59 protein-coding genes and 4 pseudogenes (1 of these 63 only partly in view) are annotated in these 56,016 nt (G+C 59.1%); 32 read left to right on the top strand and 31 right to left on the bottom strand.

What is annotated here, in order from left to right:
- Positions 1–563 carry the 3' portion of a helix-turn-helix transcriptional regulator gene (locus DUT91_RS19375; protein WP_114442269.1) on the top strand. Its footprint begins 103 nt before the window's first position, so 563 of the gene's 666 nt are visible here — the last part of the coding sequence; its start codon lies off the left edge, out of view; the stop codon is at positions 561–563.
- Positions 564–579: 16 nt separating this feature from the next.
- On the opposite strand, the pseudogene DUT91_RS19380 reads toward DUT91_RS19375, so the two are convergent.
- The 3 genes and pseudogenes from DUT91_RS19380 to DUT91_RS27290 form a co-directional block, all read right to left on the bottom strand.
- Positions 580–1,562 (bottom strand): annotated as a pseudogene (locus tag DUT91_RS19380) (glycerophosphodiester phosphodiesterase family protein).
- A gap of 118 nt (positions 1,563–1,680) precedes the next feature.
- On the bottom strand, positions 1,681–2,625 hold the full coding sequence (locus tag DUT91_RS19385; protein WP_160113676.1) for a site-specific integrase: 945 nt from the start codon (positions 2,623–2,625) through the stop codon (positions 1,681–1,683).
- A 638-nt stretch (positions 2,626–3,263) separates the two neighbouring features.
- A pseudogene (locus DUT91_RS27290) lies at positions 3,264–3,507 on the bottom strand (type II toxin-antitoxin system HipA family toxin); the annotation flags it as partial.
- A gap of 146 nt (positions 3,508–3,653) precedes the next feature.
- Between DUT91_RS27290 and DUT91_RS19395 the strand changes: the two are divergent.
- Positions 3,654–3,875 (top strand): hypothetical protein, encoded by a 222-nt coding sequence (locus tag DUT91_RS19395; RefSeq protein ID WP_147272216.1) that lies wholly within the window; start codon positions 3,654–3,656, stop codon positions 3,873–3,875.
- A gap of 11 nt (positions 3,876–3,886) precedes the next feature.
- Here the strand turns inward: DUT91_RS19395 and DUT91_RS19400 are convergent, their stop codons facing one another.
- Positions 3,887–4,831 (bottom strand): Vgb family protein, encoded by a 945-nt coding sequence (locus tag DUT91_RS19400; RefSeq protein WP_114442162.1) that lies wholly within the window; start codon positions 4,829–4,831, stop codon positions 3,887–3,889.
- Positions 4,828–5,637, bottom strand: coding sequence for an SDR family NAD(P)-dependent oxidoreductase (locus tag DUT91_RS19405; protein WP_114442163.1), 810 nt, complete (start codon positions 5,635–5,637; stop codon positions 4,828–4,830). Before DUT91_RS19405 ends, DUT91_RS19400 begins: the two co-directional genes overlap by 4 nt.
- On the opposite strand from DUT91_RS19405, the gene DUT91_RS19410 reads away from it, so the two are divergent.
- The 7 genes from DUT91_RS19410 to DUT91_RS26725 all read left to right on the top strand — a co-directional run bounded on the left by DUT91_RS19410 (position 5,603) and on the right by DUT91_RS26725 (position 9,648).
- Positions 5,603–6,646 (top strand): LysR family transcriptional regulator, encoded by a 1,044-nt coding sequence (locus DUT91_RS19410; RefSeq protein ID WP_147272217.1) that lies wholly within the window; start codon positions 5,603–5,605, stop codon positions 6,644–6,646. The two genes, DUT91_RS19405 and DUT91_RS19410, sit on opposite strands and share 35 nt — an antisense overlap.
- 205 nt (positions 6,647–6,851) lie before the next feature.
- Positions 6,852–7,412, top strand: a complete 561-nt coding sequence (locus tag DUT91_RS19415; RefSeq protein ID WP_114442165.1) for a GNAT family N-acetyltransferase — start codon at positions 6,852–6,854, stop codon at positions 7,410–7,412.
- Positions 7,413–7,761: 349 nt separating this feature from the next.
- On the top strand, positions 7,762–8,028 hold the full coding sequence (locus DUT91_RS19425; RefSeq protein WP_147272218.1) for a hypothetical protein: 267 nt from the start codon (positions 7,762–7,764) through the stop codon (positions 8,026–8,028).
- Positions 8,029–8,055: 27 nt separating this feature from the next.
- Positions 8,056–8,328 (top strand): type II toxin-antitoxin system VapB family antitoxin, encoded by a 273-nt coding sequence (locus DUT91_RS19430; RefSeq protein WP_114442167.1) that lies wholly within the window; start codon positions 8,056–8,058, stop codon positions 8,326–8,328.
- Complete coding sequence (locus DUT91_RS19435; protein WP_114442168.1) at positions 8,325–8,762, top strand: type II toxin-antitoxin system VapC family toxin; 438 nt, start codon at positions 8,325–8,327, stop codon at positions 8,760–8,762. Before DUT91_RS19430 ends, DUT91_RS19435 begins: the two co-directional genes overlap by 4 nt.
- Positions 8,763–8,812: 50 nt before the next feature.
- A complete protein-coding gene (locus tag DUT91_RS26720) occupies positions 8,813–9,388 on the top strand; it encodes a recombinase family protein (protein WP_245419809.1) in 576 nt (191 codons plus the stop codon).
- An 11-nt stretch (positions 9,389–9,399) separates the two neighbouring features.
- Positions 9,400–9,648 carry a recombinase family protein gene (locus DUT91_RS26725; RefSeq protein ID WP_245419824.1) on the top strand — a complete coding sequence of 83 codons (249 nt, stop codon included), beginning with the start codon at positions 9,400–9,402 and terminating at the stop codon, positions 9,646–9,648.
- A gap of 301 nt (positions 9,649–9,949) precedes the next feature.
- Here DUT91_RS26725 and DUT91_RS26730 read toward each other — a convergent pair whose 3' ends face one another.
- Positions 9,950–10,111, bottom strand: coding sequence for a hypothetical protein (locus DUT91_RS26730; protein WP_160113678.1), 162 nt, complete (start codon positions 10,109–10,111; stop codon positions 9,950–9,952).
- Between the two features lie 208 nt (positions 10,112–10,319).
- On the opposite strand from DUT91_RS26730, the gene DUT91_RS19450 reads away from it, so the two are divergent.
- Positions 10,320–11,231 carry a LysR family transcriptional regulator gene (locus DUT91_RS19450; RefSeq protein WP_114442170.1) on the top strand — a complete coding sequence of 304 codons (912 nt, stop codon included), beginning with the start codon at positions 10,320–10,322 and terminating at the stop codon, positions 11,229–11,231.
- A gap of 24 nt (positions 11,232–11,255) precedes the next feature.
- Here DUT91_RS19450 and DUT91_RS19455 read toward each other — a convergent pair whose 3' ends face one another.
- The 3 genes from DUT91_RS19455 to DUT91_RS19465 all read right to left on the bottom strand — a co-directional run bounded on the left by DUT91_RS19455 (position 11,256) and on the right by DUT91_RS19465 (position 15,379).
- Entirely contained in the window at positions 11,256–13,415 is a 2,160-nt protein-coding gene (locus tag DUT91_RS19455; RefSeq protein ID WP_114442171.1) for a xanthine dehydrogenase family protein molybdopterin-binding subunit, read from the bottom strand.
- Between the two features lie 14 nt (positions 13,416–13,429).
- Entirely contained in the window at positions 13,430–13,882 is a 453-nt protein-coding gene (locus DUT91_RS19460) for a (2Fe-2S)-binding protein (protein WP_114442172.1), read from the bottom strand.
- Positions 13,883–14,467: 585 nt separating this feature from the next.
- Positions 14,468–15,379, bottom strand: coding sequence for a LysR family transcriptional regulator (locus tag DUT91_RS19465; protein ID WP_114442173.1), 912 nt, complete (start codon positions 15,377–15,379; stop codon positions 14,468–14,470).
- A gap of 110 nt (positions 15,380–15,489) precedes the next feature.
- Here DUT91_RS19465 and DUT91_RS19470 point away from each other — a divergent pair, with 110 nt between their 5' ends.
- From DUT91_RS19470 to DUT91_RS19500, 7 genes and pseudogenes are all read left to right on the top strand, one after another.
- Entirely contained in the window at positions 15,490–16,122 is a 633-nt protein-coding gene (locus tag DUT91_RS19470) for a DsbA family protein (protein WP_114442174.1), read from the top strand.
- A gap of 34 nt (positions 16,123–16,156) precedes the next feature.
- Positions 16,157–16,480: a MoaF-related domain-containing protein gene (locus DUT91_RS19475; protein WP_114442175.1), complete on the top strand. Its 324-nt coding sequence runs from the start codon at positions 16,157–16,159 to the stop codon at positions 16,478–16,480.
- A gap of 27 nt (positions 16,481–16,507) precedes the next feature.
- Positions 16,508–17,407, top strand: a complete 900-nt coding sequence (locus DUT91_RS19480; protein ID WP_114442176.1) for an MBL fold metallo-hydrolase — start codon at positions 16,508–16,510, stop codon at positions 17,405–17,407.
- A 224-nt stretch (positions 17,408–17,631) separates the two neighbouring features.
- A pseudogene (locus DUT91_RS26735) lies at positions 17,632–17,694 on the top strand (nuclear transport factor 2 family protein); the annotation flags it as partial.
- A 478-nt stretch (positions 17,695–18,172) separates the two neighbouring features.
- Positions 18,173–18,493 (top strand): recombinase family protein, encoded by a 321-nt coding sequence (locus DUT91_RS26740; RefSeq protein ID WP_245419826.1) that lies wholly within the window; start codon positions 18,173–18,175, stop codon positions 18,491–18,493.
- Positions 18,494–18,653: 160 nt separating this feature from the next.
- Positions 18,654–19,757, top strand: coding sequence for a pentapeptide repeat-containing protein (locus DUT91_RS19495; RefSeq protein WP_114442177.1), 1,104 nt, complete (start codon positions 18,654–18,656; stop codon positions 19,755–19,757).
- Positions 19,758–19,835: 78 nt separating this feature from the next.
- Positions 19,836–19,958 (top strand): ATP-binding protein, encoded by a 123-nt coding sequence (locus DUT91_RS19500; protein ID WP_245419810.1) that lies wholly within the window; start codon positions 19,836–19,838, stop codon positions 19,956–19,958.
- Here the strand turns inward: DUT91_RS19500 and DUT91_RS26745 are convergent.
- Positions 19,955–20,125 (bottom strand): hypothetical protein, encoded by a 171-nt coding sequence (locus DUT91_RS26745; RefSeq protein WP_245419811.1) that lies wholly within the window; start codon positions 20,123–20,125, stop codon positions 19,955–19,957. The genes DUT91_RS19500 and DUT91_RS26745 overlap by 4 nt on opposite strands.
- A gap of 203 nt (positions 20,126–20,328) precedes the next feature.
- Between DUT91_RS26745 and DUT91_RS19510 the strand changes: the two genes are divergently transcribed.
- The 5 genes from DUT91_RS19510 to DUT91_RS19525 all read left to right on the top strand — a co-directional run bounded on the left by DUT91_RS19510 (position 20,329) and on the right by DUT91_RS19525 (position 24,535).
- Complete coding sequence (locus DUT91_RS19510) at positions 20,329–20,583, top strand: helix-turn-helix domain-containing protein (protein WP_114442178.1); 255 nt, start codon at positions 20,329–20,331, stop codon at positions 20,581–20,583.
- Positions 20,555–21,760, top strand: a complete 1,206-nt coding sequence (locus tag DUT91_RS19515) for a type II toxin-antitoxin system HipA family toxin (protein WP_245419812.1) — start codon at positions 20,555–20,557, stop codon at positions 21,758–21,760. The genes DUT91_RS19510 and DUT91_RS19515 overlap by 29 nt, the downstream gene beginning before the upstream one ends.
- Positions 21,761–21,794: 34 nt before the next feature.
- Positions 21,795–21,920, top strand: a complete 126-nt coding sequence (locus tag DUT91_RS27200) for a hypothetical protein (RefSeq protein WP_281032624.1) — start codon at positions 21,795–21,797, stop codon at positions 21,918–21,920.
- Between the two features lie 369 nt (positions 21,921–22,289).
- Positions 22,290–23,270 carry an AraC family transcriptional regulator gene (locus DUT91_RS19520; RefSeq protein ID WP_114442179.1) on the top strand — a complete coding sequence of 327 codons (981 nt, stop codon included), beginning with the start codon at positions 22,290–22,292 and terminating at the stop codon, positions 23,268–23,270.
- Positions 23,271–23,329: 59 nt separating this feature from the next.
- Positions 23,330–24,535, top strand: coding sequence for an MFS transporter (locus tag DUT91_RS19525; RefSeq protein ID WP_114442180.1), 1,206 nt, complete (start codon positions 23,330–23,332; stop codon positions 24,533–24,535).
- A gap of 19 nt (positions 24,536–24,554) precedes the next feature.
- Here the strand turns inward: DUT91_RS19525 and DUT91_RS26750 are convergent.
- From DUT91_RS26750 to DUT91_RS19590, 13 genes and pseudogenes are all read right to left on the bottom strand, one after another.
- Positions 24,555–24,752: pseudogene (locus tag DUT91_RS26750) on the bottom strand (IS110 family RNA-guided transposase); the annotation flags it as partial.
- Between the two features lie 90 nt (positions 24,753–24,842).
- Positions 24,843–26,153 (bottom strand): extracellular solute-binding protein, encoded by a 1,311-nt coding sequence (locus DUT91_RS19535; protein WP_114442181.1) that lies wholly within the window; start codon positions 26,151–26,153, stop codon positions 24,843–24,845.
- Positions 26,154–26,236: 83 nt separating this feature from the next.
- A complete protein-coding gene (locus tag DUT91_RS19540) occupies positions 26,237–27,085 on the bottom strand; it encodes a carbohydrate ABC transporter permease (protein WP_114442182.1) in 849 nt (282 codons plus the stop codon).
- On the bottom strand, positions 27,082–27,963 hold the full coding sequence (locus DUT91_RS19545) for a carbohydrate ABC transporter permease (RefSeq protein WP_114442183.1): 882 nt from the start codon (positions 27,961–27,963) through the stop codon (positions 27,082–27,084). Before DUT91_RS19545 ends, DUT91_RS19540 begins: the two co-directional genes overlap by 4 nt.
- Position 27,964: 1 nt before the next feature.
- Positions 27,965–29,062 (bottom strand): ABC transporter ATP-binding protein, encoded by a 1,098-nt coding sequence (locus DUT91_RS19550; protein WP_114442184.1) that lies wholly within the window; start codon positions 29,060–29,062, stop codon positions 27,965–27,967.
- A gap of 29 nt (positions 29,063–29,091) precedes the next feature.
- Positions 29,092–30,600: an arabinosylfuranosidase ArfA gene (arfA, locus tag DUT91_RS19555; RefSeq protein ID WP_114442185.1), complete on the bottom strand. Its 1,509-nt coding sequence runs from the start codon at positions 30,598–30,600 to the stop codon at positions 29,092–29,094.
- 98 nt (positions 30,601–30,698) lie between these two features.
- Positions 30,699–31,619 carry an ArsR/SmtB family transcription factor gene (locus tag DUT91_RS19560; protein WP_114442186.1) on the bottom strand — a complete coding sequence of 307 codons (921 nt, stop codon included), beginning with the start codon at positions 31,617–31,619 and terminating at the stop codon, positions 30,699–30,701.
- Positions 31,620–31,808: 189 nt separating this feature from the next.
- Positions 31,809–33,620, bottom strand: coding sequence for an ABC transporter ATP-binding protein (locus DUT91_RS19565; RefSeq protein WP_114442187.1), 1,812 nt, complete (start codon positions 33,618–33,620; stop codon positions 31,809–31,811).
- Between the two features lie 5 nt (positions 33,621–33,625).
- The gene (locus DUT91_RS19570; protein ID WP_114442188.1) at positions 33,626–35,410 is read right to left on the bottom strand and encodes a gamma-glutamyltransferase family protein; all 1,785 of its coding nucleotides are present in this window, start codon (positions 35,408–35,410) and stop codon (positions 33,626–33,628) included.
- 21 nt (positions 35,411–35,431) lie between these two features.
- The gene (locus DUT91_RS19575; protein WP_114442189.1) at positions 35,432–36,301 is read right to left on the bottom strand and encodes an ABC transporter permease; all 870 of its coding nucleotides are present in this window, start codon (positions 36,299–36,301) and stop codon (positions 35,432–35,434) included.
- Positions 36,298–37,245: an ABC transporter permease gene (locus DUT91_RS19580; RefSeq protein WP_114442190.1), complete on the bottom strand. Its 948-nt coding sequence runs from the start codon at positions 37,243–37,245 to the stop codon at positions 36,298–36,300. Before DUT91_RS19580 ends, DUT91_RS19575 begins: the two co-directional genes overlap by 4 nt.
- A 154-nt stretch (positions 37,246–37,399) precedes the next feature.
- Positions 37,400–38,920 carry an ABC transporter substrate-binding protein gene (locus tag DUT91_RS19585; RefSeq protein ID WP_200835020.1) on the bottom strand — a complete coding sequence of 507 codons (1,521 nt, stop codon included), beginning with the start codon at positions 38,918–38,920 and terminating at the stop codon, positions 37,400–37,402.
- Positions 38,921–38,997: 77 nt separating this feature from the next.
- A complete protein-coding gene (locus DUT91_RS19590) occupies positions 38,998–39,738 on the bottom strand; it encodes a FadR/GntR family transcriptional regulator (protein ID WP_200835021.1) in 741 nt (246 codons plus the stop codon).
- Between the two features lie 304 nt (positions 39,739–40,042).
- Between DUT91_RS19590 and DUT91_RS19595 the strand changes: the two genes are divergently transcribed.
- Positions 40,043–40,462, top strand: coding sequence for a lysozyme inhibitor LprI family protein (locus DUT91_RS19595; protein WP_114442191.1), 420 nt, complete (start codon positions 40,043–40,045; stop codon positions 40,460–40,462).
- 3 nt (positions 40,463–40,465) lie between these two features.
- Entirely contained in the window at positions 40,466–41,080 is a 615-nt protein-coding gene (locus tag DUT91_RS19600; protein ID WP_114442192.1) for a glycosyltransferase family 29 protein, read from the top strand.
- A gap of 30 nt (positions 41,081–41,110) precedes the next feature.
- Here the strand turns inward: DUT91_RS19600 and DUT91_RS19605 are convergent, their stop codons facing one another.
- Positions 41,111–41,728, bottom strand: a complete 618-nt coding sequence (locus DUT91_RS19605) for a LysE family translocator (RefSeq protein ID WP_114442193.1) — start codon at positions 41,726–41,728, stop codon at positions 41,111–41,113.
- Between the two features lie 143 nt (positions 41,729–41,871).
- Between DUT91_RS19605 and DUT91_RS19610 the strand changes: the two genes are divergently transcribed.
- Entirely contained in the window at positions 41,872–42,330 is a 459-nt protein-coding gene (locus DUT91_RS19610; protein ID WP_114442273.1) for an Lrp/AsnC family transcriptional regulator, read from the top strand.
- Between the two features lie 24 nt (positions 42,331–42,354).
- Here the strand turns inward: DUT91_RS19610 and DUT91_RS19615 are convergent, their stop codons facing one another.
- Complete coding sequence (locus DUT91_RS19615) at positions 42,355–43,260, bottom strand: LysR family transcriptional regulator (RefSeq protein ID WP_114442194.1); 906 nt, start codon at positions 43,258–43,260, stop codon at positions 42,355–42,357.
- 101 nt (positions 43,261–43,361) lie between these two features.
- Between DUT91_RS19615 and DUT91_RS19620 the strand changes: the two genes are divergently transcribed.
- A complete protein-coding gene (locus DUT91_RS19620; protein ID WP_114442195.1) occupies positions 43,362–44,231 on the top strand; it encodes an SDR family NAD(P)-dependent oxidoreductase in 870 nt (289 codons plus the stop codon).
- A gap of 6 nt (positions 44,232–44,237) precedes the next feature.
- Here the strand turns inward: DUT91_RS19620 and DUT91_RS19625 are convergent, their stop codons facing one another.
- The 4 genes from DUT91_RS19625 to DUT91_RS27205 form a co-directional block, all read right to left on the bottom strand.
- On the bottom strand, positions 44,238–44,681 hold the full coding sequence (locus tag DUT91_RS19625) for a PPC domain-containing DNA-binding protein (RefSeq protein WP_114442196.1): 444 nt from the start codon (positions 44,679–44,681) through the stop codon (positions 44,238–44,240).
- A 46-nt stretch (positions 44,682–44,727) separates the two neighbouring features.
- The gene (locus tag DUT91_RS19630; protein WP_114442197.1) at positions 44,728–45,246 is read right to left on the bottom strand and encodes a superoxide dismutase family protein; all 519 of its coding nucleotides are present in this window, start codon (positions 45,244–45,246) and stop codon (positions 44,728–44,730) included.
- A 75-nt stretch (positions 45,247–45,321) separates the two neighbouring features.
- Positions 45,322–46,254 carry an AI-2E family transporter gene (locus DUT91_RS19635; RefSeq protein WP_281032625.1) on the bottom strand — a complete coding sequence of 311 codons (933 nt, stop codon included), beginning with the start codon at positions 46,252–46,254 and terminating at the stop codon, positions 45,322–45,324.
- Between the two features lie 18 nt (positions 46,255–46,272).
- Positions 46,273–46,398 (bottom strand): hypothetical protein, encoded by a 126-nt coding sequence (locus DUT91_RS27205; protein WP_281032626.1) that lies wholly within the window; start codon positions 46,396–46,398, stop codon positions 46,273–46,275.
- 424 nt (positions 46,399–46,822) lie between these two features.
- Here DUT91_RS27205 and DUT91_RS19640 point away from each other — a divergent pair, with 424 nt between their 5' ends.
- Positions 46,823–47,836 carry an alpha/beta fold hydrolase gene (locus tag DUT91_RS19640; protein ID WP_114442198.1) on the top strand — a complete coding sequence of 338 codons (1,014 nt, stop codon included), beginning with the start codon at positions 46,823–46,825 and terminating at the stop codon, positions 47,834–47,836.
- Positions 47,837–47,921: 85 nt separating this feature from the next.
- Here DUT91_RS19640 and DUT91_RS19645 read toward each other — a convergent pair whose 3' ends face one another.
- Positions 47,922–48,344 (bottom strand): winged helix-turn-helix transcriptional regulator, encoded by a 423-nt coding sequence (locus DUT91_RS19645; protein ID WP_114442199.1) that lies wholly within the window; start codon positions 48,342–48,344, stop codon positions 47,922–47,924.
- Positions 48,345–48,502: 158 nt separating this feature from the next.
- On the opposite strand from DUT91_RS19645, the gene DUT91_RS19650 reads away from it, so the two are divergent.
- The 5 genes from DUT91_RS19650 to DUT91_RS19670 all read left to right on the top strand — a co-directional run bounded on the left by DUT91_RS19650 (position 48,503) and on the right by DUT91_RS19670 (position 54,621).
- Entirely contained in the window at positions 48,503–48,895 is a 393-nt protein-coding gene (locus DUT91_RS19650) for an MAPEG family protein (RefSeq protein WP_114442200.1), read from the top strand.
- Positions 48,896–49,443: 548 nt separating this feature from the next.
- Positions 49,444–50,823, top strand: coding sequence for a UDP-glucose dehydrogenase family protein (locus DUT91_RS19655; RefSeq protein WP_114442201.1), 1,380 nt, complete (start codon positions 49,444–49,446; stop codon positions 50,821–50,823).
- Positions 50,824–50,851: 28 nt separating this feature from the next.
- Positions 50,852–51,931, top strand: coding sequence for a glycosyltransferase (locus DUT91_RS19660; RefSeq protein ID WP_114442202.1), 1,080 nt, complete (start codon positions 50,852–50,854; stop codon positions 51,929–51,931).
- A gap of 51 nt (positions 51,932–51,982) precedes the next feature.
- Positions 51,983–53,164, top strand: coding sequence for a glycosyltransferase (locus DUT91_RS19665; RefSeq protein WP_114442203.1), 1,182 nt, complete (start codon positions 51,983–51,985; stop codon positions 53,162–53,164).
- Complete coding sequence (locus tag DUT91_RS19670; RefSeq protein WP_114442204.1) at positions 53,161–54,621, top strand: lipopolysaccharide biosynthesis protein; 1,461 nt, start codon at positions 53,161–53,163, stop codon at positions 54,619–54,621. Before DUT91_RS19665 ends, DUT91_RS19670 begins: the two co-directional genes overlap by 4 nt.
- Here DUT91_RS19670 and DUT91_RS19675 read toward each other — a convergent pair.
- Entirely contained in the window at positions 54,523–55,899 is a 1,377-nt protein-coding gene (locus DUT91_RS19675; protein ID WP_114442205.1) for a polysaccharide pyruvyl transferase family protein, read from the bottom strand. The genes DUT91_RS19670 and DUT91_RS19675 overlap by 99 nt on opposite strands.
- Positions 55,900–56,016: the final 117 nt, after the last annotated feature.

The raw sequence follows: 56,016 nt of genomic DNA on the forward strand, positions 1-56,016 counted from the left end.
TACGGCAGATGCTGGGCCGGTTGCACGAGGCCGGTCTCGTCGACTTCGAGGATTCGCGGGAGAGTGTCGGACGTCCGAAGCGCTTCTGGCATTTGACCGAAGCCGGCAACAGCCAGTTTCCTGACAGTCATGCGGCTTTGACAACCGACATATTGGCATCGGTGTCGGCACTATTCGGCAATGAGGGACTGGAACGCCTGATTTCGCATCGCGCGCAGGCCACGCTCGATCATTACCGGGCGGCGCTTGAATCCCTTGAAACGGTGGAAGCCAGGGTGGCGGAGCTTGCCAGAATACGATCTGTCGAAGGATATATGGCGACGAGCGAGCGTGATGCCGATGGCAACTTCATCCTGATCGAGAATCACTGCCCTATCTGCGTTGCCGCCAGTTCTTGCCAGACACTGTGCCGTTCAGAACTTGAAGTCTTTCAAGCCGCACTTGGACCAGACGTCGAGGTGGACCGATTGGAACACCTTCTCAAGGGCGCAAGACGCTGTGCCTATAGGATCAGGCCAATGAAGCATCAGGGCTCCTGGCATGCAATGGAATCCATAATCTGATCTCCCGGCAAAGACGCTACTGATTTTTCCGCCTCAAGGCACCTGCAGCCGTTTCGATTTCGTTGGTCCATATCCCTCCCGAATAGCCCGCAGGAATTCGCCTGAAGTCTTCCGGCGTGTCGATGCCCGTGGAGAATTCACCTCCGCCATATGGGCCAAGAACAAAAACCTCACTGCCAGCGGTTTCCATGCGGTTGAGGAAACGGTTAGGCCAGCCCCAGAGCCAGGGGGCGATGTTTATCGGGACGAGAACAACCATGTTGCGGCAGGCCCGGGGCACAATGCCGGTCCAACCATAGACGATGTAGGGAATGAGACATGCCTTGAGAGATCCGCGTGACATGGTCTTGACCTGCGGCAACTGGCTTTTGAGCCTGGCTATCGGCTCGTCGCCACCATAGACCATCAGCCGCGCGCGGTGTTCTGCCGGAAGAGTGTCGAGTGTAGCGGCGAGCAATGCGCCTTCATCGGCATCACGGCTTTTCATATTAATGAGGAAGCGCCGGTGGGGAAACGTGCTCAGCACTTCATCAAGCGAGGGCATCATTGCGACGCCCTTGCCACGGAAAGGAAAGGTTTTGCCGCCATCAGCCGTATATCCATAGCCGATATCCAGCTTTCTGAGATCGGCCATCGTGTGCTCACGCGTGATACCCTCGCCATTGGTGCGGCAATCGACCGTCCAGTCATGAAAGACTGCAAATTCACCATCGATTGTCGGGTGGACGTCGATCTCGACGATATCGGCGCCTGCTGCAATGCTCGCACGCATTGGGGGGATGGTATTTTCCAGGAATTCATGTGTCGGCGGCAAAATGCTTCCGCCGAGCAGGTATTATTTTGGAGATTGGTCGTGTCGAAGCGCTGGGCAATGCCGCGATGCGCCAGCAGTGTGGGCGCATTGCCCGATCTGGAAACCAGAAGACTCGTGTTGTTGAGATAGATGAAGGCGACGAGCAGGAATATGAAGATGAGGAAAGGGCGCCAGATTCTTCGCATGGTTTGATTGCTTTGCGTGCTGATGAGAGGGGTTCCCGGATCTGCGCTGAGTATGGCGACACCACGGACGAACGACAATGCGCTCAGGCAGGGGTGATTTCCCGGCGAAAAGTGGGAGCTACGGGGCGGTTTTTAAAAGGCCGGTTGTCCTGGCAGGCTTGATACGGCCGCGCCCGCGCAGCGATTGGCCGGCGAATTTGGCCGCACGCGCATCTTCCGCAAGATCTCCGCGAATGCCGGCGGCAAGCGCAGTCTGCTTGACCAGTCGGGCGATATGACGGTCGTTGAGCCGTTCGGATCCGACTGTCTTGCCATCACGCAGGATGCGGCGAAACAGTGGTCCACGCGAAATCCTTGAAAAGCGTATCCAACTCTCCAGCGCTGCGACCGGGCAGAAGCGTTGGGAAGAGCCGCGCGAAATTTCAACCGTGCGCCCGCGCGTCTGACCGCCAAGCGTCACCCGCATGGCCTTATCCTCAATGCTGACCCAGCCTGTTCCGTCCTTGCTATCACCTTGGCGAATGTCGAGGCCGGTGATCTCGGAGCGGCGCAGACCGCCGGCAAAGGCGATCAGCAGAATGGCTCGGTCGCGCAGGCCCCGCAAATCGTGGCCAAGGGTACCGAGCATGGCGAGAAGATCTTCGGTTCCCACCGTTTCCTTGGCAGCCGGCGGGCGGGCATGGCGGCGGATGCCGGCGATAATATCGGCGATATGGCTGTCGTTACGATCAAGGCCGAAGCCGCGCTGCGCGAAATTCCAGGCCAATCCCGCCAGCCGGCGCTCAATGGTGGAAACCGATAGCGCCGGAGCACCTTCGTCAGGCGTGGCCTGAGCCATGAGATAAAGGCCTATTTGCTCGATGTCCGGCGGCAGCGACTCCAGCCCGCGACGCCGGCACCAAGCCGCATAATGGCGCCAGTCGCTGATATAGGCAGCGTGGGTCTTGGCAGCGTGGCCGGCGTCGCCGCTACGTTCCGGTTTGGGGATCTGACCCATCGCCATCACGGTGGCGACGATGTCCGGCAGATCGCCATCCCGCTGCTGGGATATGGATCCGACCAATGACGGGCGTGGAGGAGAATCCGGCGTCCGGGGCGAAATATCTTTCCGGCGGGAAGGATCATCTGAGAGCATAACACGAGACTTAGCAATTGATGTCCGATAAGGCAAGGTCACCGGACGTAAAAGCATGGCGACAGGCGAGGCGGTTTTCAGCAGAAATAGCCGGGACAAGCGCCGTTGCTGGTTGCCGACCTGAAGCGATCCACAGCGCGCGTCGCCACGGGCCAAATGCGGGCGTCCGGCAGGATAGGACACCGCCGGCATCGCCGATGTTGTTTGGGCACGCGTCGTGCTTCCATAGCGGATATGGGCCGGTGCCTGTCGGGTAATTTGGGCGGATGGGATCCGGGAGGGGGCTTTCGGTCGAACCCGACCAGCCGCCGCCCAACCCCATTCCTATGAGAACTTGCTCGCGTCAGCAAAGGCAATCAGGCTGCTCAGGCCTCTATTCCCAAACGACGATGGCTTCCACCTTGATGAGCTTGTCAGCACGCCACGTCATCTGTCGTAACACCCCGGTGGTTTCTTTACTCGCGATCTGCGATCACGACGCGGCCCGTAAGATTTTTCGCACCTTCCGCGAGATCTCGTCGAGCGTTGCCATAACCCGGTTCACCTGTAACAGGGTGGTGGTCAGCTCCGCTCGCGATCAGTGTGTCGCGTGCGGCGCGGAAAAGAGTCTCGTAGAACCTTGTGATTGTCCAACCCGTCAATGCTGTACGCATTCAGGAACTGCCTTGCGGCAAACAGTTTGCGGTCGACGGGCTTAGCTCTGCTTCATCGCAGACCGCTTGCAAGTTATTGGCGATGGTTGTGATCTGGCCTTCGATCAAGCGTGGTGGCTTCCGCTTCTTTCAAATGATAGTCCGGTGCGGCCGCCAGGCATGGGAAGCGCAGGGCTGTCAAGCACGTGTTCATTTGTTTGTACGCGCGAGCGGTTTGCGTACAGAATTTTCAACATAATTGGGGTGATGTGGGGCTTATACGCGAGTGCGTATAGGTGAAATAAGTCGGGGAAACGAACTGAGTTGGCGATGGAAACCTATGAGGAAGAGCGGATCGCGGCGCTGGACGGGCGGCGAAGGGACGAAGCGAACGGCGGGCCGGATAGGCCGTCTCTGGAAGAGCGGTTCGGGCCGGAATCGTTCGGCTGTCACGAAGCCATGCATGTGACGCAGCTGGTGGTGGATTTGAGCCAACTGGTGCAACACAGCGCGGTGCTTTTGAATCCGGTCTGGCATCGCCGCTAAGAGGCAAAGTGTCAGTTCAGCGGAACGATCACAATATGGAAGGAGCCGGGGCTCTGATCTTCCAACCCATCGACCATACGGTGGCGAATATGGGACTCAGTGACATAGGCGATCCCATCGCCGGCAACCGTAAGGTTGACCGGGCTGTTCAGACCTTCCGCAATCACCTCGATCTTGCGTTGACCAGCGACAACCGGATCGGCGATCCGCAACACCCGGCCGTTACCTGACTGCACAGCGCTCTCGAGCAGGATTAAGGACCCGTCCGGCGCAAATCGCATGCCGTCTGGATTCTCGATTGGTCGTGGCAGGTCCAGTTGACGTAGGTTGCTGTTCTCGTAGAGGTAAATCTGACCTGAGCTGAAATTGCCGATTGCGACAGTGCCGTTCTCGGCTCGTGCTATGCCGCCTGCGCCGATGCCGCTTTCATGGGTGAGCCGGTCATCCTGCAGCACGGTCTCGAATTCCGTGCCGCCAGGAGCCAGACGCAGCAGCCGCCCGCCGTTGCTTTCGGTAATCAATATGCTGCCTTCGGGCTCGACTGCTATGTCATTGGTAAAGCCTACCGTCAGCGGCGTGGTCTGAAGTACCTCCCCTGTATTCGCGTCCAATGCGAAGATGCGCGGTGTGCGAGGCTTCCCCGCCGGAAGGAAATCGGGGGAAGCACCCCAAAGGACGTTCCGTTCCCTGTCCAACCTGAGCGACGTCCCGGCAAAAATGTCCGGTGCTCCCTCATGCAGCTTCGACCATTCGCCATCTGGTGAGCGTCGCAGAACGCCGCCCTGGGTGATCTGGCCGATATACAGCGTGCCGTCATTGGCATGGGTTATGCCGTTCGGATAGACACCACCCTCGGGCAAGGCGATCCGCTCGAGGCGATCAGACGCAGTATTGGCATTTGCTGCCCCCACGGTCAGCAGCATAGCGCAGGTGAGCGACGTCAACATCTTGATCATGCGTGGTTCTCCTTCTGTGTTTCATTGGTCGTCCACGCCCTGTGGCCTGGAATGGTGTAGCCCCCGTCGACCAAAATGTTCTGACCCATCACAAAACGGGCGGCGTCCGACGACAGCCAGACGACCACCTCCGCGACATCCTCGGGCGTCCCGAGGCGGCCAGCAGGCGTGTGATGGATGAACGGTCGCACGGCATCGTTGTCGGCTGCGGCGAGCCGGAACATCGGCGTGTCAATTATGCCCGGATTGACATTGTTGATGCGGATGCCATCAGGCGCTCCCTCTTGCGCGAGCGCGCGGATCATCCCATCCAGCGCCGACTTCGACGCCGAATAGGCCGACGATCCAGGGAATGCGCCGTGCGCAAGCCATGAGGACGTATTGACGATCGATCCGCCCTTTCCCAGGCGGCGCATAACGATGATCTCATGCTTGCAGCACAACCATACGCCCTTCAGATTGACGGCGATGGTCGTGTCGAAGTCGGCCTCTTCCATATTCGAGGCCGGCAGGAAGCTGCCGAGACTGCCGGCATTGTTAAAGCTGGCATCGATGCCGCCGAACTTCTCGAGTGTCTTTGCCAACATGTTCTCAACGTCAGCATTGGCTGAGACGTCGGTCGGGATAATCAGCGGAACAGCGCCATGGGACGTGACAAGCTCGGCCGTCTCTTCCAGCGCGAGAGTTTGGCGACCGGCCAGAACGACGCCGCGAGCGCCGGCTTTGGCATATGCGACCGCGGCCGCCCGTCCAATTCCGGAACCGGCTCCGGTGACGAGCGCGACGCGATGTGCGAAATCAGGCATCAATTTCTCCTTTCATGCGATGAAAGGAAGATGGCGTCTTTTTGCTGACAATGAATGGGCTAAATTAGCATCAATTGATGCTATGACAGCAATAAAGGTGATCTGTACAATGGAAAGGCCACTGGCGAGCGAGAACCTGGTCGAATTCGTCATGGTCCTCCGCAAGGCAAGTTACGTTGCCGCGGCCCGTGCTCTTGCCCTTCACCCCTCGGTCCTCAGCCGCCGGATCAAGGCGCTCGAAGCGGAAATGGGCGTACGCCTGCTGAATCGCGATACGCGCAATGTCACGCTGACCGAAGCGGGCACCGTTTTTTTTGAGCACGCGATAGATGTTCTTTCCCGGCTCAACGACGCCCGAGCGGCCGTATCCCGCTATGCGGAGCAGCCCGCCGGCATGTTGCGTCTCGCACTGCCGAATATTTTCGGCCAGACCCAGATCGCCCCGCGCCTCCCGGCCTTCATGCGCACGTATCCGGACTTACGGTTCGATCTGCATTTTAGCGATCATGTCGTCGATCTCGTGAGCGACCGCTTTGACGCCGCCGTGCGGATCGGTGCGAGCGAAAGCAGCGGCGATTATCGGATGAAGAAGATCGCCGAGAACACCCGCTTCCTGGTGGCCTCGCAATCCTATGTCGAGGCCCATGGGAGCCCTACGCACCCGGGAGAGTTGCACTCACACCGGACCCTGCACTTCTCTACCCTCATTCATGGTGCGCGTTGGCGGCTGAACGGGCCAAACGGCTCCGTGGAGGTTTCGGTCGATCCCGTTATGAATTCGGACAATATCACGGCATTGCATCACGCGGCTCTCGCCGGCCAGGGCATCGCCATTCTCGCGGGCTTCATCGCAGACGCAGACATCAAGGCCGGTCGGCTGGTGTTGGTGATGGAAGGATACAGACCCGCGCCAAGCACTGTGTCAATCATCTACCCCCGCGCATCGATCCTTCCAAGAAAGGTGCGCGCATTCATCGACTTCATGTCCACAGAGTTCTCCGGCACATAATTTAGAAACTAAAGCAATGTTTCCCTTATGCCAGTGCCGCGAAAGAAAGCTGCCGGGCAGAGGCTCCTGCTCGCGGCACCTAAAGCAGGCATTGGTATCGCTCCCAGGCCATCCGGGTTAAGATGCGTAGCTGAGAACGGGCGCGGGCGCTTCGTCGGACCACCTACGTCAGGAGGATACTGTGATATCGCCAGTAGTGAAATTGATGGCCGCGGCCGAGGAAAATGTTGCGATCGAAACAGTCTTGCTGGCGTTTGCAGCCGATCCGATGGCACGATGGACCTGGCCGCATGCCCATCAGTATCTTGCGGCCATGCCACGGATGATCCGGGCGTTCGGGAGCAGCGCTTTCTCTAACCGAAGCGCCTTTTGCACCGACGGCTATGCCGGGACGGCGCTGTGGCTGCCGCCCGGAATACATGCCGACGAGGAGGAGCTTGGTGCGGTGCTCGAGAGCACGGTTGCGAGCGCTCTTGCCCCCGAAACCACGGCGATATTCGAGCAGATGGCCGCATACCACCCGACCGAACCACATTGGTACCTGCCCCTGATCGGCGTCGACCCGGCGCATCAAGGCGAAGGTCACGGCGACGCCTTGATGGCGTACGCACTTGCACGGTGCGATAGCGATCACGCGCCAGCCTATCTGGAATCCTCGAACCCGCGCAACATTCCGTTCTATCGACGCCACGGCTTCGAACCGCTCGGCGCAATCCAGGTCGGTTCATCGCCAACGCTCGTCCCTATGCTGCGGCGGCCCCGTTGAGCTTCAGTTCGATCAGATAGCTTGCGGCGCGGAGTGCGCGGCAACCCAGGCAACCGCCCCCGCAAAGGGTGGAGAACGTTATGATCGCTTCCTTGAGGCTCTCGGTCGACGACTCTCGAATGGTCAAAGGTTGAGGGTGAGGTGCCAGAGGATCGTTGATACGGGCCCAAGCATGAGCGACGCTTCCCATCGTACTTGGCTGTGGCTGGTCTGCCAACCTCGTCCCGCCAAGAGGTGTCAATTCGTCATTAATCTGGCGCTAAGTCCATCCAACATAGGATCGTCAATGGCGGCCAGAGGAAGAGGGCGGTGATGGACGGTGACGAAAGGCGTTTCGGTAGAGAGAGACTTGCGAACGACAATCGCGCGCCGGATTGGGCGGATTGCCGGGGCCGAGGCGTCCGAGCGGCTGGACGCGGTAGTGTTGTTCATTGCCCGACTGATCGGCAGGCGGATGGCGCGTGAGGATTACGAGAAGGCCATGCTCGCCGCCAATGACAACAACGATCCCGAAGGAGAGACAGACGCGCAGGAGATCATCAGGGTGCTGATGATAATTGAGGCAGGCCGGAAACGGACTTTGCGTTTGAACTCAGGTTACCTACATGATATCTAGAAGTATGATCTAGAAAGGAATGCCGCCATGGGCCTCAGTATCAAGACAGAGGAAGCTGACAGGTTGGCGCGGGAGTTGTCCCGCCTTACCGGCGAGACCATGACCGACGCCATCACCAAGGCCATGCGCGAGCGGCTGGAGCGTTTGCGCGCCGAGCAGGAGGCGCAGGGTGATTATACCGCCCGCGTACGGGCTTTCGTGCGTGAGCGTGCTCATCTGTTCGACCGCCGTCCCGTCACGAAGGAAGAATGGGATGAAGCCGTCGGAGACACCCCCGAGCAGTTGGGCTTTCCGAAATGATGGTAGTGGACAGTTCCGCCATCATCGCCATTCTGTTCGATGAGCCGGAAGGCTCCGCTTGTACCAAAGCCCTTGAGGGTGCGTCTGCCCGGCTGTTTTCCGCTATCAATTATGTGGAGACGGGAACGGTTCTGGCCGGTCGCCTCACCGGAGCGAGGCGGTCGAAGGCCATTGAAATCCTGGACGAGTTTCTCACCACGCTCGGCATCGACATCGCCCCGGTCGATGATCGCCTGGCCCGCGCGGCGATGAAGGCGAGGATCGAATATGGTCAGGGGTTCGGCACGCGCGGCGGGCTGAACTTTGGTGATTGCTTCGCCTACGTGCTGGCAAAACAGCATTCAGCCCCGTTGCTCTATATCGGCAATGATTTTGGCCTGACCGATATTCGCTCGGCACTGGAAGTCCCAAGCCCGAAAAAGCCGAAGAGGTAGAGGTCCGGGACGGGAGAGGAAATCCCGGCAGAATCGAGAGAGGATTGCCAATGACCCGCGCAGCCCTTTACGCCCGCTATTCATCCGACAACCAGAGCGAGGCGTCCATCGAGGACCAGTTTAGGCTGTGCCGCGAATGCGTTGGCCAAGAGCGGTGGCAGATCGTCGGTTCCTATGAGGATGCCGCGATATCGGGGGCGAGTACGATCCAGCGGCTCAAGCATGGTGAGTTCAACGTCCTCCTGGCCGAGGCCCTGGACCGGATCAGTCGCGATCAGGCTGATGTGGCGACCCTGTACGAGCAGTTGAAGTTCGCGGGCGTCACCATCGTGACACTGGCCGAGGGCGAAATTTCCGAACTGCATGTCGGCCGGAAAGGCACAATGAACGCCCTGTTCCTCAAAGACCTTGCCATGAAGACCCATCGCGGCCTGCGCGGGCGCGTGGAGAAGGGCAAGGCGGGCGGCGGGCTTTGCTACGGTTATACGGTGGTGGAGAAGCTCGATGCCAACGGCGAGCCGATCCGGGGCGACCGCGAGATTGTCCCCGAGGAAGCCGAGATCGTACGGCGCATCTGTCGCGAGTTCGCATCCGGCAAAAGTCCGAAGGCCATGCCGTCGATCTGAACAAGGAGGGCATTCCCGGGCCGCTTGGGCGGGCATGGGGCGATACCAGCATTCGGGGCCACCGCACACGCGGCACCGGCATCCTCAACAACGAGCTTTACGCGAGGGTTCTGGTCTGGAACCGGCTGCGCTTCGTGAAAGACCCCACTACCGGCAAGCGCGTCTCGCGCCCGAACCCGGAATCCGAGTGGATCAGGGCGGAAGTTCCGCATCTGCGCATCGTAGACGATGAACTCTGGAACGCGGTGCGCGAGCGCTAGAAGCGGATCGCCGATATCTTCGGCCCCAATCCGGCCAACACGCGGGAGGGCAGGGCAAAGCGCCTGCATCTTGGCAAACCGGCCCGTCTCTCTCCTTTCAAGCCTTCTGACCTGCGGCTGCTGCGACGGGAAGGTCGGGGTCATCCTGTCCGACCGCCTCGGCTGTTTGAATCATCACCGGCGGGGCACCTGCACAACAATCGCACCATCCTGCGCGAGAAGCTAGAGGCGCGGGTGCTTGCCGGGTTACAGGACAAGCTGGTCTCGGTTGACGGCCAATGCCTGCCCCGCAACCAAACATCTAAGCAATACACAAAAGCCCCAAAAGGGGGCTTTCTGCGTTTGTATGGAAATCGTAAGGGTTCCAGCAAGGTCGCCCCTGAACGTCGATCTCGATACTGCCGTTCACCAGGGTCAGGATGATGTCCTCGATCACTGAGCGGATCACGTTGGCCGCTTCCACTCGCTTCTCCTCGGAATCGTCCTGAAGTGTCTTGCAAAGCTGCTGCACGCGGTTCCTGACCCCGCGCTGCTTACAACCGCGTCGATCCGGCTTTCGCCGCTTAATGCCCCGGCGCATGTATTCTTTGGATTTGCATCGTGCCATGTCGTATTAGATAGAGCGGTTGGCGTTACATGTGCCAAGAGAGATTGCTTTAAAAAGGAATGAAATGGGCCGCCAAAATACGTTCGATGGTTTGTCCGAGTTCCTGGCTATCGCAAAGCGGCAGAGCGTTCGAAAAGCCGCGCTTGACCTTGAGGTGACGCCGGGCGCGGTCAGCCAGGCGCTCCAGAAGCTTGAGCGACGCTTAGGAGCTCCGCTCTTCCACCGCACGACACGGCGTATATCTCTGACGGAAGCGGGGGAGACCCTGCTTGCGAAAATTGCCCCTGCGGCACACCTTATCGAGGCGAGCCTGGGAGAGACGCTCCAATCTTCAAACGAGCCATCGGGCACCTTGAAGCTCATAGTCGAGCGCCTTGCTCTACCGCACGTGATAGAGCCGATACTGCCAGCCTTTCACAAAGCCTGGCCGAACGTGAAGGTCGATATAACTGTCAGCAACAAGCATGGTGACTTCATCGCGGGGGGGTATGACGCAGGGATACTCATCGGATCCTATATCGCCAAGGAGATGATCGCGGTGAGGCTGTCGCCGCCTTTCCAGTGGGCGGTCTTCGGATCACCTGATTACTTCAGGGAAAATGGGCGCCCTCAGGTGCCGGGCGACCTCACCAACCATCAATGTATCCGGTATCGCCGGCCAGGAAAAGGCGACATCTACCGGTGGGAATTCGTCGAAGACGGACAAAATGTCAGCATCGAGCCCAACGGACCCTTGACGGTTAATGACGGCGAACTCATGCAGAATATTGCCGCGCAGGGCCTGGGCCTGATCTATTCATCGACATTTCACGCGTCGAGAAAGCTTGCAGACGGCCAGCTTGAACCCGTCCTGCTCAACTACTCACCAGGGAGCGATGGGCTGTTTTTATATTTTCCGAAGACAACACAGAACCAGCCAAAGCTGCGTGCGTTCATTGACATGTGTTCCCAATTAAGGCGCTCATTGGCTGCTTAAGCCACGCAGGATCTGCACCATGCTCTAAGCCTTCAGATCTTCGGGATTGACCGGCAACGTTCGCACACGCTTCCCTGTCGCAGAGAAGATGGCATTGGTGACGGCTGGGAACACTGCCGAGGTCGCCGTTTCGCCGATTCCTCCTGGCGGCTCGGCGCTCGGGATTATATGCGTTTCAACATGTGGCGCCTCTTCGATGCGAAGCGGGAGATAGTCGTGGAAATTGCTTTGTTCGACACGGCCGTCCTTCAGGGTAATCGCGCCATATAGAGCCGCTGTCAGGCCATACAGGGCGCCGCCTTCCATCTGGGCTGCAATCGTATCCGGGTTCACTGTCAGCCCGCAGTCCACGGCGGTCACGATGCGTGTGACCCTGACGGTGCCGTCAGCCTCGACAGTGGCGTCGGCTATCATTGCGAGATAGGAGCCGAATGCGAACTGCACGGCCACACCGCGGCCCTGCCGGGCCGATAGTGGCCTGCCCCATTCGGCCTTCTCCGCTGCCAGTTCCAGGACCCTCAACGCACGAGGATTTTCCGCCAGCAATCGTTTGCGGTATTCGACCGGATCGGCATTAGCCGCAGCGGCGAGTTCATCGATGAAGCTTTCGACTACGAAGACGTTGTGGGACGGCCCGACACCACGCCACCAACTCGTAAGGACGCCTTGTGGCTCAACCTGGTTGAACTCGACGTGGATTGCTGGAAGACTGTAGGGCGGATGAGCCGCCCCCTCCACGCCATCGGGATCCACGCCGTTCCGCATTGCGGCTGGCGCGATACGGGCAAAAATCGATGATCCGGAAACACGGTGCATCCAGGCGACCGGGTTTCCCTGCTCGTCAATCCCCCCAGATATTCGGTCGTAGTAGTACGGGCGGTAATATCCGTGCTGAATATCTTCCTCGCGGCTCCAGATCACCTTGACCGGGCCATCGACCTGCATCGCAACCTTGACAGCGTGGGCGATGCCGTCGGCTTCGAGACGGCGGCCAAAGCCGCCGCCGATGATGTGATTGTTGATAATGATCTTTTCCGGCGCCAGGGCGGTGAGCGTCGCGGCAGCCATCTTGGCTGCAGAGAGGTTCTGGGTTCCGACCCAAAGCTGGCAGGTATCCTTGCGCACGTGCACCGTGCAGTTCATCGGCTCCATTGCCGTGTGGGAAAGAAAAGGCAATTGATAGACGGCGTCGATCCGCTGCGCCGCGCTTGCCAGCGCCGTTGTCACATCGCCTTCGCTGTGTGCGATGGCGCCGGGCTTTAATGATTCCTGCTCCAGATGTCGTACGATATCGGCGCTGGACACTTGCGCGTTCGGACCGTCATCCCATTCAATCGAAGCTGCCTCAAGCCCCTTCTTGGCCGCGCTGGTATGATCCGCCACGACCGCCACGGCCTCATCCGTCAGCACCACCTGGCGCACCCCGTTGACCCCAAGCGCAGCCTGCTCATTGACCGACTTCGGCTTGCCGCCAAGGACCGGAGATATGGCTATTGCGGCAATCTTGGTCCCTTGGGGAAATGCGTCGATGCCGTAGTTGAGCGACCCGTCGACCTTTCCCGGCGTGTCCAGACGCTTTGCCGAGGTTCCCAGGAGCTTGAAATCCTCCGGAGACTTGAGCGTTACCGTTTCCGGGGCAGGAACGGGAAGCGACGCAGCCATGTCGACCAACTCGCCATAGGCCAGCTTCCTCGTCCCGCTCACGTCGAGAACAAAGCCATCTTCGGCGCGACAGGTCACGGGATCGACATTCCACTCCTTTGCCGCAGCCTGGATGAGCAGGGTGCGGGCCGTTGCACCAGCGATCCGCAAGGGCGTCCAGAAGGCACGTATCGACGTGGATCCGCCCGTCATCTGGCGCCCGAGCATCGGATGGGCGTACAGGGTCTCGTCCACGGGGGCATGTTCGAGCTTTACATCATCAAGTGCGACTTCCAGCTCTTCGGCGAGCAGCATCGCCTGGGCGGTGTAGATTCCTTGGCCCATTTCCACTTGCGGCATAACGAGCGTGACAAGGCCTTTCCGGTCGATGCGGATGAACGCATTGGGAGCGAAGTCAGCATCGGCTGCGGCAGAGAAGCTCGGATCAAGGGAGAGATTGATGATGAGGCCACCTCCAACGGCAACGCTGGCTTTGAGGAAATGGCGGCGGTTCAACTGCGGGCCGCGAGCACTGTTCGACATGATCTTGTCTCCCCTTACGCGCTTGCGCGCTTGATGGCGGCGCGAATGCGTTGATACGTCCCGCAGCGACAGACGTTGCCTGACATTGCATTGTCTATGTCGTCGTCGGTCGGTCTCGGCGTTTCGTTTAGTAATGCCGCGGCGGACATCAGCTGTCCTGACTGACAGTAGCCGCATTGAGGGACTTCAAGCTCGATCCACGCTTCCTGCAGCGCTTTCCCATGCTCAACGGTATGGAGAGCTTCGATCGTCGTGACCTGCCTTTCCACAATACTTTCAATTGGGGTGACGCAGGAACGCGTGGGGACACCGTCAACGTGGACGGTACAGGCGCCGCAAAGTGCCTGTCCACACCCGAACTTGGTGCCGGTCATGCCAAGCACGTCGCGAAGTACCCAGAGCAGCGGGGTGTCGCCGTTTACATCCACGATATGTGTTTGCCCATTGATTTGGACGGAAAATGTCATTCGCCTACTCCGGTACCGGCTTCTGGTGGTCCGGCGAAGATGAATATTTTAATGACCGAGATAAACATGCCCTCGGTGCACTGTGTGTATAACTGCGCTAAACAATGCCTTGGGAAATCTTGAGCACGCTGTGTCGAACTTCGGGAGAGCAAGACAATTATCGCTGTCGGATGTCGGAGTTCCGCTCTAAGTGGTGCAAGTCCTGCCTGGTCGCCTCGGTGCTTTCGGGCAAGGCTATATCGCGTTAAAACCTGATCCATGATGGACAGGTCATCCCAGCTTCAATCAGCGATGTGATCTCGCTCATCTGCTCACCGTCGGCGTGCATGAACAGGAACGAATAGCTGGTCCTCCGGCCCTTGGTCTTGATCCGGCGGCTTATCATTTTGTTCACTCTCAATTCGCCAACACTACCCCTTTTGTCAAATTGCTGCCCTGGTGCCGTTCCTCAGAGATTATAAGGGATGAGCTATCTGACGATCGGCAACGCTTCGGGTTTTATGAGCCATTTAATGCTTCGCGCTGCTCCCGGTTGGCGTGGTGCCCCGACGAACCGGCAGATCCCGTGCTGATCCAGAATGCTCGTCACTTTGACCTTGGCTGCTCGGTTTTTCGAACATGGGCGACGAGCATGGTGACAAAGGCGGTGACCTTGGGCGGGCGGAAGCGGGCCGTGGGATAAACGACATGAATGCCGCCAGCCGGCAGCGACCACTCCGGCAGGGCGCAGACAAGCGATCCCGCTTCGATATGCCCGGCGATCAGGTAATCCGGCAGCACAGACAGCCCGGCGCTGGCGAGCGTCGCTGCCAGCACGGCGGGTGTACTATCGATCGCCAGTGCCGAACGCATGCGGATCGTGCGGCGGTTGAAATCCTCCCTGGAAAAGTGCCAGACAAGAGGCTCCCGAAGCGCGCCATTCGCAATGAACGGTGCGCTGGAAAGGTCGTCCGGATCGCTGATACGCAGCGTCGCCGCAACATCCGGCGCTGCGACCAAAAACTGGCGGAACGAGCCGATCCGCCTCGCCTGAAGGCTGGAATCATCGAGCCAGCCGACGCGGATCGATAGATCGATCTGGTTAGCGATCAGGTCTATACGCGCATCCGACAGCCTCAGGTCGACCTGACAAGCGGGATAGCGCCGCAAGAATGCGGCAGCGAGCGGAGCGATGGCCGAGGCACCATAATCATTGGGCGCAGCTATCCGCAACGCGCCGGAGGGTTCGGCATTGGACCGGTCGATTTCGCTAAACGCGTCTTCCGCCTCGCGCAGAATCATGACGCTACGGGCGTGAAGCAGTCGACCAGCTTCGGTGGGCTCGACGCGGCGGGTGGTCCGCATCAGAAGCGTCGTCTTCAACTCATCCTCGAGTCGGGCCACTTGCTGGCTGACGACCGTCTTGGTGATACCTAGCCGTTCGGCAGCGCGGGTGAACGAACCAGCGTCCACCACAGCGGCGAAATAGGCAAGCCGGTTGAGATTCACCGCCTCCATTCGTTATCCCTATTGTTAGTCAATTGCATACAGATTGTCATATTTAGCGGTATTTATCTACCAATATCACACATCTATGTTGCCTTCAGATGCCTTGGAGGCCTTAGAACATGAGAGTCACCTATCTATTCGACCCCCTGTGCGGCTGGTGCTACGGTGCCTCACCCACTGTGCAGAAGCTCATGCAGCGGGACGATATAACGGTCACCGCCAATCCCACCGGGCTGTTCGCCGGCACCGGCGCATTTCCGATGACCCCCGGCTTCGCGGCCCATGCATGGGCGTCAGATATGCGGATCACACAGCTCACCGGCCAGGTTTTCAGCGAAGATTATCGCAAGAACGTCTTGGACAGCGGCACCGGCCGCATGGATTCCGGCTCGGCCAACTTGGCGTTGACCGCTGTACGTCTGACAGCTCCCCAGCGAGAGTTCGAGGCCCTGAAGGCTATCCAGCACGCCCGCTATGTCGAGGGGCGCGACAATAGCGATCCGGCCGTGATCGCCGATGTTCTCACCGAACTGGACTTCGGCGAGGCCGCTGAGCGCTTTACAACACCCGACGAGGCCTTGCACGCCGCCAACCGGATCCGGATAGAGGCGGCACAGTCTGAGATGCGCCGTTTCGGTGCGCGTGGTGTACCGACGCTTATCGCCGGACAGGGACAGGACGCCCGCATCGTCAGTTCGAGCGCTCTCTATGGCGACGCCGATGCGCTGATCGCAAGTCTTCGCGCCGCGTGAATGACAATAGCTTACCTTTCCGAGGAGTGACCAAGTGACAGATACTGCATTTCCAGCAACTGGCCATGTCTACAAGGCGGACTACGGCGACCCTGTCTTTCGCGTCGCCTTCAATGCCGATGGCAAGACGCTGCGTTGGGCACCGTTCGCTGCTGCCGATTTCGACGCCGAGGCAGCAACCGAAAACTATCAGGCCACTTTCATCCGACCCGATGTCTTCATGGTGACCTGGAAAGAGGCGGATGGCACCACCGTGAGCCACGTCGAGGACTTCGAGAACGCGACAGTGCACGCCGCAATCACCATGCCCGATCACCAGTTCCTTACCCTCACGGGCAGCTGGACCCGCGTGTCCTAAATGGCCCTTTCCAGAAGGAAAATGCGTATGTTTACGAGAAGAAAGCTGCTGACCATGACCATCGCGACGACCGCCATTGGCGCCATAGCCCCCGCCAGCCTGCTCCGCGCCGCCGGCTCGACGCTCGCCTGGAAACATTTTCCCGCCGGCCCGAACGGTTTCTTCCGCGCCCCGGTGCTGGTCTCCGGCCCTGCCGAAGCCCTGCTCATCGATGGCGGTTTCACCTATCCGGATGGAAACGCGCTGGCTGAGGCGATCAAGGCCACGGGCAAGACGCTGACTACCATCTATATCAGCCAGTCCGACCCGGACTATTACTTCAGCCTCAAGCCCGTTCGCGAGGCGTTCCCCGATGCCAGGGTGATTGCCGCGTCTGAAACGCTTGCGGCCATCAAGGCCAATGTCGAAAAGAAGCTCGACACCTGGGGGCCGCAGCTCAAGGAGAACGGCCCGCAGACGCTTTCCGATGTGGTCTTTCCGGAAGCTTTCGACGGCAAGACTCTTTCTGTCGACAACGAAACAGTCGAGATCGTTGCGGCCGAGGGACTGGCGAACCGCCGCTATCTCTGGGTTCCCTCCTTGCAGGCCGTCTTCGGCGGCCTGATGATCTTCTCAGGCGTGCATGTCTGGACTGCCGATACGCCGACGAAGGAGGAGCGCGCGGCCTGGATAGCCAACCTCGACGCGATCGCCGCCCGCAAGCCGGCCGTCGTCGTTCCGGGCCATATGGTGCCGGAAGCCACGACCGACATCTCGGCAATCGAGCACACGAAGAGCTACCTGCTCGCGTTCGAGGAAGAACTGGCCAAGGCCAAGGATGCCGCCTCGCTCAAGGCCGCGATGGAAGCCCGTTTCCCCAACCTCGGAATGGGCGTCGCCCTCGACATTGGCTCGAAGGTCGCGACAGGCGAGATGAAATGGGGCTGACATGAGCACGAATCTCGGACTGGTGCGGGGGGACCTATGAAGGTCCTCCGAAGAAAACGGCCGGAACCTTCTTGCGGTTCTCTCCCCGGATGTGGAGTGGACGGAAGCCGAGGGTTTCCCCTATGCGGGCACCTATATAGGCGTGGACGCCCTGATGAAGGGGCGTCTTCCATCGGCTCGCGACCGAATGGGATGGCTACAGGGCTGACGCCCATACCTACCTCGCCGATGGCGACCGCATCGCCGCCTTCGGCGTCTACTCCGGCACCTACAAGGCAACCGGCAAATCCGTGAGCGCCGCCTTCGCCCATCTCTATCAATTGAAGGACGGCAAGATCATTCGCATGCAGCAGTATGTCGACACCGCGATGGTGCGAAAGGCGCTGAGCTGAGCGAAGTACAACGGAAACTCCCATGGACTGCCCTACAGCGGCGACGCAGGATTCATGCTGCTGCGAGGTTATACGCCTTAGCACTTGAGGTGGGTCCGCCAGTGCCCCGCCGAGCGGCCCACGTGCCAAAGCGAATGACGGCCGAAGTCAGGGCGAACCTGATTGCATGGCTTGAACGGAGGCCTTCGGGGTAGGGTAGAGAAGGGCAAGGCGGGGCGGGGGCTTTGTTATGGCTATCGTGTCGTGAGAAGTTCGACGCCAATGGCGAGCCGATCGGGGGCGACCGGGAGATCATTCCGGAGGAAGCGGACGTCATCTGCCGCATCTTCCGCGAATTTGCGTCCGGCAAAAGCCCGAAGGCATTGCCAAGGATCTGAACAGGGAAGGGGTTCCGGGCCCCCTTGGCCGCACCTGGGGCGACACTAGCATTCGCGGCCATGTCTCGCGCGGCACCGGCATCATCAACAATGAGCTATATGCGGGCGTACTCGTCTGGAACCGGCTGCGCTTCGTCAAGGACCCATCCACCGGCAAGCGTGTCTCGCGCCTCAACCCGGAAAGCGCATGGATCAGGACCGAGGTTCCGCACTTGCGCATCGTGGACGATGAATGTGGAACGCGGTGCGGGCCCGCCAGAAGCAGATATCGGCCATCTTCGGGCCGAACCCGGCCAGCAGCCGCGAAGAACGCATGAAGCGCATGCATCTGGCGAACCGGCCTGCTTCCCTTCTTTCCGGACTTCTCACCTGGTTGCCCGTATCCGAAGTATTTTCTTCATGCTTTGCTCACATATGCCTTCATAAAATATACAGATATATTTGGCGTTATTCGGGCCAGGTAAAAGGAGCAGATCGATGCGGCGCATTTTCCTTCAACTAGGCGTGCTCTTTTTTATTCTTGCCGGAGGCACGATGTCGGCAGGTGCTGCGAGTTTCGATTGTGGCCGGGCGAGGGCACCCGACGAGAAGGCGATCTGCGCCAACCCGGACCTTTCGAGCGCCGATGACGGCCTGGCATACACATACCAGACCCTGCTCCGTCTGGTGAAAGGGGACGAGCGGCAGAAGGCAGTGGACGAACAACGCGCATGGCTGAAGGCAAGAGCGGCGTGCGGCGGCGATACCTCTTGCCTGAAAGCGCTCTACGACAAGGAAAACGAGCGGCTCAACGCCGCGCTGGCCGCTACTCAGAAGCGCGTCGGGCTGGCACTTTTCCGGCAGACGGGCCAGTGCTTCGGCTGCAACTATCCCAATGAGAACTTTTCCGGCATCAAACCCGCCGAGACCGCCGACCATGGCCTCATCAACTGCACGGTCAACGCGGTCGTCAACGGCACCTTCGACGGCTCCAAATTCGACCACACCAATTTCGTCACCTGCCCCACGAAATATGATTCCGCGCTCGCCAGCATGAGTTGGAACAATGCAAGTCTGCGCAATGCCGATTTCACCGGCGCCAATCTCGGTGGCAACAGCATGGATTATGCCGATCTCAGCGGTGCCAATCTGACCGATGCCAATCTCTATGAAATCAGCATGCATGGTACGGTATTGAAAGGCGCCAGGCTGGTGCGCGTGCAAAGCGCCCCCGCGTCGATGAGCGGCGCATGCTCAGATTTCACCGGAGCTGACTTCGCCGACGCCAATCTGGAGAAAGCAGAGATATGCGGCGTGTTCCTCGGCGCCAATTTCACCGGCGCCAATCTGCGTGATGCTAAGATCACCGGCTACGCCACCGGCATCCCGCCGGCCGAAATCAATGTGGATGTGTATGATCCCAGCAACAGCCGGGTCCCTGGGGACACGCCCTTTGGCGGAAAAATCAACCTCTCGGGAGCCAATCTGACCGGTGCCAGCATCTTCACCGAAACGTCTCTCAAATCAGGCGGATACGGCTTTGCCATCCTATGCCGGACGGTCATGCCCGACGGCGAGATCTCCAACCGTGACTGCAAATAACGGATCGAAGGGGCGGGCATTCTTCCGCACTTCATCGCGGCTTAGCCTTCAACGCCTGCCTCAAGCCGACACTGAAGGGTGATCGTCAAGACGATCGCGGCCTGCGCCAATAGTCAGGGAGGCACGCTGCTCATCGGCGTCAGCGACAGCCGCGAAATCCTCGGACTTGAGTCCTCCCGGGTTTCTCCAATGGTATCCTAGGCGTAATTGAAACGGCCGAGACGCCAATAGCCATCGGATGAAAGTTCGGCGACTTCCACGCCATCACCACCACGACCTGCCGGCCATGTTTCCTCAATCAAGACGGGTTCGGCCCGCGCCAGATCGATCATCATTCCGAAGGCGTTTTTGGCGTCTTTCGCTGCCATGGGTTTCGAGGGGCAAATCACCCAAAAGAGCCATTTTGGCTATCGTGCCCATACCACGCCTATGTCGCAAGCGGTAAAGACCCTTATACGTATTTGCGTCTAAAGTGCCGTTATACGCATTTCCGTATAATTTTTGCTTATACGCGATGGCGTATATTGATGTTATATACGGAGTCGCGTATATTGTGATCAGAGGTGTCCCCATGACCGACTCCATTGCCCGAAACGAAAAACAGCTTGGCGCTATTCTGCGCCGCGCCCGCAAGCAGGCTGGCCTGACCCAGTCAGGTCTCGGCCACCATATTCATTTGCGCCAGGGGACCGTCTCCCGCCTAGAGGCCGGTGAGCCGGCTGTCCAGCTGCGCACACTGATGGCGGCGCTGTCGGCGCTTGATCTTGAATTGGTGGTCCGGTCACGCAGCAAGGGCAGTGCCGCTGACATCGAGGACCTGTTCTGATGGCTCGCCGCCGCCGCACGCCCCACTCAATGTCTTCCTGAACGGTCGCCTAGTCGGAGTGCTGCGGCGCGAATCCACGGGCGCGATCGATTTCCGCTACGACCCGGGCTGGCTGTCCTGGGACAACGCTTTCGCCGTCTCTCTGTCGCTGCCCCTGCGCGAAGATCGGTATATCGGCGCGCCGGTGATCAATGTCTTCGACAATCTTCTGCCGGACAAGGACGCGATCCGCAAGCGCGTTGCCGAACGTGTCGGGGCGGACGGCACGGACGCTTACAGCCTGCTCACCGCTCTCGGCCATGACTGCGTCGGCGCGTTGCAATTTCTGCCGGACGGAATCGATCCCGGCCTGACCGGCGGCACTGACGGCCAGCCGGTCGATGACAAGGCTATCGCCGATCTTATCGCCAATCTTGCCACCGCCCCGCTGGGCATGGGCGAGGATGACGATTTCAGAATCTCCATTGCCGGTGCGCAGGAGAAAACGGCGCTGCTGCGCAAGGACGGCCAATGGTTCAAACCCACCGGCACGACCGCCACCACGCACATCTTGAAACCGCAGATCGGCCAGTTGTCGAATGGCATCGACCTCTCAAATAGTGTCGAAAATGAGTATCTCTGCCTCAAACTGCTGGAAGCGTTCCGCGTACTGGTAACCGCCGTTGAGATCGCTGATTTTGGTGAACGCCGCACACTGATCGTGGAGCGTTTCGACCGGCGCTGGACGAAGGATGAGCGACTGATCCGCCTACCGCAGGAAGATTGCTGCCAGGCACTTTCCGTGCCGCCGACCCGCAAGTACCAGTCCGACGGCGGCCCTGGCATGCGCGAGATTCTCGAACTGCTCAAAGGCAGCGACACGCCGGATGAGGATATTGCAACCTTCATGCGTGCCAACATCGTCTTCTGGCTGTTGGGGGCAACTGACGGCCACGCCAAGAATTTCAGCATCTTTCTGACACCTGGCGGACGCTACCGCATGACGCCGCTCTATGATGTGCTCAGCGCTCAGCCGAGCCTCGATGCCCATCAGATCGTGCGCAAGAAATTCAAGCTCGCCATGTCCGTGGGCAAGAACCGTCACTATGCGCTCAACGACATCGTTGCCCGGCATTTCATGCAGACGGCAGATATCGCCGGCAATCGGCACACCGTTGATGCGCACCCTGTGTACTGATCTTGCCGCCGAGGCTCCCCGTCAGACGTCTGTCGTGATCGACGCACTTCCTTCCGGCTTCCCGCAAGACATGGTTGAATCGATCAGCAACGGCATCGCCCATCGCGTCGGTCTGATCGAAACCTATTTATCCAGAGGCTCCGACGCCGATGACGAATAAGCCAGCCGCACCCTGTATCGCCCTCCTTGGGGTTCCCTGATCTGGGACAAACGATCGGACTTCGACAAGTACCATGGAGTGGCTTGCGGACAGGCCTGTCCTGCCGCTGGAATTTTCGCGTGTGTCCGAGACACACAAGCGCGCCCCCACGCTTGTTATTGCGCGGGCAGCAAAGGGAAACAGCAGTGGATGTCGCACCTCCGGAACGAAACCTGCAACTGGAAGCCGGGTCGCAGTGTCAGCTAGGCTGAGACATTGGAATTTTACAACGAGGGGGTCAGTTGCTCTCATTCCCATTGATGATCCCGAGCCGGCCATAACATAGGAGCCGTACTTGCGGTCCGGACGGTCGGCATATAAATTACCCCAATGCTTGATCGTTCATCCCAGCCTCCGACGCAAATTCCTGCGGACGCGCTAAGCGAAGTTCTCCAGGACTTTCGCCTGAGTGGAGTCAACTACGGCCGCTGCGAGCTGCGTCATCCATGGAGCATCGCCTTCCCGCAGCAACAGCTGCTTCGCTTTCATTTCGTCAGTGAGGGGCCATGCTGGATCCATACTGAAGTTCAAGGATGGCAGGAGCTGCAAAACGGCGATCTGGTGTTGTTGCCACAAGGTGTCGAACACCGACTGGCCAGTAAGCCTGATGTTGTCGGGGACTCGCTTAGGAGCTGTCAGGTCACCAAATTGGGGGGCAATGTCTGTGATGTGGTGCAGGAAGGAACAGGAGCGACGAGTACCTTGTTCTGCGGTTCCATGACTTTGGGTGCGAATGCCCTCAACCCGTTGATCGCTCTGATGCCGCCGATCATCAAGGGTTGTGATGTTGCAGGCAATGATCCGATCGTCGGCCCCCTCCTCTCCGCCATGACGGCAGAGGCGTCGCAGCCCCAAATAGGCAGCGCCACAGTCTTGTCACGCATGGCGGACGTACTCGTCGCGCGGCTTATTCGCTGCTGGGTCAATTGCAGCGGAGTATCGACCAGTGGCTGGCTCGCCGCGATCCGTGATCCTCATATCGGTCGTGCGCTGGCAGCCATGCACCGAAATCCCGGCCATGACTGGACGCTTGAGACCCTTGCTGGCGTGGCAGGCCAATCGCGCTCGATCTTCGCGGAACGCTTCAGCGCCATCTTAGGGGAGGGCGCGGCACGGTATCTCGCCCGTCTGCGCATGCAGCTTGCGCGAGAGTTGCTAGGTCAAGACATGTCGGTTGCCGAGGTCGCTTCTCAACTGGGCTATGAATCTGAAGCTTCTTTCGCCCGCGCCTTCAAACGCATCACCAGCGTTTCACCTGGTGTTGTGCGTCGCACCATTTCCGGACGAACGGACATAGAATTCGGACTTTAGGATACATATCATCCTGGAAGACTCCGCTATTAAGACCTCCAAACCTTGGAGGTACTTCAATGACGGACACAACATCACAGCTTGACGCCGCGATTGGCGTCGATTCTACCGTTTCGAATACATGGACTCCCACGACCTGGTTTGCCGTTATTTCAATGGCAGCCACAAGCTTTGCGTTGGTGTCGGCTGAATTCCTGCCGGCAGGTCTGTTGACACCAATGGCGCGTGATCTTGGCGTCAGCGAGGGAACCGCCGGTCAAGTTGTCACCGCCACGGCGTCTGTTGGCGCGGTGGCGGCCTTGTTGAGCAATGTTCTCATAGGCAAACTGAACCGGAAGACTGTCCTGGTTGGCCTAAGTGCCTTGGCTATCGGCTCCAATCTCGTGGCCGCGCTCGCGACGGATTTTTGGCTATTGTTGTTGGGCCGAGCGGGGCTGGGCATCGCGCTCAGTGGTTTCTGGGCGCTTTCAGTTGCCGTCGTGGCGAGATTGGTTGGCACCAATGCGACAGGTCGGGGTATGGCTATAGTCACCCTCGGCGTCTCTCTTGCCACCATAGCTGCACCATCTATGGGTGCTTTGATTAGCGATTGGCTCGGCTGGCGTGCCGCTACGGCCATAACTGCAGGGCTCGCAGCGATTGCGATGCTGCTGCAAATACTTAGCTTGCCGACGCTACCCGCAAGCACAAGCAATAGTCTTTCCGACGTCTTCCGGCTGACGAAACGGCGCACAGTTCAACTGGGAATGCTTGCCATCCTCTTGCTGATGACCGGACATTTTGCCGGCTCGGTTTACGTGCGGCCCTTCCTGGAACAAGTGACGCTGCTTGGCACCGGGCCGATTGCCTTGGCGCTCCTCGGGTTTGGCATCGCCGCTGTGATCGGCAATGTCGCCGGCGGCCGACTGGCGGACGCAAATATCCGCGTGGCGCTCGCTGTCACCGGCGCCATAATGGCGTTTTCAGCGCTTGCTCTTGTACTCTGGGGTGCACATAGCGGCGTCGCGTTTGCCCTGGTTGCACTTTGGGGTTTCGCTTTTGGGATGGCTCCGGTGGTATTGCCTACCAACTTATCCCGGGGTGCAGCGGACGCCTTGGAGGCTGCTGGCAGCCTAATGGTTGTTTCGTTCCAGGTCGCCATCAGCATAGGTGCGCTGTTCGGAGGCTATATGGTCGATCACTATGGTGCCTCAGCGCCATTGACATTTACAGCCGTTTTGGCGGCATCAACTATCGTTCTGGCGTTGCTTCAGCCCCGTAGCTGACTCTTCTGGCTCGCCAGCATTTGACATGAACCGGTCGAAAGAGGTTGACGCGCATCATCCGGGCTAAGCCGCGAGCGTCGTTTCGATCGGTCTTGTTAACCTTTGTCAGGAACGCCTTCGCGTGCCGTGTCTCGATACAAATCGTCGGCAACCCGGCTTCCGCAAGGCCACTGAACAACCATTGCGACAACGGTCCGCCCTCAAGCCCGGCCCGAGCCTCCGGTGATCGCATATAACGACTACAAGACAACCGGCCGGCCATGAAGATAGACGACAGGCGCGACCCGGGATCGCGCCTGATTTTACGTCAGATGTTCGCCAAGAGGTCGTTGATGCGGCTTTCCGCGCTGCTCAGGGCCTCATCGACCGACTTGTCACCATTGATGGCCGCGCCGAGTTCCTCGCTGAGAATCGCCTGTATGGGGAACTGGCGCTGGACAGCGCCGGGCAGTGACCTGCCCGTCTCAGCGATTTTCGCGATATTGCCGCGGAAGGGCAGCGCCTTGAATTCCGGCGTGTCGAAGACCGCCTTGACCGCAGGCAGATGTCCGGTGCGAGCCCACTGGAAATCATTATCGGCAAGGAATTTGAAGAGCTTGCCGATGGCTGCGGTCTGCTCCGGCGTGCGGTCCTTGTGCGGCAGGACCCAGCTATGGCCATCGGCATAGGTGCTGTCACGCCCTGGAAAGAGCTGCGGGACGGGATAGACGGTGTAGCCACCCGCAAGCGCGGTGTTGCTCTTTTGCGACTGCGCGACAAAGTCGCCGATCAGCCATGTGCCGTTTACGGCAATGCCGCCGGCGCCCTGGGCAAAGGCGGAAACGGCGGCCGCATAGTCGAGGCCGAGCGTCGTAAGTCCTTCATCGTTGATCCGCTTCATGAATTCCACGACCGATTTGGCTTCCGGCGTGTTCAGTTTGATTTTCGTCGGATCGGCGAAGAAGTCGGAGTTCTGTTGCTGCAGGAAGGTGTAGAGCATGCGGGCGTAAACCGCGGTTTCATTGGCGAGGATCTGCACGAGATAGGGCTTGCCGGTTTTTTCCTTGAACTGTTTGCCCTGTGCGAAGAACTCGTCGACCGAGGTTGGCAAAATAGGCGTACCGTCGGGGTTGACGAGGCCGGCCTCCTTCATGAGATTGAGATTGACGTGGAAAAGCATGGTCCAGTTGTCGAAGGGCAGGCCGAACATCTGGCCTTCCTTAGTGACGCCGCCGCGTGCCGCCTCCGTGAAACTCGTGGGGGCGATGCCCTGCGCGGCCAGTATTTCGTCGACGGAATCAATCAGGCCGCGCGCCTGATAATCCGAGATCGCGGAATAATGGATCGACACCACATCGGGTGCGGCGCCGGACGCGAGCTGGGCATTCAACTGATCGTAACCTGGCCATTTGACAGTGGTCACGTTGACGTCGATATCGGGATTGTCGGCCTCGAACTTGTTGATCAGCGAGGTGATGATGCCGCATTCTCCGACGGCGGACGAGACATCGGTGACCTTGCCATAGTCAGGCTCGCAAGCGCCGAAGAAGCGTTGAAGCTGGATCGTTGTCTGCGCCTGGGCAGCACCGGCCCAACTCAAAGCAATCACTGCTGCCGTGCTCAGAAGAAAATGTCTCATAATAGTACCTCTCCCTTTGGTGGGGCTTCCGCCCCTTCTGTTTAAAAACTGTTCCGGCCAGCTCCTCCCGACCGGAACAGAGGTCATTTCACAGCGCCGCCGGAAACCGCGGTGACGATGTGGCGCTGGAAAATCATGTAGACGATCAGCACCGGCAGGCTGGCGAACACTGCCTGCGCGCTGAGGAAACCGAGCCCTTCACTTTGCGCGAAGTTCTGTTGTGATGAGGCGATGCCGATGGTGATCGTGAACATTTCCTTTCTTGTGGCCGAGATCAGCGGCCACCAGTAATCGTTCCAGGCGTGCAGGAAGGTGAAGATGCCAAGCGTCGCCTGCGCCGGCAGGGTCAGCGGCAGCATGATCTTCCAGAAGATGCGCAACTGCGAGGCGTTGTCGAGCAGCGCCGCTTCGTCGATGTCCCTTGGGATCGCCTTGAAGAACTGGGTCATCAGGAAGACACCGAAGGCGGACGACAAGCCCGGCAGTATCAGGCCGATATGGGTGTTGTGCAGGCCGAACCAGTTGAACATCTGATGGCGGGCGATGATGACGGCCTGTTCCGGCACGGCGAGCCCGAAGAGGACGATGACGAAAATCGTCCGCCGGAAGGGAAATTCAAGACGCGCGAAGGCGTAGCCGGCCAGGGAAGAAAGGACGAGCACGCCCAGCGTCTGGCCGATGGCGACCACCATGCTGTTGAAGAACCAGCCGAAAGCCTGGGAGGAGTAGAGGATGTTGATATAGTTGATGAGCGTATAGGGCACCCGGAAAACCGACTCCGTCCCGAGCATGAGTTCGCGGTTGTCCTTGATCGAGAGCCCGACCAGCCACGCGACGGGCGCCATCGTCACGATCGCCAGAAGGGTGGCGATCCACAGGAGTGGCCGGCTGGCGCGTGAGGCTTCGGGCCTGTAGGTCGTATCCCGGCTCATTCGGCAACCTCGGGTTTTCTGGTCGAGACGACGTACTGGACCATGGCGGCGCAAAGGATGATGAGGAAGAGCAGCTCGGAAGCCGCCGCCCCCTTGCCGACGTCCCAGCGGACGAAACCCACTTCGTAGATATACATGACAAGCGGGCGCGACGTGCCGCTTGGGCCGCCATTCGTCATCAGATGTGCCTGGCCGAACAACTGGAACTGCATGACGATCTGGATAACCGTCACCAGCATGACCGTTCGAGCGATCGATGGAAGGGTAATCCGTGTCAGCACGCGCCAGGGGCTTGCATTGTCGAGCGCCGCGGCCTCGTAGAGATCGCCCGGAATTTGCTGGAGTGCTGCTAGAAAGAGCATCATGGGCAGGCCGATACACCACCAGACCGTTGCCACGCCGACCGAGAAGAGTGACCAGCCGGCGGTGGAGAGGAAGTTGATCGGCTGCAGGCCGAGTTGCTCGAAAATCAACGGCATCAGGCCCTCGCCGGGGATGAAGACGAAGCGCCAGATCAGCGTCACGATGGCGACCGACAGCACGGAGGAGGAAAAGAAAAGCCCGCGCAGGAACGATGCGGCGCGGGTGGTCCGGTTCAGCGCCAGGGCGAGAAAGAGGCCGAGCGCCACGAGGGTGGGAACGCTGAGCGCGACGAACACGACCGTATTGCGGAACGCCTGCAGGAAGACCGGATCGGCCAGGACCCTAGCGTAGTTGCCAAGGCCGACAAACCGCCCCGGTCCGAACAAATCCACCTTGTGAAGACTGAGCCACACGCTCCAGAAGAGCGGGAAGGCAAGGAGCAGGGCGAAGATCGTGAGATATGGCAGGACGAAAACGGCATGGCCCCAATGGCTGCGGCGATAACTTTCGGCCATGTCAGCCTCCCACCGCATGGTGAGCGACACCGTCGGCCCCGAACAGATGAATGGCCGATATATCGAGTGCGATCTCGAGCCTGTCGCCGGCATTGACTTGCGCGCGGCCGTCGGCTTCGGCTGTCAATTTCGTGCCATCGGAAAGACGGCCATAGATCAATGTGCGATCGCCGAGGCGCTCGACCACTTCGACGATGAGCGGAATGCCGGACTGGCCAGCGGGAAGCACAGATATGTCCTCCGCGCGAATGCCGAGCGCGGCGCCTTCGGGAGAAAAAGCAGTCGGCAGATGGAGTTCGGCATTGAGTATTCCAAGGCCGGACGCGTCGATCGCAACGCCATTCCCGTTTTGCGAAATGTTTTGAACCGGGATGAAATTCATCGCCGGGGAGCCGACGAAGCCGGCGACAAAGCGTGTCGCCGGCCGGCGATAGATAGTGATCGGCGTGCCGATCTGCTCGATCTTGCGGTTGTGCATGACAACGATACGATCTGCGAGCGTCATCGCCTCCACCTGATCGTGGGTGACGAAGACCATGGTGCTGCGGAGCCGGGCGTGCAGTTGGGCGAGTTCCAGGCGGGTGCGGCCCCGCAAGGCCGCATCGAGGTTCGACAGCGGCTCGTCGAAGAGAAAGGCCTTCGGCTCCTTGACGATCGCGCGGCCGATCGCCACGCGCTGCCGCTGGCCGCCGGAAAGCTTCTGGGGCTTGCGGTCGAGCAGATGGGCGATTTCCAGCGTCTCGGCGGCGAGATGGACACGCCGTTGGATCTCCTCTTTCGACACCTTGATGTTTTCGAGACCGAAAGACATGTTCTGGGCAACCGTCATATGCGGATAAAGCGCATAGGACTGGAAGACCATGGCGACGCCGCGCTTGCCTGGAGGAAGCGTGTCGACCCGCTGGTCGCCCACCGAAATCGTCCCTGCGGTCACGTCCTCGAGACCCGCGATCATGCGCAGAAGCGTGGACTTGCCGCAGCCCGACGGGCCGAGAAAGACGACGAATTCACCCGGTTTTATGGAGAGCGAAATGTCGTCCAGCACTGTCAGTGTGCCGTAATTCTTGCTGACATTGGTGATCTCGATCGATGCCGACATGGGTTCTCCTCCCGACCCTCCGTCCTGCCTCACGTGCCGAGCCGGATCATCCGGTAGCTTAGCGGGGCGATGGCCAGGGTAAGCCTTCCGTCCGATATTTTTGCGCCCGTTCCGTCGCGCGGCGCTATCGCTTCGCGTCCCGGCCCGTTGACATCACGAAGTCCGTGCCCCTCGATCACCTTGTCCATGATGACTTTGCGCTCGCCGAAACCCTGCAGGGCAAGGTCGAATTCGATCGCCTTTTCCTGATGGCGGTTGACGATGAAGAAGGTCAGGGCGCCGTCCTTGTCGGTCTCGACCGCCGAGACGTCGAGATAGGGCACGTTTTGGGCAAAATCGGTGGAATAGGTCGGACAGTCGAGGGAAAGCTGGAGTGCCTTTCCACGTCCGAAATGCGAGGCGAAGAAATAGGGGAAGAACGTCGTCTGGCGCCATGCCGGGCCGCCGGCTGACGTCATGATGGGAGCGATGACGTTGACGAGCTGGGCCAGACAGCCGACCTTCACCACATCCGAACGGCGGATGAAGGTGTTGAGGATGCAGCCGACCTGCAGCACATCCTCGAAATTATAGATATCCTCCAGGAGCGCTGGCGCATGAGGCCAGCCATCGCCGCCCTCCAGAACTTTTTTATCGGCTTCGCGCGAATGGTACCAGACGTTCCATTCATCGAAACTGATATAGACGTTCTTCTTCGAGCGCTTCTTTGCCTTGGTGTATGCGATGACGCCGGCGACGGTGCCGATATAGTCGTCGAGCCGGGCGTTCTGCGCCAGATAATCGGCCGTATTGCCCGCATGATTGTCGAAATACATGTGAAGGCTGATGTAATCGACGGAATCATAAGTGTAGTCGAGAACTGTCGCTTCCCAGGCCGGATAGGTGGCCATCCTGGGGGATGACGATCCACAGACAACGAGCTCGATCGACTTGTCGAAGGCCCGCATGGCCTTTGCGGTTTCGAAGGCGATGCGACCATATTCCTCAGCGGTCTTCTGGCCGATCTGCCAGGGGCCGTCCATCTCGTTACCCAGGCACCACATCTTGACGCCCCAGGGTGCTTCACGGCCGTTCTTGCGGCGCAGGTCCGACCAATAGCTGCCGCCCGGGTGATTCACATATTCGAGGAAGGCGCGCGCCGCATCGAGACCGCGCGAACCCAGATTGACGGCGAGCATCATATCGGTGCCGGCAGCTTCGGCCCAATCGGCGAATTCGTGGATGCCGACCTGATTGGACTCCGAACTGTGCCAGGCGAGATCCAGACGAACAGGGCGCTCGTCGCGAGGGCCGATGCCATCTTCCCAATCATAGGCCGAAACGAAATTGCCGCCGGGATAGCGGACGATCGGTACGTCAAGCTCGCGAACGAGATCGATGACGTCCTGGCGCATGCCGTTGCGGTCAGCCGTCGGATGATCGGGCTCGTAGATACCCGTGTAGACAGCCCGGCCCAGATGCTCGATGAACGAACCGTAAAGGCGTGGATCAATGGTGCTGATGATGTAACCGCTGTGAACGGTTCCGCCTGCCCGCATGCTTTCTCTCCCACTATATCTATAAATCAGATATATATCATTATTGGAGATATGTTACACGCGATCAAGCGGACGTCAACCGGTCTTGCCCGGGGAAATCAGGTCTTCAGTCGCAGAACGATGTCCTGATCATAATTTCCAAAGCCTCGCCCGAAAATATTGATGCCTCCGGGGTGCTCGGCCGTTTCGGGCACCTCGATCCGCAGGCGGATGGACCTGTGGCCGAGGAGATCGAGATCCCCAAGGCTTGCGTCTGAAACGCGTACGCCGTCGATGAATGTGCCGCTGGAGGTCACGCGAAAGCACTTCAGAACACCATACTGGCTGCCGCGAAGCTTCCACCAGTCCGGCGTATATTTTCCGCGCCGGTCGCCAAAGTCGCCTGGCGATGTCCAGGTGGCGACAGGCTTGCCATTGATCGATACGGTGATGTCAGACGGCCAGTTGTCGGAGGTGCCTGGAACCTCCGACGAGAGTTCCAGGATCAGTTCCAGTTCCCTGACCTCCGTCCCCTTGATCCGGGCATTGTTTGGGAATTGGTAGTCCACGTAACCCCTTGTGAACCACAGCAATCCGGCTTTCATCCGGTCGGGGGTGAGGAAGGTATCCGGATTGTCGAGATACCCGATGATGCCGTCTTGCGCGCACATTCCGCAGGGCGCGGCGACGTCGTAGCCGCTGTAAAGGCCGACGGGCATGGCGACCTCGATCGCCTCGTCGGCCGTCCTTGCGGGGCTGGCAAAGGACAGCACGATCTCCTCGTGTACGGCGTGGCAGATCTTCTGATTGCCCTTGCGCGCCTTCTGCACTTCCGTGCGGATGAGGCCGACCTCTTCGAGCAGGTTGAGATGGGTGGAGGTAGTCGATTGCGGCAAATCCAGAATATCAGCGATCTCATTGACATTCAGGGACCCGCGCGAATGCAGCAGTTCCAGCATCGACAGGCGCGCCGGAGCCGAGAGGCATTTCAAAACCTCCTTCCCGTTATCCGGGGTTATCATCAGAAACCGGTTGCTCATGGCGATGTCCTCAGATCATTTCAACCCGATCCATATCAGATAAGTTGATCTAATCAAGCTCGCGATCCAGGTGTTGCATGAGGGGTTTTGCCGGGTACTCTGCCAGCGCTGGGTTGATCCCTCCCGCCAGCTTGCCGTGCGCATTGCCGGTTGGCCGGCTACATCGGGCGGACCGAGCCGCCGTTCCAATTACGCTATCTGTACCAAATGGCCTTCCGAGACATGGCGGTATGTTCTTGCCGGAGGCTGATAGCCGACCGGACGGACAGGACTCCTGAGTTCGTCATTGGAGATATTGCGGCGGATTCCCCGGCGAGCGGTATCCGGCACCGGAACCGCCGCCATCAATTTCTTCGTGTAGTCGTGCTGAGGATTGTCGAATATCGCGGCACGAGGGCCGATCTCGATAATCTCACCAAGATACATCACCGCCACGCGATGACTTACCCGTTCCACCACCGCCATGTCATGGCTGATGAACAGGAAGGCAAGGTTCAATCTCTGTTGCAGATCAAGGAGCAGATTGCAGACCTGCGCCTTGATCGAGACGTCCAGTGCGGAGACGCTTTCGTCCGCAACGATGACCTTCGGATCCAGCGAAAGTGCTCGGGCTATGGCGATGCGCTGCCGCTGGCCACCGGAGAATTCGTGCGGATAGCGGTCCATCATTGTACTGGAGAGACCCACTTGTTCCAAAAGGTCACAAGCTTTTTCGCGCGCCTGACCTGCTGTCCCGAGCTTGTGTTTGACGAAGGGTTCGGCGATGGTGGATCCCACCTTCATTCGAGGATTGAGGCTGGAGAAGGGGTCCTGAAAGATCATCTGGACGCTCTTGCGCATGCGGCGCAGGCCTGGCTGATCCAGGCGCAGTATATCATAGCCGTCGAGATGGATTTCGCCGTCCGTCGGCTCGACCAGCCGCAGGATAGACCGGCCGGTCGTCGACTTGCCGCAACCGGATTCGCCGACAAGGGACAAGGTCTCGCCCTGGAATAGATCGAAGGAGAGGTTTTCAACCGCGTGCACGGACCCTGTCTGGCGTCCGAGAATACCGGAACGAACGGGAAAGCGCGCGACGAGATTCTTCACAGCGAGGATTGGTGTCATTCCCCTGGCGACGGTGCCGGCGACCTCAGACGGTTCCATCGTTTCACCGGTAGCTATGTCAACGACGGGAAAGCGCGTCGGCCATTTTCGGCCCTGCATCGAGCCGAGCCTGGGCACGGCGGCCAGGAGCGCGCGCGTATAGGGGTGCTGACCCCGTTGGAAAATCTCGTCGGTCGGCCCGGCCTCGACCTGCTGTCCACGATACATGACCACGGTCCTGTCGGCGATTTCCGCCACGACACCCATGTCATGTGTGATGAAGAGGACCGACATGTCCTCTTCTTCCTGCAAAACCTTGATCAGGTCGAGGATCTGCCCCTGAATGGTGACATCAAGCGCCGTGGTGGGTTCGTCTGCGATGAGGAGCCTGGGTCTGGAGGCCAGTGCCATGGCAATCATGACACGCTGCCGCATTCCTCCCGAGAACTGGTGAGGATAGTCGTTGAAGCGCGCTCCGGCATTCGGAATCCGGACCTTCTCCAGCAGACGTATCGTCTCGGCGCGTGCCTCCTGCCGGGACATGCCCTTGTGACGCGTCAGGACTTCGCAGATCTGGCGGCCGATCGTGAAGATGGGATTGAGGCTGGTCATCGGCTCCTGGAAGATCATCGAGGCTTCGTTGCCGCGGACACCACGCATCTCTTTTTCGGAAAGCGCGAGCAGGTCCCTGTCGTTGAGCAGGATACTGCCTTCGATTCGGCTAAAACCGGGCGCCAGAAGCCTCATGATGGAAAGCGAAGTGACGCTCTTGCCGGAGCCGCTTTCCCCGACGATTGCAACCGTCTCGCCCGGTCGCACATCGAAGGAAACATCACGAACCACACTCTTCCATACACCGCCCGACAGGAATGAGGTTGTGAGATTTCGGACGGACAAAATGGGCAGGTCGGCCATGGACTTTATCTTCCTACCGCGTATGCCTGCATCAGGCGTGGGGTCGCAGCGGCACGCATGAGCCCGTCCTTGTCCAGCCTTGCGGCCGTCAGGCGGCCGACCGACCAGGGATCGGCCACCGTTATCTTGTGCCCGCGGCGTCTGAGTTCATCGAGCACACCAGCTCCAATATTGCTTTCCACCATGATCTCACCCGGCGAACTGGTGCGGGGATAGAACGAGCCGGGAAAATGCGATGTGTGGAAGAGGGGCATGTCGATCGCCGCCTGCAGGTTCTTCTTGTGATGGACGTAGCGCAGGAAGAAGGGCAATTGCCATTGGTCCTGCTGGTCGCCGCCGGGGGTGCCGAAAGCGAGGGTCGGTCGTCCCTGATGAAGCGCCAGCGATGGCGTGAGGGTCGTGCGGGGCCGTTTTCCGGGGGCCAGCGATGTGGGCAGGCCCGGTTTCAGCCAGAACATCTGGGCCCGCGAATTGAGCGCGAAACCAAGGTCGGGAATGACAGGGGAAGACTGCAGCCAGCCGCCCGAGGGCGTTGTCGAGACCATATTGCCCCAGCGGTCGATCACGTCGATGTGGACCGTGTCGCCGCGCTTTTCCGACAGGTGCGCCATCGTAGGTTCATAGACGGTACCCGTGCCACTCATCTCGCTCAGCATCGACAGGGTGAGATCATATTGATGGTCGTAGCCGGGAACCTTTCCCGGCCGCAATTCATGGGACGCTTCAGCGCCGATCAGCTTGCGACGATCATGGTTGTAGCCATCGGACAGCAGGTGCCCGGTCGGCACCTGCGAGAACGCCGGGTCGCCATAATAGACCTCCCGGTCGGCGAAGGCGAGCTTCATCGCCTCCACGACCACATGCACGAAATCCGGACCTGCCGGATCCATGGCGCCGATGTCCATGCCCTTCAGAAGCGCCAGGGACTGGAGAAGCACCGGACCTTGCCCCCAGGCCTGCGTCTTGGCGACCGTCCAGTCATGATAATCATAGGTCTGCGGCGGCTCGATGGTCGCCCGCCAGTTCGCCATATCCTCGCCGGTCAGCACAGCCTTGTGCCTGGAACCGCTGGCGTCCATGATTTCGGCATCCCGCAGATAGTCATCGATCGCCTCTGCAACGAAGCCGCGGTAGAAAGCATCGCGCGCGGCCTCGACCTGTTCCTCGCGGCCAGTCCTTGCCTCGGCCTGCGCGACGATGCGTTTCCAGGTTTCCGCAAGCACCGGATTCCTGAAGTTGGACTGCGGCGCGGGAACGGCCCCGCCGGGCACCCAGGTCTTGTATGAGGTCGGCCATTCCTTCTCGAAAAAGTCGGCGAGCCCCTTGATGGTGTCGGACACGCGGGCCAGCATCGGATGCCCCTGCTCGGCATAGAAGATCGCCGGCTCCAGCACATCGCGGACGCTCATCGTTCCATAATCGCGCAGCATTAGCATCCAGCCGTCGAATGCGCCCGGAATGACGGTGGCAAGCAGTCCGTCACCCGGAATGAGCTTCAGTCCCTCGGCGGTATAATGTTCGATGGTGGCGCCGGCAGGGGCGGGCCCCTGGGCGCAGATAACCTCAACCCTGTCCTTCTTCTTCGAATAGATCACGGCGGGCATGTCGCCGCCCGGACCGCAGAGATGCGGCTCGACGATTTGCAGCACGAAGCCTGTCGCGACGGCTGCGTCAAAGGCATTGCCGCCCTTTTCCAGTATGCCCATGCCGACCGCAGAAGCGATCCAGTGCGTGGATGTGACGACGCCGAAGGTGCCGAGGATTTCGGGCCGTGTCGTGAATTCAGTCATGATTGCAGTCCTTTTTTCAATTCATGCTTCGCGTGGGTCGAGCGCATCGCGAAGGCCGTCGCCGAGGAGGTTGAAGCCCATCACGACGAGAAAGATTGCAGCACCGGGCCACATCGCCATCCAGGGTGCCTGCGTCAGGAAGTTCTTTGCCACGTTCAGCATCGATCCCCAGCTTGGCGCCGGCGCCTGTTGACCGAGCCCGAGGAATGAGAGGCTTGCTTCCGCGATGATCGCGGTCGCCACTGTCAGCGTCGCCTGCACGATGATCGGCGCGAGGACGTTGGGCAGGATATAGCGCCACATGATGTCGAGATGGCCGAGGCCGACCGCCCGCGCACCTTCGACATAATCCTCCGTCTTGACCGCCAGAACCTGACCACGCGTCAGCCGCACGAAGATCGGCATCGCGGATAGACCGATTGCGATCATCGCATTCATCAGGCTGGGTCCGAGAAAGGCGGCAAGCGCAATCGCGGTGATCAGGAAGGGCAGGGCGAGCAATGCGTCCGTGACCCGTGAGATCACCAGATCCGCCCAGCCGCCGAAATAACCGGAGATGACGCCGAACGGCACGCCGATGATGACGGCGATTACGACGGAAACGACGCCTGCAAGCAGGGACGATTGAGCGCCCCAGATCATCCGAGACAGGATATCGCGTCCCAGATCGTCGGTGCCGAACCAATGGGCGGCAGACGGCGCCTTGCGAAGCGCCGTCCAGCTCGTCGCAAGCGGGTCGGCAATCGGCAGCAGGGGCGCCATGGCGGCAAGCACGGCAAAGAAGAGAATGATGACAAGGCCGACGACGGCCCCCTTGTTCGCCCGTAGTTTCCGCCACGCGCGGCTGGGCTCGCGGTTTGCCAATGGCGCGATGGTTTCGAGCACGGTCATAGATTTACCCTCAGGCGCGGGTTCAACAGGACGTAAAGGATATCGGCGACGAGATTCATGAGAATGAAGCCGATGGCCGTGCAAAGGACCACACCCTGGACGACGGCGTAGTCGCGGTTGAAGACGGCATCGACGATGAGCTTGCCGAAGCCGGGAATGGTGAAGATCTGCTCCGTCAGCACCGCGCCGGCCAGGAGCTCTCCGAAGAGCAGTGCGCTCATCGTGACGATGGGGAGAAGCGCATTGCGGAAACTGTGGCTCATGACGATCGTCCATGGCGAGAGGCCTTTGGCGCGGGCTGTCCGGATATAGTCCGCGCTCAGGACGCCCAGCATGGAGGAGCGGGTGTGACGCATGATTTGCGCCGCGAGCCCGGTCCCAAGCACGAAGGCCGGCATAAGCGTCGTCTTGATCGACCGGACCGGATCGACGAAGATCGATTCATACCCGGAGGCGGGCAACCAGCCGAGATTCACGGATACCAGCAGGATCAGCATGATGCCGAGCCAGAAATTCGGCAGCGACAATCCGCAAAGCGCAACGAAGTTGGCGAAATAGTCGATGGCGGTGTTCTTCCACACCGCGGCGAGGATGCCCATGGGAATACCGATCGCCAGGGCAAAAAACATCGCCATCATCGCGAGCTGGATCGTCACCGGTAATTTCTGGCCGATCAGTTCCAGCACGGGCTGATTGGTGCGCAGCGATATGCCGAAATCGCCGGTGAGAATCCCGCCCAGCCAGTGAAAATATTGCATGATCACCGGATCATTCAGCCGGTATTTCTCACGCAGGAAGGCCAGGGTGGCGGGGTCGCGTTCCTCGCCGGCCATAGCCAGGATGGGGTCGCCGGGAAGAAGCTTCTGCAACGAGAAGACAAAGATCGAGATGATCAGAAGTGTCGGGATCGCGACCAGCAGGCGCTTTGCGATATAAACAGGCATGGCAACGCCTCATATTTGGGAGGCCGCACGGGGCATTCCCGTGCGGCGAGAAGAGCGCCGCGCGTCCAATTGGACACGCAACGGACGCTCTAACACTTTGAAATATTGTACGATTTCATCGTTAAATCGATTCCGATTTAGGACTAATGCAAGCTCAGTCTTCGTTTTTAACGCCGACCAAGCGGATCATGCCGTCGGGTGACGGCGCGAAGCCGCTTACGCTTTTGTCGATCGCATAGGCATAGGGCTGATGACCCAGATAGACGATCGGCATATCGTCGTTTAGAATCAGGCCGGCGGCGTCATATTTCTCTTTGCGCACGGCATCGTCGGTGGAAGCCCGTGCATCATTCAAAAGCTTGTCGACCTCCGGGTTGCAATATTTGACGTCGTTGATGCCACCCTTGCAGGTGATGAACTGGTGGATATTGCCATCGGGATCGATGCGGCCCGACCAGTCGGAACGGGAGAAGACGTAATTTCCCGCCGTCTGCTCGGACAAAAGGGTCGCGAATTCGGTTGCCTTGAGCTTGACGTTGAAACCCGCTTCCGCCGCCATGGACTGGATCACCTGCATCATCTGCGTCTGGGTCGTATTGTTGGCGTGCTGAAGCTCGATCTCATAGGTCTCATGGCCGGCTTCCTTCATCAGGGCCTTTGCCTTTTCCACGTCGCGAGCGGGAACCGGAAGCGCCTTGTTGAACCATGGGCTGCTCGGCGGAAAGGGCTGGTTGCCAGCCATCGCGGTGCCTTCGAACACGATCTGGCTGATCGCCTCGCGATCGATTGACAGCGAGAAAGCCTGCCTCAGTCGCTTGTCCTTGCCGAAAGGATTATCGGCCAGAGGGCCATTGTCGATATTGACGTAGAGCGCCATGTAACCGGGTCCGATGACATCGGCATAGGCGAGATCAGGGTCGGATTTCACGGACGCGGCATCCGATGCGGAAATACGCTCCGCCATGTCGAGATCGCCGGCTCTAAGGTTGGCAAGGCGAACGGTGGTATCGGGGATGGGCAGATAGGTGATCTTGTCGAGGAAGACCTGGTCCTTGTTCCAGTAATCCTGGAACTTCTCCAGCACGATGCGGTCCTGCTGGATCCGCTCGACGAATTTGAACGGCCCGGCGCACACGGGATGATTGCCGAAATTGGCGCCGAGTTCCGCTGCGGCCTTCGGCGAGACGATCATTCCGGCGCGGTCGGAAAGCTGGGCCAGCAGCGTTACATCAGGGCTTTTCAACGTGAACTTGACTTCGTACTCCCCGCTCGCCTCCACATTCTCCACCGAAGCCAGTTCGCTTTTGCGGCGGGATTCCGGAAGCGTCATGTTGCGCTCGATCGTGGCGACAACGGCTTGCGCATTGAACGGCGTGCCGTCATGGAACTTGACGCCTTCGCGCAGTTTCATCGTCAGCGTTTTGCCGTCTGCGGACCAGTTCCACGCGGTGGCAAGCTGTGGGACGATCTTCATCTCCTGCGATATATCGACGAGCTTGTCGCACATCGCCGTGTAGACGATACGCCCAACAAAGGTACGCGATTGTGCGGGATCGAGAACGTCTGCATCGTCCTGCATGCCGATGCGCAATTCGGCGGATGTTGCCGGGAAGCCAATGACAGCAACCGTCAGAAGTGCCGTCGTCAATGTCGTCAGTGTCGTCAGTCTGTTCATGTTCTACCCTCTGATTTGGTTTATTGATCTGTTTTCTTATTGGCCGGCACTGCCGGCATTGGATTGTCGTCTCGCAATCAGGATGCCTCGCTGAAGGAATTGCCTCCTGCATGTTCAAGGGTCGATTCAAGCGATGTCGCGCGAATAAGCCGCTCCTGCAGCATCAGGAGATGCTGGCGCATGGCTTCGCCTGCCCGTGCTGGATCCTTCGCAGCGATCGCGTCGATGATGCTGAGGTGCTGTGCGAAAGAGAGGTTCAGTGTGTCACCCGTGCTGCGGGCACGCTCCCGGATAGCCTGCCATGCATCGTCCTGGCGGACGCGGTTGACGACATCGAAGATGCTGAGGAACAACTGATTGCCTGCGCTTTGTGCAATCTGTCGATGCAGCGAGCCGTCCCATAGCTCCCGGGCATCCGCGTCCTCGCTTTCGATGATCTTGCGGGCAAGCTTCCGCATGCGATCGATTTCTCCCGGCTTTGCACGCATGGCGGCAAGCTGGGCCAGTTGAGGCTCGATGCGAAGGCGCACTTCCATGATTTCCATGAAATCCGTGCCGGCAACAAGGGCATCGAATTGAACGTTCCGGTTTTCGGGCTTTTCTCCCACGAAGGTCCCTGCGCCCTGCCTGCGCCAGATCAGTCCCTCCGACTCGAGAACCTCCAGCGCCCGCCTTACCGCACGGCGTCCGGTACCCAGCATTTCCGCCAGCGACCGCTCGGTCAAAAATCGCCCTTCAGCATCCAACTGCCCTGCCGTCAGCAGTTCGCGGATGCGGTCCAGCGCGTAGTTGGAATTGTTATGGGGGGCGGGTTTCAAGCTGCACCATTCCGCGTACCAATTCAGGATTGGTGCAGTGGAAGGTATTTTCAAAAGCCAGTCAAGCCACTCTCTTAGCCCGGTTCTGGCTTGCCTAAAACAAATGCAGGCGTTTGTTGCCGGCTAGCCGGTCTTGAAATACGTTGCGATGAGGGCGACGCCGATTTGTCGGAGCGATCACGCCAGTTCTCACATTTTTGATCCCCAGGGGGACTCCAATGGCTTTAGAGAATAGTGTTCCCGCGATATGGTGGGTGTCAGACCTTTGGTTTCGCCCCTGAATGTGGTGAAAAGCTTTATTGTGATGATGAGAAACGCAACTGTTGCCGGCCTGCTTTTTCTTGGCGTCATGCCTGCTTTGGCTGAGACGAACAATTTTGATTGCAACAATGCATTGACGCAGGCGGAAATGGATAGCTGTGCCAGCCAAGCCTATGAAGCAGCCGACGCCGAGCTCAACAAGGTCTATAAGCAGGTTGTGGCGGCGATGCAGGCCAAGGACAAGGCAGGTCCTCAAGCCAATGGCGATTCAGGCAGCGCGCTGGAGGCGCTGAGACAGGCACAGCGCGCCTGGATCAGCTACCGAGACCGCCAGTGCGAACTCGCCGGTCTCGAAGCGCGAGGTGGTACGATGGAACCGATGCTGGTGTCTTCCTGCCTTGCGCGACTGACCCGCTCGCGCACAAAGCAGCTCAAGCAGATCCTCCTGTCATCGGAACGTTAAGCGTTGAAGACCGGCCGCATCATCATGGTCGTGGGAAATGGTACCGTGCCGGCAGGTGCGGGCGCCATGATCGATGCGGGTGATCTCGTGATCCGCTTCAACGATTGCCGCTCTGTCGGCGCCGGTGGAACGAGGACCGATATCGTTGCCGTCTGCAATACGGGGCGTCCGGCGCGCATCATGCTTGAGGGCGGCCAATGGAAGTCTAATGAGGCGGTGCAACGGGCGCGCGAGATCTGGAGCGTGCGATCCGGTGCGAAATTCACGCAAATGCGTGCGGAACTGATAAAAACCTATCCGGATCTCGGTGATTTCTGCGACGATTATACCGCCGGTTTCGAACGCTTCTCCCGGGAAACGAGCCGCTCGCATCGCATTGTTCCTGTTTCGGTGCATGAACAACTGGACCAGGATCTGACCCGCTTCGGGTCGCAACCTTACGTCGCCCCATCGAGCGGCATGGTCGTCATCGCCGATATTATTTCCCATTTCGCAACGTCGGATGACGACGTCGTGCTGACCGGGTTCGATCATGTGGGGTGGGAATTACACCCCTTTGCCGCCGAACGGCAATATGTCGAGGCACTAGCCGCCGGGGGGCGCCTTCGCCGCCTGTAGGGGATTGTTCAGCTGTATGAAGACAAACACTCATTCAGTCAGGACAGGAACCAATGACATGACAAGCATAAAGGCCATGCTCCAGTTGAACAGGCGCATTGCCCGTTCTGTCCGGAGGAAGCGCCCGGCGCCAAGACCGACCAAGGTCCAGGCGGCGGTGCTTGCGAAGGTGGCTATCCCAAAGATGAAAGCGAAGCCGAGAGCGATCGCAAGGGTGCCGTGGTCGTGAGCCGTGCTGCCATAGGCCACCACGGCTCCGGCGACCATGGCCCATAGTTTCGGATTGACCAGCTGGAACAATGCGCCTTGCATCCATGTGAGGGGCCTGTCCCCGGTGTCTTTACAGTCGCCGGGATTCTTCATTTCAGGCCGCGCGCTGCCGATCTGCCAGGCAAGCCAGAGAAGATAGAACAGCCCTGCCCACTTGACGATGCCGCGCATCCGCGAATCGGCCATGAGGGGGGATCCCACAGCGGCGGCGACCAGAATGATAGCTGCCACCGCGATCGTGACACCGCAGATGAAGGGCATCGTCCGGCGAAAGCCGTAATTCGCGCCCGATGCCGTCGCCATCATGTTGTTCGGTCCGGGCGTGCCCGCCATGGCGACTGCGAAGCTCGATACCGCGGCAATCCATTCCAAGTCCATGGCCGTCTCCCTTATCTCCCTCAGGCGTTTCACGGAAACAGCCTAGCCGGTCCGCCGGGCAATCAGGTTGCGAAGATGCCAAAAATACATCAATGATTGGCATCAAAGATCCGAAAATGCATAAAATCCAAGCGTGGAATCCAATGATCCTGGATGAAATCGATAAGCGCATTCTCTGCGAGTTACAGCAGAACGGACGATTGCAAAATATTGAGCTGGCAAAACGGGTGGGGTTATCACCGTCTCCCTGCCTGCGCCGGGTCAGGCTGCTTGAGGATGCGGGCATCATCAGCCGCTATGTCGCCGTGGTCGATCAGGCCAAGGTGGGGTTGCAGTTATCGATGTTCGCGCGTGTCTGGCTTACGGCGCAGGATGCCGAAACGATCGACCATTTCATAGCTGCCATGCGGCGGCTTCCCGAAATCGTCGAGTGCTATATCATGCTCGGAGAAAGCGACGCGCTGCTCCGCGTCGTGGTGGCCGATCTCGATGACTACAGGCGATTCCAGTCCACCCATCTGACTCGCAAGAATGGCATCCAGAACGTCAAGACGGATGTGCCGAGCCAGACGGTCAAGCAGACATTCGCGCTGCCGCTTTGAGCGGCTGCCCGCTCAAAAGTTCAGTCAGGGGCGAAGCACCTGCCTAGCCAGATCGATGAAGGCGCGCAGCTTCGGCTGGGTTTGGGCGCGTTGCGGAAAATAAAGGAAAAGGCCGGGTGTTTTCGGTAGGAACGGCTCCAGCACCCGAATGAGGGTGCCTGTTGCAAGTTCCGTCTCCACCGCGATATCGGCGACATAGGCGAGGCCGAGGCCGGCGCGGGCGCTGGAAATGAGAAGCGCGCCGTCATTGACGATGACGCTGCCCCGGGGATCGACGGAAAGTGTTTTGCCGTCGCGCTCGAATTCCCATCGGTAGATCGTGCCGGAGCTGGGAAAACGGTAGCGGATCGCCTCGTGGCTGGTCAGATCCTCGGGTTGTCGCGGACGGTCATGCTCCGCGAGATAATCGGGGCTCGCCACGACCGACCAGAAAATGTCGCGGGTAAGCCTCACGGCGACCATACCCGGTTCGATATATTCGCCGATGCGGATTCCCGCATCGAAACCGCGCGCTGTCAGGTCGACGGTGGCGTCCTCGACAGCGATTTCGACCGCGACTTTCGGATGCGTGCGCCTGAGGATGCCTAAGGTGGGCTCGATAATCAGCGGGACCGCCATGTGCGGCACCGTCAGGCGCAGCAAACCGGAGGGTTCCTTGCCCATTGCGCCTGCCGCTTCGATGGCCGCCGCCATCTCGGCCGCAGCCGGGGCTGCCCTGGCAAAGAGGGCTGCTCCTGCCTCGGTCAGACCGACGCGCCGCGTTGTGCGGATGAACAGCGGTGTGCCGAGCCGCGCTTCCAGCGCCTTTACAGCCTGGCTGACAGCTGCCGGCGAGACGCCCAGCCGCGCGGCCGCCGCAGTGAAGCCGCCGGTCTGCGCCGCAGCCAGAAAGGCCGAAAGGCCGGAGAAGGGGTCGTTGGGCTGGCTCATATCCACTATTAACATAAACTTTAAAGTGCTGAAAGATGACCCCAATTTATCGATGCGGTGCTTTCACTTAACCTCTCTTGTCAACAATCAGGAGACGAGCCATGAGCGAACAGAATTCTTTCGATCCGACGCTTTCGCGTCGGCACATCGTCACCGGCATGCTTGCCGCCACCGCGACCGCGGCAGCAGGACTGACCGCGTCTCCTGCGTCCGCACAGATGCCCGGCCTGCTGGAAGGCAGGGTTGCGATCATCACTGGCGGCACATCCGGCATCGGCGCGGTGACCGCCGCAACCCTCGCTGCCGCCGGCGCCAAGGTGGCGTTCAATGGCCGGCGTGAAGCCATGGGGCGTGAGGTGGAGGAGCGTATCCGCCAGGAGGGCGGCGCCGTTGTCTATATCAAATCGGATGTCCGGGACGCTGCGCAGATGGAGCGTTTCGTCGCCGAAACCCTGGAACGCTACGGCAGGCTGGACATCGCCTTCAACAATGCGGGCATTGACCTGCCCCCCGCGCCGATTGCCGACACCGATATCGCCGGCTTCGATGACCAGATAGCCACGAATTTGCGCGGCGTTTTCGTGGCGATGAAATACCAGCTGCCGCATCTGGTACGTTCTAAAGGCTCGATCATCAACACGGCCTCGATCGGTGGCCGCCATGCCTTTCCGAACATCGTCGCCTATGGCGCCTCCAAGGCGGCTGTGATCCACATGACGCGTGCCGCCGCGCAGGAATATGGCCGCAACGTTCGCATCAATGCGATTGCCCCCGGTCCGATCGAATCGCCGATGCTCGAGCGTGTCAGGCGAGATTGGCAGGTGACGACCGAGCAACTGGTCGCGCCCTATCCCATGCGGCGCGTCGGGACACCGGCGGAAGTGGCAGCAATGGTCCTGTTCCTCGCCAGCGACGCCAGTTCCTATGTCAGCGGCCATGTCTTCGGTATTGACGGCGGAGATCTTGCCTGAGCGCACTCACGCCTCAGGACGGATGAAAGCCAGGCCTGTCTCCGGATCGTGCTTTTTCCTGAGATAGGCCGGCGATTCCGTCAATACGATTTCGAGGGTGGGGCGGACATGGGCCTCCGCCAGATGGCCTGCAATGGCGCTGCTGTCGCGCCTGCCAAGCACCGCATGGATATGAATGGCCGGGCTGCCGTCGGGGTTAAGTGCAATATCGCCGTTGAGCGAGGCGACCTCGACCTGCTCCTTTACCGGATTTCGGAGATATTGTTTCGTTTCCCAGTCGAAATAGCTCACCACCGTATCGCTGAACGCACCGATTGCCGAAAACTGAGCTGCGGAAAGCTTCTCGCTTTTGGCGAAATTCTTCAGGCACGCCATCAATTCATCGCCTGTTTCCAGGACGACCGCGAATGTGCGTTGTCCGCCGTTCTCTGCCAGAAGTTTCGTCTGCATGTCAGTCCTTTCTGGTCGTTCAGGGTGTTAACGCCCATTGCGCGTCCTATTCGTTGATCACGCCACATGCGATGCGATCGCCGGACTTGCCCGAGGGCTGGCTTTTGTAATCATCGGGCCCGGCATGCAGCACGATCGCGGATCCGTCATCGTCGGCGAGGCGCTGCTCCCCATCGCTGCCCAATGCAAAGTCGCGGGTGAAGAACTCGGCCTGGAGTACGCCATCTTCCTGGACATGGACATTGGGCAGATCACCGGGATGCGGTCCTGCCTCAACGTGCAGACCATGCTGGAGGCCGCGGGCGAGGTGTCCGCCGGCGGATTCAAAGCCGTCGGCTGCATTGCACTTGCCGGTTTCATGGATGTGAATGCCGTGCGGCCCCGGCGGCACACCCTTGGCATCGACCACGATATGGATGATGCCCGACGAGGTCTGGGTCATGGTGACGGTTCCCGTAATGCCCTTGCCCTCCAAGGCCGCCTTGGCGGTGTCGCCTTCGGCCGCGTAGGCCTGCGGCAGTAGCAGAAAGGTCAGGGCCGTGACTTGAAGCACAAATCGTTTCATCCCTTGTCTCCGACATAACGCGTTGCAAATCGTCCTAACCGACAAAGGCAGCAAATGTTCATGAGAAAGCCCGCGTTACGTCTCGCCGGGCAGATCGGTATCTTCATGCAGCGTATCTCGGATCCACAGTTTCTTGATAAGAACGAAGCAGACGACGGTCAGCGGCGTTGCGAACAGCACGCCGAGAGGGCCGAACAGCAAGCCGAAGGCTATAATGGCGAAAATGCTGAGTGCGGGGGGAAGCTGGACCGTCTGCTGTTGAACGAGAGGCATGATAACCGCTCCTTCTATCTGCTGCACCAGCACGTAAAGGCCTATGACCCAGGCAACGGTCGTGGGACCTTCCGACAGGGCGACAATGGCTGCGGGAACGACACCAAGCACTGGACCGATAACCGGCACAAATTCCAGCAGACCGGCGATCAGGCCAAGAGCGAGAGCCGATGGCACCCCCAGGGTCCAAAGCCCGGCGGTAATCAGGACGCTGACGAGAAACATCGATAGCAACTGCCCCATGAGCCAGAGCCGAAGGGCATCGAACAGGGCAGTCAGCGTCTCAGCGACTTCGCGGCGTATGCCGGGCGCGGCAAGCAGCATCACACCCCGGCGATAAAGATCGGGGTTCGCTGCCAGATAGATGCCGGCCACAAGAAGCAGCACGATGTCGACGGCGGCGCTCGCCACAAGCGACGAATAATTGGTGATGCGCGAGACAAGGGACGTGCCGTCGATCATCCGCCGTGCATAGTCTTCAATCCGTTCCTGCAAACCGCTGATTCCTGCCGCATCCTCTGTCTTGTCGATCAGTTCGGGAAAGCGTTCGAACAACTGAGCAACCTGCACTTTAACTTGAGCGCCCAGCATGAAGATGAAAGCTGCGATCAGCACGCCAACAATGGCGACCGCCAAGGCGAGCGCCCAGCTTGCTGTCAGTGGCGTGTACCGCTGGATAAGATTGGCGAAGGCTTTGAGGACCACGGCCACGAGGACCGATCCGAAAGCGAGCAATATGAGATAGGTGAGTTGCTACAACGCGAAAAGGGCGGCGACGAAGCCCGACCCGAGAAGAAAGACGCGGGCAAAGAACCAGATATCCTTATTGCCCCCTGGAGCGTTTACCGACGCTTCTCCAGCCTTTTTCACATCCAGCATTCGACGCGGCTTTCCATTGCTGGGCGATGACCGGGAGCTTCGCCGAGGTTCCCGGCCTGCGGAAAATACCAACCTTTGTTTTGGATATAGGTTCCCATAACACCACGAAATCAGCGGCATGTGCCGGCTGTCAAACCCGACCTCCCGTTGCCGGCAGCTGCATTATCCCCTGAATCCGGATCGGTATGGAAAATTGAGAGCGCCTCCGATGGAGGCGCTGCGCCTGGTCATCTGGAACATTGACGCGAAGGAGGCGTTCGGAACCAGAATCCCGACGATCCGGCGGCCCATCGAACGTGAAGGACAGGCAGATGTAATACAGCGCCACCGCATATGATGCGATATACGCGCTGGCCTGCAGACAGAACCGGGCACAAAATGCTATCGCCGGTCTGCCGATTGTTTATGAGGACGAGGACATCCGATGAAAACAAAAGCGGTGCTTGTTGCGACGATCATCTGTCTTTCTTCACCTGTGGGATTGGCCGCCAGTCCGCCGGCGGTCTATGGTCCCGAATTGCAGGGTTTTGCCTATCCCCATCCGGTTGAGCGCTTTGCCTTGTCCTCTCAAGGCAAGGATCTTTCGATGGCATTCATGGACGTCGCGCCGACCGGCCAGGCCAATGGCAAGACGGTTGTGCTCCTGCACGGCAAGAATTTTTGCGGCGCGACATGGGAAAGGTCGATCACCAAATTGACTGAGGCCGGGTATCGCGTCATCGCGCCCGATCAGATCGGCTTCTGCGCATCGACAAAGCCGGAGGGCTATCAATTCAGCTTCGATCAACTGGCGACCAACACCAACGCGTTGCTTGCCTCGCGCGGCATCGAGCGTGCCATCGTCCTCGGCCATTCGATGGGCGGGATGTTGGCTGCGAGATACGCCATGAATTATCCTGAAGCCGTCGAAAAGCTTGTGCTGGTCAATCCGATCGGCCTTGAGAACTGGCAGGCCGAGGGCGTCCCCTATGCCACCATCGACCAGCTTTATCAGGGGGAGTTGAAGACGAACTTCGGCAGCATCAAGGCTTATCAGCAGCGCTTCTATTACAACGGCAACTGGAAGCCGGAATATGACCGCTGGGTCTCGATGCTTGCAGGGATGTATGCCGGGCCAGGCAAGGAGATCGTTGCCATGAACCAGGCGCAGACCTCCGACATGGTTTTCACCCAGCCTGTGGTCCATGCGTTCGGCCGTATAGCAGCGCCCACCGTGCTCTTCATCGGTGGATTGGACCGCACGGCGCCAGGCGCCAACCGGGCACCGGGGGATATCGCCAAACGTCTCGGCAATTATCCTGAACTCGGACGCAAGGCTGCCGCGGCAATTCCCAACGCCAGGCTTGTCGAATTCCCGGATCTTGGACATTCCCCACAGGTCGAGGCGCCAGACCGGTTTCACGAAGCTCTGCTGCGTGAGCTGGACTCAAAAGGTTGACGCGGGGACGATGCGGAGAGGCAGGAGGGATTCCTGCGATCGCTTGCACGTCACCGCCACTGCGCCTTAGGCTTCTGCCAGCGCGCTATTCGCCAGCGAACTGGGGCAACTTATCCCTGATTTCATGTGCGAGCGCTTCAGCGTCCGATCTTAGAGCGCGCTCAAAACTCGCAGGGACCTCAGTTTCGGGGTCCCATTGAGCAGACCAGGCAATCATCGCAAGCAGTGTCGGTATAAGGTCGGTCCCTTTGGGGGTGAGCGAGTAGATCGTGCGCGCGGCGTTCTTGGGATCCTGCTCCCGGTTCACGATGCCGGCATCCTCAAGCTGGACCAGCCTCGACGCCAGGATGTTCGTCGCAATGCCTTCACCCGCGTCCAGGAAGTCGCGATACCGGCGTGCGCCCTTCAATGTGAGATCCCTGAGGATCAGCAGCTTCCAGCGGTCACCGATCATTGCGGCGGCATACCGCATTGGGCAGCCATGCCATTCATCCAACTTCTTCGCCATGACGACAATGTAGAGAACTTGTTTTCGACTTGCAAATCGCAAGTTCCACTGCTATCCATTGAACCGCTTGCAATTCGCAAGTTACCGAATGCGGAGCCGTTTCATGACCTCGCTGATTGCGTGGGTCCTGCGCAGCGTCGGGAAGAAGAGGGGGCAACTTGCCGATCATAATCACACCCATCTTCGTTGGCCTGTTCGTGATCGCGCAGGTGCCGCTGACCTGGATTGTTGGCATGCGCCGCGTGCAAACCGGGATTCGCTTCTTGGGCGGCGGTGATGACACCTTGCTGAGACGAATGCGGGCGCACGGTAACTATACCGAGACCGTGCCAATCGCGCTGCTCGCGATGGGATGCGCGGAAGTTCTCGGGATGCCCAGCGCAGCGCTCTGGTCCGGGGGTGCCCTCCTGGTCGCGGGCCGGATCGCCCATGCCACCCAAATTCTCCGGACGGGATGGGGTCTTGGCCGATCCGTCGGCATGGTACTGACCTTTCTCGCGATGCTCGAATTCGGCGCCTGGAGCTTGTGGCGGTCGTTTCTCCAGCTCTAATCTTGCAGGAGTTTGGCAGCCTTGGAAGGGCGCGCATCTCCACTCGAAAGCGTGCGTCCCAAACCCGAAACGACACTTCCATATTAAGCGCATAGCCTGATGGGCGATAGCGATCACACGCCGAGCGCCCACAATTTGTTTGAATTACCCCAGAGTCGTCGTAGGGTGATGGTGTGCAGGATAGCGTTCCCGGCGGCTTTGGCGTTCTGACGGAAGCCGCCGGCCCTGAAAATATGCGTCAAAAATATGACTGTTATTGGAAGCCAACACACAAAGTATTTCACAGGCGTAAAGATGTTGTATTGCGCTGCAGCATCTTTTTCCTATCGTTGTTCATGTGCCGTTCATCTTGCGGCTGGAAATGCACGTGACAAATTCCTCTGGATAGGGCAGTTCGACATCGAATTTGATACGGCTCATCAGCCGCATTTTTCATTGTGTTGATTTCTGCGCCTTTTGGCGATGCCGTATAGCGATATTGAGCCTTTGGCTTAAGATCTATAGCGATCGGATCAAAGATCCGGCGCCTTGCATAGGAACAGACAGAGATGAATCTGACAGTTTTTGGAATTGGTTATGTCGGCCTGGTACAGGCGGCGGTGCTGGCCGAGGTCGGGCATGATGTGACATGCGTGGATGTCGATGCCGAGAAGGTGGAGCGGCTGAACCAGGGGATCATTCCCATCTATGAGCCGGGCCTTGATGGTCTTGTCAGGGAAAATCACGCGGCGGGCCGCATCCGATTTACCACCGATGCAGCGGCGGCGGTCAAGCACGGCCGGATATTGATGAGCGCGGTCGGGACCCCCCCAGGCGAGGACGGGTCGGCCGATCTCCAATATGTGCTGGCCGTTGCCGAAGTCATCGGACGCGAAATGGAAGCGCCGAAGATCATCGTCAGCAAGTCGACAGTGCCGGTGGGCACTTGCGACAGGATAAAATCCAAAATTGCGGGAATATTGAAGGAGCGGGGGCGCGAAGATCTCGCATTCGACGTCGTCTCGAATCCGGAATTCCTCAAGGAAGGCTCGGCCGTGGCCGATTGCATGAAGCCGGACCGCATCATCATTGGGACCGGCAGCGAAAAAACCGAGAAAGTGATGCGGGAACTCTATGCGCCATTCAATCGCAATCATGATCGCATCATCATGATGGATGTACGCAGCGCCGAATTCACCAAATATGCAGCCAATTGCATGCTAGCCACCAAGATCAGTTTCATGAACGAGATGTCCAATCTGGCTGAGCGGCTCGACGCGGATATCGAAGCGGTGCGCAGAGGCATCGGCAGCGATCCGCGCATCGGATATGACTTTATCTATCCAGGATTGGGTTATGGCGGCTCATGCTTTCCCAAGGATGTCCGTGCTCTGATCAAGACTGCGGAAGGCGTCGGTTTCGAGCCCAGGGTGCTGAAGGCGGTTGAAGAGCGCAATGACGAGCAGAAATCGGTCCTGTTTGAAAAGATAAACCGTTATTTCAACGGCGATCTCAAGGGCAGGACATTCGCGCTCTGGGGCCTGGCCTTCAAACCGAATACCGACGACATGCGCGAAGCGCCTTCCCGGGTTCTGATGGAGGCGCTGTGGCAGGCGGGCGCTTTGGTCCAGGCTTTCGATCCCGAGGCAATGCAGGAATGTCAGAACATCTATGGCCAGCGTGATGATTTGCTGCTTTGTGGGACCAAGGAAGCCGCGCTGCGGGGTGCGGACGCCCTGCTGATCGCAACAGAATGGAAGATCTTTCGCGCGCCGTCCTTTGAGCAGATGCGCGAGGCATTGAAGGCGCCGCTCATCTTCGACGGGCGAAACCTCTATGATCCCGAGGTCATGGCCCGTCATGGGCTCGAATATCACAGCATTGGCAGAAAAGCGGTTGCAAGCGTGTTGGCGGACCCGCTTGCGCCGAAGGAGCAGGCGCTGGTGTAGGACGCCAGGAAGAACGAGGAAAACATCCATGAAAGTTCTGTTTGCAGGCGGCAACGGTTATTATCCGGAATTCAATGGTGGCGTGCAATCGAGCACCCACCACCTGGTCACGCAGTTACGCGCCCAGGGTCATGAAGCGTCCGTATTGGCCGCTTTGTTCGGTGACGGGGTTTTCGGCTTCAAGGCGCGGGCCAAGATGAAGCTGCTTCGGCAACGCGCGGCTATCGACAATTTTCCCGGATATCCCGTGGTCCGTGCCTGGTTTCCCTGGGAGGCTGTCGGCTTTGCCGTGGAACGTCTGAGGCCGCAGGTTGCGGTCGTGCAGTGTCATAAGTCTGTGCCGATCGGCAGGGCGCTGCAGTCCCTCGATGTTCCGCTGGTAGTGTATCTGAGAAACGTCGAATTTCATGAATTGGCAGGCGATCTGCGCGATTTGCCTTCGGCCCATTATATCGCGAATTCCGAGTTTACCGCCGAGGCATACAAGAAAGAATTCGGGATTGACGCCACGGTCATCCCGCCGACGATCGATCCCGATCTTTATACAACCCAGACAACTGCGGAATATGTCACCCTCATCAATCCCTATAATGAAAAGGGATTCGAGCTTGCCATGCGCATTGCCGAGCAATGCCCCAACATTCCCTTTTTGATCGTGGAGAGCTGGAAGCTTGAGGCGGACCATCGGGCGCAGATCGAACAGACGATCGCGCCGCTCAAAAACGTCAGGCTGGAAAACCGTACCAGCGACATGAAGACCGTTTATGGGCGCACCAAAATACTGCTTGCGCCCAGCAAATGGGAGGAGGCGTGGGGCCGTGTCGCGTCGGAGGCGCATTGCAGTGGCATCCCGGTCGTCGGATCGCGGCGCGGCGGATTGCCGGAGGCGATCGGCGATGGTGGTGTGGTGCTCGATTACGATGCGCCGCTGGAGGAATGGGTCGAAGTGATCAGGCGGCTTTGGAACGATGACCGTGAATATCAGCGGCTCTCGCAAGCGGCAAAAACATTTTCGGAGCGCCCGCAACTGGACCCGGAGCGGCAGTTTGCGACTTTTCTCGACATTCTTGATCGCGCTTCCAGCAAAAGCACCAGACAAGCGGCATAGCGGGAGATAACGATAGGCAACGGCAGATTTTTCGAACTGGAAGACCACTGAATGAAAATTGGCGTCGTTGTAGACAAGTTCCCCTCATTATCAGAAACGTTCGTTTTGGATCAGGTAAATGGATTTCTGGAGCGCGGTTTTGAGGTAGGAATCATCTGCAATGAAAAGGCGCTAATGCCCCATGAAGATGGCGGCAAGGGCAATTGGCAGATCCTGTCCGACAATACAGTCTGCTGGTGGGGGAGCGCCGGACGGTGGCGTCCACATCTGCGAAGATGGTCCGCAGGCCTGTGGGACAAATCTTCCACGGCCATCGATGTCCTGTTTTCGCAGAAGCTCCGCAATTTCGATGTGATCATCGCCCATTTCGGAGGCAACGGACTGCGCGTCGCCCGCGTCCTGAAGAGAAAGAAGCTCGCTGTCCCGTTGATCACCATATTCCATGGAAACGATGTCGGCGTTCCCCTGCATGAGGGAAAGCTGTGGCAATACAGGTCGATCTTCGAGCGCGGCGGGCTGCAACTAACCGTGAATGATGTTTTCCGCAAGGCATTGCTGGATGTCGGCGCTTCCGAAGCCCAGATCATGGTGCAGCATATGGGCGTGCGGGTCGATGAGATCGAATATTCGTGGCGCTCCCGGGAGCAGGGTCCATTGCGCTTTATTTCCGTTTGTCGCCTGACTGAAAAGAAAGGGATGGAATATGCGCTTCGTGCGCTTGCCATCTTTTCGAAGACGCATCCCGACCTCCACTGGAATTACGCGGTCATTGGAGGTGGAAATCTCCTGGACAGCCTGAAGCAATTGGCGGCAGAGCTGGGGATCGCGGACCGCGTGACGTTTCACGGGCCCCTCCCTCATGGTGAGGTCAAGCGTTCGCTGCGGCAGGCCCATGTCTTTCTGCTGCCCAGCGTCACCGCGGCGGATGGCGACATGGAGGGCATTCCGGTTGCACTCATGGAGGCAATGGCCGCCGGCCTGACGGTGGTCAGTACCCAACATTCCGGTATCCCTGAACTGATTGAAGACCGAAAGACGGGCTTTCTTGCGCCGGAAAGAGATGCCGAAGCGTTAGCCGAAAAATTCGCATGGATTGCAGAAAATCCGTCGGAGTGTGAGCGCATCTCGCTTGCTGCCCGACGGAAGGTCGAGGCCGATTTCAACGCGGAGATACAGGCCGATCGTCTGGCGAAAATCGTTACGCAATTGGCCAAAGCAAAGGCAACTGCGTGAACGCGGATCAAGGGCAGTTCGGTCGGATCGCCATACGCGGCGGGCTCGTTACGGCGGGCGCGCAGATCATCAAGATGGGCCTGCAATTTCTCTCCGTCGTTATTCTGGCCCGTCTGCTTGCGCCTGAAGATTTCGGCCTGATCGCTTCCGTGGGCCCGATCGTTGCTTTCGTCGGGCTCTTCCAGAACCTCGGACTGCAGCAGGCCGTCATCCAGCGCAAGCAGATCGACCAAAGACAGCTCAATCAGGTTTTCTGGATCAGTGCGCTTGTCGGTCTTGGCAGTACGATAATCGTTGCAGCGCTTGCTCCGGCCGTCGCCGCCTTTTATGGCGATATACGCATGACCGGGATCACGATCGCCGCAGGTCTGCCGCTGTTTTTCGGCAGTCTCGCGGCTTTGCCATTCGCATTGATGAACCGCCAGCTCCAGTTCGGACAATTGGCCATCAACGATGTCATCACGGCGGTCGCCGGGCTTCTGGCCGTTATCGCGGCCGCCTATGCGGGGATGGGATATTGGTCGCTGGTCATCGGGCCGGCGGTCTCGGCCGTCGTCGCGCTCCTTGCAGCCTGGCGAGCCGCCGGTTGGACGCCGAACAGGCCGGAACTTGCCGTCGATCGTGATATCATATCCTTCGGCGCCAATCTGACGGGCTTCAATATCGTCAATTTCTTCTCCCGCAATCTCGACAACATCCTGATTGGCAAATATTCGGGCGCCGTCGAGCTCGGCTATTACGATCGCGCCTACAAGCTTCTGCTGTTTCCACTGCAAAACATCAATCAGCCTTTGACCCGCGTGATGATCCCGTTGTTGAGCCGGGTTCAGGACGACAAACCGCGGTTCCGCGACATCTATATGCGGACCAACTGGTTGCTCGCGGCCATCACCATACCGGGAATCGCGGCGCTGACCCTGACCTCCGGGCAGGTCGTCGGCATTCTTTTCGGTGAGCGCTGGCTGCCCGTCGCGCCGATCTTCGCATGGCTCGGGATCGCCGGCCTCATCCAGCCCGTTTCCAGTACGACCGGCTGGATATTTATCTGCCAGGGCAGGACGAAAACGATGTTTCGGTGGGGCCTTTATTCCTCGCTGACGACGGTCCTGTCCTTTATCGTCGGCTTGCAATGGGGGGCTGTCGGTGTTGCCGCCGCCTATGCGATCAGCGGCTATGTGCTGCGGGTGCCGGTTCTAGCCGTTCTCGTGAAGCGCGTCGGACCGGTATCCGCCACCGATTTCCTGATGGTGCAGGGATTATTCATATTGTCAGCATTACTCGCCTGGGCGGGATATCATTTGTTGCCGGAAGCGCTGACCGCGCGTTCCGACCTTTTCGCCGTCGCCCTGGCGCTTATCTTAAACTACGCGATCGCGCTGATCTTGATTCTCGTCTTTCCGCAACCGCGCAACGCCTTGTCCGCCGCGCTTTCCAAGGTCAGGGGCAGCATCCGCTGACCTGCCGGGGAGAAGCGGCCGGAGAAGCTCCGTCGCGGACATCGCCGAAGCATGTTCTTGGAGCACCGCTTCAAGGCTCGCTCTGCGATATTGCTCGAGATTATCGATGAATGTATCGAGTTTCCCGCGTGCCTCCTCCTGCGTTACGGTATCGATGTCCAGGAGAATATCCGCGACCCCGATCCGCTTGGCGACTTCTCGGGTCTTGAACTCATAGGCAATCGGCAGAACCGGCGTGCCGACGCAAAGCGACATGATCATCATGTGCATGCGTGTAGCGACGACGAAGTCGAATCCTTTGACCAGTGTCATCAGCTGCTCGGGCGTATGGAAAGCTGCGTCCACTTCGACATGCTTGGCGACATCCGGGTCTAGTCCCGCCAGGATAGCCCGTGCGGTCTTGGAATCGTCATGCGCATATTCGGGAACGCCCTGACAGGTGGAGATGAAAGTCACTTGCTTGCCATGATCCCGGACCAGCGCGGTCGCAATGGTGCGTATCGAATCGATATATCGGCCCATGCCGCCTTCGCCGTCCTTGACATAGTTCCAATGGCGGACGGAAATGGCGACACGGCCCGTTTTCTCCGGTGGCTTCCCGGAAGCAAGAATGCCGGCAATCCTGTCGGTGTCGGCGAGGGCGAATACAGCGTCCGCCACGACATGGCATTTTTGGGAATCGTCGACGAGATCGCGGATATGCTCCAGCGAACGGGCGTCGCGCAGCAGGATGAGAGGGCTGCGGTCGAAGATCGGTTTCAGTGCACTGCGATTGGAGCTCTTGTTGAAGGGACCGAGCGATTGTGTGAAGAAGACCGGATCCTTGCCGAGGATCGCATCGAGGCGAAACTGGTTGAGACGCTTCTCCAGATTGTACGTTTCCACGAGGTAAGTGCCGCCCGTGGTGATCACCAGATCTGCATCCCTGTAGATCCCCAGGCTGCGTTGATCGTCCTTGCCGAACAGGGTAATGGCGCGCCCCCCGCCAGAATGGCGCAAAGCCCGGAGCGCCATGCGATTATAAAGCGGCTTGAGCGCATTCTTCAGAAAATTGTTGTGGTATCTATATTTGAAAATCGATTCCGACAGGAGCTTATAAAATTCAATGTCGGGATAGTCCTTCTCCGGATAGAGCCTTGCGGCCACCGCGGGCTGGCTGTCGAAGACCATAAACCGCAGATCTTCTCCCCATGTCGATTTCAAAATGTGCCTGATGGCAAGGAGAATGGCGGCATCTCCGGTATTCAGGCAGACGGTGTTTTCGATTATGATTTTCACGAAAGCATCACCCTCAGATTGATTTACGCGGGGACAAAAATTGCCTCACCGGACCAGTCAGGCTTCACCGGAGGTGACCGGTGCCGCACGTCGAAGCTGACAGGAGAGTAACGGTAT

Source organism: Paramesorhizobium salinisoli (genome assembly GCF_003335045.1).
Classification (GTDB): domain Bacteria; phylum Pseudomonadota; class Alphaproteobacteria; order Rhizobiales; family Rhizobiaceae; genus Paramesorhizobium; species Paramesorhizobium salinisoli.

Excerpts from the sequence above, each read along its gene's own strand:
- DUT91_RS19450 (WP_114442170.1), top strand. The coding sequence starts at position 10,320 with ATGGGCCGCCAAAATACGTTCGATGGTTTGTCCGAGTTCCTGGCTATC.
- DUT91_RS19405 (WP_114442163.1), bottom strand. The coding sequence starts at position 5,637 with ATGCCTGATTTCGCACATCGCGTCGCGCTCGTCACCGGAGCCGGTTCC.
- DUT91_RS19570 (WP_114442188.1), bottom strand. The coding sequence starts at position 35,410 with ATGACTGAATTCACGACACGGCCCGAAATCCTCGGCACCTTCGGCGTC.
- DUT91_RS19620 (WP_114442195.1), top strand. The coding sequence starts at position 43,362 with ATGAGCGAACAGAATTCTTTCGATCCGACGCTTTCGCGTCGGCACATC.
- DUT91_RS19610 (WP_114442273.1), top strand. The coding sequence starts at position 41,872 with ATGATCCTGGATGAAATCGATAAGCGCATTCTCTGCGAGTTACAGCAG.
- DUT91_RS19605 (WP_114442193.1), bottom strand. The coding sequence starts at position 41,728 with ATGGACTTGGAATGGATTGCCGCGGTATCGAGCTTCGCAGTCGCCATG.
- DUT91_RS19525 (WP_114442180.1), top strand. The coding sequence starts at position 23,330 with ATGACGGACACAACATCACAGCTTGACGCCGCGATTGGCGTCGATTCT.
- DUT91_RS19580 (WP_114442190.1), bottom strand. The coding sequence starts at position 37,245 with ATGCCTGTTTATATCGCAAAGCGCCTGCTGGTCGCGATCCCGACACTT.
- DUT91_RS19595 (WP_114442191.1), top strand. The coding sequence starts at position 40,043 with ATGATGAGAAACGCAACTGTTGCCGGCCTGCTTTTTCTTGGCGTCATG.
- DUT91_RS26720 (WP_245419809.1), top strand. The coding sequence starts at position 8,813 with ATGACCCGCGCAGCCCTTTACGCCCGCTATTCATCCGACAACCAGAGC.
- DUT91_RS19640 (WP_114442198.1), top strand. The coding sequence starts at position 46,823 with ATGAAAACAAAAGCGGTGCTTGTTGCGACGATCATCTGTCTTTCTTCA.
- DUT91_RS19520 (WP_114442179.1), top strand. The coding sequence starts at position 22,290 with ATGCTTGATCGTTCATCCCAGCCTCCGACGCAAATTCCTGCGGACGCG.
- DUT91_RS19455 (WP_114442171.1), bottom strand. The coding sequence starts at position 13,415 with ATGTCGAACAGTGCTCGCGGCCCGCAGTTGAACCGCCGCCATTTCCTC.
- DUT91_RS19470 (WP_114442174.1), top strand. The coding sequence starts at position 15,490 with ATGAGAGTCACCTATCTATTCGACCCCCTGTGCGGCTGGTGCTACGGT.
- DUT91_RS19430 (WP_114442167.1), top strand. The coding sequence starts at position 8,056 with ATGGGCCTCAGTATCAAGACAGAGGAAGCTGACAGGTTGGCGCGGGAG.
- DUT91_RS19585 (WP_200835020.1), bottom strand. The coding sequence starts at position 38,920 with ATGAACAGACTGACGACACTGACGACATTGACGACGGCACTTCTGACG.
- DUT91_RS19565 (WP_114442187.1), bottom strand. The coding sequence starts at position 33,620 with ATGGCCGACCTGCCCATTTTGTCCGTCCGAAATCTCACAACCTCATTC.
- DUT91_RS19495 (WP_114442177.1), top strand. The coding sequence starts at position 18,654 with ATGCGGCGCATTTTCCTTCAACTAGGCGTGCTCTTTTTTATTCTTGCC.
- DUT91_RS19480 (WP_114442176.1), top strand. The coding sequence starts at position 16,508 with ATGTTTACGAGAAGAAAGCTGCTGACCATGACCATCGCGACGACCGCC.
- DUT91_RS19625 (WP_114442196.1), bottom strand. The coding sequence starts at position 44,681 with ATGCAGACGAAACTTCTGGCAGAGAACGGCGGACAACGCACATTCGCG.
- DUT91_RS19575 (WP_114442189.1), bottom strand. The coding sequence starts at position 36,301 with ATGACCGTGCTCGAAACCATCGCGCCATTGGCAAACCGCGAGCCCAGC.
- DUT91_RS19665 (WP_114442203.1), top strand. The coding sequence starts at position 51,983 with ATGAAAATTGGCGTCGTTGTAGACAAGTTCCCCTCATTATCAGAAACG.
- DUT91_RS19400 (WP_114442162.1), bottom strand. The coding sequence starts at position 4,831 with ATGATCAAGATGTTGACGTCGCTCACCTGCGCTATGCTGCTGACCGTG.
- DUT91_RS19510 (WP_114442178.1), top strand. The coding sequence starts at position 20,329 with ATGACCGACTCCATTGCCCGAAACGAAAAACAGCTTGGCGCTATTCTG.
- DUT91_RS26745 (WP_245419811.1), bottom strand. The coding sequence starts at position 20,125 with ATGGCAGCGAAAGACGCCAAAAACGCCTTCGGAATGATGATCGATCTG.
- DUT91_RS19550 (WP_114442184.1), bottom strand. The coding sequence starts at position 29,062 with ATGTCGGCATCGATCGAGATCACCAATGTCAGCAAGAATTACGGCACA.
- DUT91_RS19655 (WP_114442201.1), top strand. The coding sequence starts at position 49,444 with ATGAATCTGACAGTTTTTGGAATTGGTTATGTCGGCCTGGTACAGGCG.
- DUT91_RS19630 (WP_114442197.1), bottom strand. The coding sequence starts at position 45,246 with ATGAAACGATTTGTGCTTCAAGTCACGGCCCTGACCTTTCTGCTACTG.
- DUT91_RS19645 (WP_114442199.1), bottom strand. The coding sequence starts at position 48,344 with ATGGCGAAGAAGTTGGATGAATGGCATGGCTGCCCAATGCGGTATGCC.
- DUT91_RS19615 (WP_114442194.1), bottom strand. The coding sequence starts at position 43,260 with ATGAGCCAGCCCAACGACCCCTTCTCCGGCCTTTCGGCCTTTCTGGCT.
- DUT91_RS19660 (WP_114442202.1), top strand. The coding sequence starts at position 50,852 with ATGAAAGTTCTGTTTGCAGGCGGCAACGGTTATTATCCGGAATTCAAT.
- DUT91_RS19435 (WP_114442168.1), top strand. The coding sequence starts at position 8,325 with ATGATGGTAGTGGACAGTTCCGCCATCATCGCCATTCTGTTCGATGAG.
- DUT91_RS19415 (WP_114442165.1), top strand. The coding sequence starts at position 6,852 with ATGGCCGCGGCCGAGGAAAATGTTGCGATCGAAACAGTCTTGCTGGCG.
- DUT91_RS19540 (WP_114442182.1), bottom strand. The coding sequence starts at position 27,085 with ATGAGCCGGGATACGACCTACAGGCCCGAAGCCTCACGCGCCAGCCGG.
- DUT91_RS27205 (WP_281032626.1), bottom strand. The coding sequence starts at position 46,398 with ATGCTGGATGTGAAAAAGGCTGGAGAAGCGTCGGTAAACGCTCCAGGG.
- DUT91_RS19535 (WP_114442181.1), bottom strand. The coding sequence starts at position 26,153 with ATGAGACATTTTCTTCTGAGCACGGCAGCAGTGATTGCTTTGAGTTGG.
- DUT91_RS19545 (WP_114442183.1), bottom strand. The coding sequence starts at position 27,963 with ATGGCCGAAAGTTATCGCCGCAGCCATTGGGGCCATGCCGTTTTCGTC.
- DUT91_RS19460 (WP_114442172.1), bottom strand. The coding sequence starts at position 13,882 with ATGACATTTTCCGTCCAAATCAATGGGCAAACACATATCGTGGATGTA.
- DUT91_RS19465 (WP_114442173.1), bottom strand. The coding sequence starts at position 15,379 with ATGGAGGCGGTGAATCTCAACCGGCTTGCCTATTTCGCCGCTGTGGTG.
- arfA (WP_114442185.1), bottom strand. The coding sequence starts at position 30,600 with ATGCGGGCAGGCGGAACCGTTCACAGCGGTTACATCATCAGCACCATT.
- DUT91_RS19560 (WP_114442186.1), bottom strand. The coding sequence starts at position 31,619 with ATGAGCAACCGGTTTCTGATGATAACCCCGGATAACGGGAAGGAGGTT.